Source organism: Stenotrophomonas sp. FW305-3-2-15-E-LB1, from assembly GCF_058787375.1.
This window is the reverse complement of the sequence record NZ_JBYSZR010000006.1, coordinates 102,420-157,285: the sequence shown is the minus strand read 5'-3', so window position 1 is coordinate 157,285 and position 54,866 is coordinate 102,420. Positions and strand designations below refer to the sequence as shown.

Here is a 54,866-nt window from a genome sequence, read left to right as displayed (position 1 = left end):
GGCTGCTTGAGCCGCTTCCCGCTAGATCGACCACCGATACATCAAGAGCAAGCGTTTCATCGCTTGCCCTATCCGCGAACCTACTTGCCTGCGTGCTGGGCTTGGGTCATTTCAGCACCCTTCTCTGCACCACGGCTCTGCGCAAACGCAGGGAACGTCTTCTCGATCGAATCCTTGTCCGGCAGCACGTAGAACACGCCGCCCTTCTCGAACGTGGACTGCACGACCTGCTCATAGAAACCTGGGCTGACATTGATGCAGCCATGGGTCACGCGGTTGTCGTCCGGCGTCGGCGTTGCCAGCCGCTCGGCGCGCTTTTCCTTCGGGGTGCCCGGCGGCAGCGGGTGCATCGAGACGGCGGAATCGTAGTCCACCCACAGCACGCGGCCGGCGTCGTCGGACGGGCCGTAGCCACCAATGAAGCGGCCTGCAGGGGTCGTGCGGTCGTGGCCGGGAATCGCGCTCAGCGCGACCTTGGCCACGTTCGGGGCGGAGTGATCGCCCTTGGCCGAACCAAACAGTGCGGGTGCAGCGCCGCGCAGCTTTCCGTCGCTGCCAAAGACCAGCACCTGTGCGGCGGCCTTGTCCATGATCGCGAACGGATAGCCCTGGCTGTCCTTGCTGGCGACCACCCAGCCGGCGAGTTCGATCACCGTCTCGGACACCTCCTGTCCTTCCGGCAGCTCATCGACGGCAGCCGTGGGTTGCGTAGCGGCATCCTTGTCGCCCTTGGCGCTGGCCACGCCGGTACCGGCCAGTGCCAGCGCAAGGGTCAGCGCGACGCAGGCGGTGCGGATTGCGGGGGATGTGTACGTACGGATGGCGCGATTCCTCGGATGAATACGGTGATTCAAGGGAACCAGTGGCCGGGGGAGACCACTGGTTCCCGGTTCAGCTTAGCCGCGCGGGGTGCGGCGGGGAGCGGATTCGAGCTGCTGCACGCGACCTTCGATCTGGTCCAGGCGCTGGTTGGCCTGCTGGGCGGACTGGTTGGCGGACTCGGCGCTCTGCGCCGCGCCCTGGACCTTCACGTCAAGCGCGTCGAGGCGCGTGTTGACCTTCGCGAAGTCTTCTTTGTAGCTGGCGCACGCGCCGAGGCTGAGGGCAAGGATTGCCACGCCGAGGGGACGAGCGATCTTCAGGTGCTGCGTGGAAAGGGTCATTGCATTCCCTCCTTCGTCTGGGGAGTCTGGAATATAGCGGGCTTTTTGTTAGTTCCATGAATGCCTTTTCAGCTGCAGTTCGCGGACGTGCAGACACTGTGAAGAGCGCGCAGTCATGTTCGATTTGCCGCGAATTCAGCTGTCTGCGATGCACATGTGCTAACGCCGATGACGCCTGAATGAGTGGAGTGTTCGCTGCGCGATGCGATCGCATGGCGCAGATGCATCGCCACGTGCGTGCTGCACAGCCGTTGTGCATTTGTGGCGAGCAGAGGCCGCTGATAGCCTGATCAACTGCACATGATGTTGCCGCATCAATAAACGCGTCGAACGTATCGCCAGCACACTGCCAGTGCGATCAGGAATGTCATCGGCAGCGACCACGCAATCCACGTTGACAGCTGCCGGAACAGTGCCGGTCCGTGTAGGATGCGATCGTAGTACGAGGCGTCGAACAGCACGAATCCATGCGGCAGCAACACGGTGATGATCGGCGTAGGCACCGGCGCTGCCAGCAGGGCGGACACGAAGGCGAGCAGCACGACGACAGCGGCCGAGCGGATGCCCCTGCGACGCAGGGCGCGAAGCGCGATATGGAGCGCAAGCGCAAACGGTGAAGCGAGTGCTGCCCAGAGCAGCAGCACACCGGCAAAGGCGAGGATGTGCGGCATGCCTGCTCCCAGGTGGTGTGACCGATCAGCGGGGTGGCGGTGCGACGGGGCAGGCGACCGCGCCTGTTTCACCCGCACCAACCTTGTCGGTGAAGTCATCGCTCACGTCGATGATCGACAGGAGTGCCAGCCTTGCTGATGGGAATGCCACGTTGCCACTCATCCTTGATGGACCTGCACGAGGCGCAGCGTAGCGTGGAGGATGGCAGCGGTACAGCAGGCGGCCCGCTTCCACTCGCCTGCTAGACTGTCCGCCCCCTGCCTCATGGATGGATGCATGGCTGTCCAGCGCCTCAAGCCCCTGCCAAAGAAGGACATTGCAGCGTTGCGTGCGCGCTGGACCCCGGACCTCGTGCCGAACCTGTCCCATCCACGGCGCAAGCATGACTGGCGCGACAAGACCATCAGCAACCGCCACTGGGAACCGTCGCCGTTCGGCACAACGGCCGATGGCCGGCTGGACTATCGCGGGTTTCCTTATCCGGTTCCGCACTACCAGAACCTGCAGTCCGTGGATCTTTCCCATGCCCAGGAGGGCGGCGGGGCGACCTTCCTGACCTACGCCGTCATGCAGGACTGCGATTTCACCGGTGCATCGCTGGGGAACGTTTCGGAAACCCTCATCCGTTGCTGCTTCAATCTGTGCGAGTTCATCCAGGTCACACTCGGCGGCGCGTTTGATGGATGCAGCTTCGTGCAGGCAAAGCTGCGCAAGTGTGGTTCAACGGCCACCTTCACTGATTGCGATTTCCGCGATGCCAACCTGTCAGGCACGGACTTCTCATGGGCGCGCTTCGTGCGCTGCACTTTCGATGGCGCCAGCTTCAAGGGGTGCGACCTGCACAAGGCGGTGTTTGTCGGGTGCCGGCCCAGCGAGGAGCAGCTGGCCGCCTGCTACGAGAACGGGGGCATCCGCTTCGAGGATGACAGTGGCCAGCAGGTAAGCGTGGAGACGCCACCGGCAGCGGAAGATCCGGTGATCGAGGCGTGGGACCGGCTTGCGCAGCGGCTGGCGGGCCAATCCTAGGCATCGCCTCCTGGACATCGCTGCCCGGGCCCTTGGTACGCGGGCGTTCCAGGGCCACGGCCCACGTTTGCTATCATGCGCGCCAATGGCCGCCCGCCCGATGCTGATCGTGCGCCTGCGCATCCTCCTTCCTCGAAAGGGGACGCATCTGCGGCCATTCGCAGCGAAACCTTGCCCGGCCAGGCGCCGCCTGCCACCCGGGCCCCCGTACTGATCGAATAAGGAAGGCCGGCCGCATGCCTGCGGTCGTAATACATGAAATCACCTGCAACTTCGCGTCCCGGGTTGATCCCGGTGCTGGCCCTTCTGCTGGTCGGCCTCAACCTGCGCCCGGTGCTGGCCGTGGTCAGCCTGCTCACCGATTCCATCCGTGCCAGCAACGGCATGAGTTTCGAACAGATCGGCTGGCTCACCAGCCTGCCGATGATGGCCATGGGCCTGATCGCCATGGCCGGCGGCCTGGTCTATCGCCTGGGTTATCGGCGCGGCGTGGCCATCGGCCTGGCGCTCACGGCGGCTTCGGCACTGGCCAAGCTGGCCTCGCATGAGCCGCTGTGGCTGATGGGCTCCAGCGTGGCCGCAGGGCTGGGCATCGGCATCGTGCAGTCGCTCATTCCCGGCTACATCAAGACCCGCTTCCCGCACCGCGTCGACCTGCTGATGGGCCTGTACGTAAGCATGATCATGGGCGGCGCGGCACTGGCCGCGGCCAGCGCATCGGCCCTGCTGCACTGGCTGGACTGGCAGGGCACGATGGCGTTCTGGGCGGTGCTGGCCATCGCCGGCATCGCGCTGTGGCTGCCCAACAGCGGGCATGCCGACGCACCGGCCGCCAGCGCGTCCGCCAACGCCGGCAAGCCCCCCGCCTTCCGGCCCTGGCAGCATGGACGCACCTGGTTGCTGGTCGCCCTGTTCTGCGTGTCCAGCAGCTGCTACACGCTGTGCCTGGCGTGGATCGCGCCGTACATGATGGAAGCGGGCGTGCGCGCCAACGAGGCCGGTTTCATGCTGGCGGCGTTGAGCCTGTCCGAGGTGGCCGGTGGCTTCCTCGTCTCCTGGCTGGCGCCGCGCTTCCGTGACCGCCGCGTGCTGCTGGCGCTGTTCCTGGCCGCCACCGCACTGACCTATGTGCTGATCGGCGTGGCGCCGATGTATGCCCCGTGGCTGATGATGTGCCTGCTCGGCCTGTCGATCGGCGGCCTGTTCCCGATGACCCTGATCCTGGTGATGGACCACTGCAGCCAGCCGGCCAAGGCGGGCATCCTGGTGTCCTTCGTGCAGGGCGTGGGCTATCTGGTCGGCGGCATCCTGCCGTTCGTGGCCGGTTCGATCCGCGACACCGTGGGCGACCTCAGTGTGGCGTGGGTGGCGATGGCCTGCGTGACGGCCGCAGCGCTGGTGCTGGCGGCACGGGCAACGCCGGCCAGCGCGGAGCGCTTTGACGCGCGCTGATCGTGCATGATGCAGCGGCGTGGCGTTTGGCCACGCGCTGCCAGGGAAGGTGAATCAATGGATGGGATGCCGGCGCGGCAGATCCGCGCGCACTACGACGATCGCGTGATCCGCGTATACCAGGCCTACTCCGATGCCATCGCCGACAGTGCGCTGGAGCGGCAGACCTTTGTCTCTCCGCCGTTCAAGATGGAACGGATGACATGGATAAAACCGTCCTTCCTCTGGATGATGTATCGCGCCGGATGGGGCGAGAAGGAGGAAGGCCAGAAGCGGATCCTGGCAATCGACATCCGTCGCGACGGTTTCGAGTGGGCGCTGACCCATGGCTGCGACAGCCGTGCCGAGCCCGGGATGGATGCGGCGGCGTGGGAGCAGCTCAAGGCTCGTTCCCCGGTGCGCATCCAATGGGACCCCGAACGCGATCTGCTGCTGCGGCCGTTGCCCCACCGCGCGATTCAGATGGGTCTCGGCAGGGAGGCGGTGCGTGCCTATGTCGATGAATGGATTCAAGGCATCACCGATGTGACGGCGCAGGCACACGCCATCCATGCGCTGGTGGAGGCGGGAAGGATGGAGGAAGCGCAGTCTGCGCTGCCTCGCGAGCGGGCCTATCCCTGGGGTTAGGCGCAGCCGCTCAGCCTTCGTAGAAGTAACGGCGGCGATCACGCGACCACTGCTCGATCTCCGCCTGTGAATCCTCGGGCAGGCACTCTTCGATGTAGTCAGCGGCTTCGTCGGCGCCTTGCTGTCGCAGGTACTCGATGGTCTGCCCGGCACCGGCGCCCACCATGTTCTCGACATCGAAGCCGCAGCCGGTATCCATGTTCAGATGCTTGGCGACCCACATCGACTCGACGTCGCGCAGGTCCGCAACATGGAACAGCAGATAGGCGCACCAGTAGAGGTTCTCGAAGTACGCCTGGTCGCCTTCGCTTTTCCTGTACTCCATCTCCCGGCGAAAGATCTCCTGCAGAAGTGGCTGATGCTGCTTCGCATCCTCCGGGAGGATGCTGCGAAGTGCCTGTTCCCGCGAAGAAGGGGAGTGGATATCAGCTTCTGTCATGGATAGAACCGGGCAGGAGACGGGGCAGCGGTGGATGCTAGCAGCACGACCGGTGCTCGCCGGCGGGCATTGGGGAAATGGCGGCGCTACACGGCCTCGACAGAGTTCCCTGAACAGCAACTTCATTCATGTACTGGTCAGTTCAATATTCAGGGTCGATTTCATCAGCAAACGGATAATTCACACCTGTCGACCGCCTCTTCTCTCTCCCTCTCCCGGGGAGGCGGCCGGCGAAACCAAAAATAATTAAAGGTGTGTCCCGATGAACAAGAATTCGCTGCTTGCCCTGGGTCTGCTGGCTGCCCTGCCGTTCGCTGCATCGGCTGCCGATGGCCTGTCGTACAACTACGTTGAAGGCGGTTACGTGAACACCGATGCCAAGGGCGGCGACGCCGATGGCTGGGGCGTCAAGGGCTCGGTTGCGGTGCACCCGAACTTCTCGGTCTTCGCTGATTACAGCAAGCAGGAAACCGACACCTTCAAGAACGATGTTGACCAGTGGCGCATCGGCGCCGGCTACAACTATGGCATCGCACCGAACACCGACCTGGTGGCTCGTGTTGCGTACCAGAAGTTCGACATGAAGCACGGCCTGGACTTCAACGGCTACTCCACCGAAGTGGGCCTGCGTACTGCCTTTACCCCGAACCTGGAAGGCTACGCGCTGGCCGGCTACGAGGATTACAGCAAGAAGCACGGCATCAACCCGGAAGGGGAGTTCTACGGCCGCGTCGGCGCCACCGCCAAGTTCACCCCGAACTGGGGCCTGAGCGGCGAAGTGAAGCTGGCCAAGGCCGGCGACCGCGAGTGGTTCGTGGGCCCGCGCTTCACCTGGTAAGAACAGCAGTGCAGTAAAAGCGTGTTACCGGCGTGTGCTCTCTCTCTCTCTCCCACACGCCACCGAAGCCCGGCCTTGCGCCGGGCTTCTTTTTTGTGGATTACGGTTGGGCTTCCACCAGGCCCAGCCGCAGCAGGCTCTCGGCCGTGGCCACGATGGCGTCCTCGCGCGAACGCGGTGCCCAGCCCAGCAGGCGCTGCGCCTTTTCGCTGGTGGCGTTCATCGTGCGGCCCAGCAGTGGCACCGAACCGCGCAGCGCCGGGTCCTTCAGCGCACCCAGGCGTACCACCCAGTTGGGGATGACCCGCGTGCTCACCCTGTCGGCGGCCGCGCCCAGGCGCTGCTTCAGGATCTGCGCCACTTCACCCAGCCACAGGCTGTCGCCGGCAATGGCGATGAAGCGCTCGCCGTTGGCCGCAGGATGGGTCATCGCGCGCAGGTGCAGGTCGGCCACGTCGCGGACATCGACGAAGCCGCAGTTGATCTTCGGCGACCCCTTCTGGCCCTGCAGCAGGTTGCGCACCAGGCGGATGGAATGTGAGTAGTCGCCGCCCAGCACCGGGCCGAGCACGGCGGTGGGATTGACCACCGACAGCTGCAGGCCGTTGCCTTCGCGCGCAATGAAATCCCATGCAGCGCGCTCGGACAGGGTCTTGGACTTCTGGTACAGCCAGACATCGCCGGACAGGTCGCTCCAGTCGGTTTCATTGAATGGGCGGCCGATGTCGCCGTGGCCGGCGCAGATGGCACCGAAGGCCGAGGTCAGCACCACCCGCTGTACGCCGGCATCGCGCGCGGCACGCAGCACGCGCAGGTTGCCGTCCACGGCCGGGCGCACCCATTGCTCCTCGCGGGTCTGTTCGCCGGTGGGCGTGGGCGAGGCGCCATGCATCACATGGCTGCAACCCGCAACGGCTTCGGCCCAGCCCTCGTCGCGGCCGAGGTCGGCCACCACGAAGCTGAGGCGATCGCCCGGCTCGGCGCCGCCGACCTTCAGCTGCTGGCGCACCTCCGCCTCGCGCGACAGTGAGCGCACCGTGGTGCGGACGTCATAGCCGGCCGCGAGCAGGGCCAGGATGCAGTGCTGGGCGATGAAGCCGGTACCACCGGTCACCAGGACGGTCGTTTTCATGGGAACACTCCAGATACGTGGGGGGATGGGCAAGCCACCCCGACGGGGATCCGGCGGTGCAGGCGGCTATGTCTACAGCTGTATACATGCGTTGTCCGCTATTGTCTACAGCTGTATACTTAACGCATGAACACACCTGCCACGCCGTCCCCCGGCAAACCCCGCCAACGTGACGCCGAAGCCACCCGCGAGGCGATCCTGGTCTCTGCCCGCCGGGCGTTCGCCCAGTCCGGCTATGACGGGGCCGGGGTACGTGAGATCGCCGCAGGGGCCGGGGTGACGGCGATGATGGTCAACCGCTACTTCGGCTCGAAGGAGCAGCTGTTTGCCGAGGTGGTGGAGAACACCATGACCCAGGGCAGCCTGATTGCCGGCGGCATCATGGACCAGCCGGAACCGGGCAAGGCGCTGGCGCGTGCGCTGGTGAAGATGACCCGCGCCGATGCGACGCCGATGGACGGTTTCCTGATCACCTTCCATTCGGCATCGAGCCCGTTGGCGGCGGAGATCGGCCGCGACAAGATCGCCGCGCATCACCTCAAGAGGGTGGCCGCCTCACTGCAGGGCACGCTGCCGGCCGAGCGCGCCGCGCTCATCCTGGCGATGATTTCCGGCTTCCAGGTGATGCGGCAGATGATCGCGCTGCCGGCCCTTGCCGACGCCGACGAGGATGAACTGGCCGAGCTGCTGGGCGCGGTGTTCGAGCGGCTGATCAGGTTGCCCGCAGCCGAGCCGAGGGATCAGTCCACCGCCGTGCCATAACTCTCGGCGAGGATGGCCTTGTACTCGGCCAGTGACGGCAGGCCCATCGCGCTGCGCCGCGCGTCCAGGCCGGGCATGTCTTCGGTGGGGCGCAGGCGCATCACGCCGTCGTCGCCCTGCACGAACTGGCTGCCGTAGCGCTGCGGCTTGCCCTGGGCCACCAGCACGCGGTCGGTGAGCAGGGCTACGTCGGCACGGTCGGCTTCACCCGTTCTGGCGGCGTGTTCGATCAACGGCAGCACCTCGGCCTGGAAGGCAGGATCCTGGTCGGCGTGCTGCACCAGCAGCCATGCGGCCTTGGCGCCATCACGACCGACCTTCGAACGCGTCGGCCAGCCCTTCGCAGCAATCACGGTCTTCAACCATTGCGCATTGGCCTTGGCCACGGGAGCGGTGTCTTTGAATGCATCGGCGCCCCCGGCCGCGATCGCGGCGTGCTGCGCGGCCTGGTCGCGGGCTTCGCGATCCAGCAGTTCCCTGCGCAAGGGTTCGTCCATCAGCGCGGCACGCTGTTTCTGGGTCGCTTCCGCGCGCGCCAGCATCTGCGTCCAATCCGGTTCGGCACGCAGGGCATTCAGGCCGGGGCGATCCTTGTGCAGCAGATCATCGAGGGGAAGGCGGTCCTGGTCGAGCAGGGCGACGGCGTAGGCCATCGCCGCGGGATGGTCGCCGGTGGCGGCAGTGCACTCGACCAGCAGCAGCTCGCCGCCATCGGGAAAGCTTGCCCCGTTGCGATACATCGCGCCGAGGGTATCGGCGCAGCCCTTGAAGTCGTCGTTGTCGTAGCGCTGCACTGCGTCGAAAAAGCTGCCGGTGTCGGCGGCGCAGGCGCCGTTGGCCGTGCCCAGCAGCAGCGCAAGCAGTGCCGGCGCCAGGCGGGTCATGCGGATCGATGCCATCGTGTCTTCCTCCATGAAGGGGCGCAGACCCTGTCAGCACAGGCATCCGGCCAGGTAAGCGCAGTGTGCCAGCGTTGGCCGCTACGCGCCTGCCTGCGCCACAATGCGCCATGGCCTTCGATCCCAGCGCAACCTCCCTTGCCGGCACTGGTGCGGCTTACCAGGAGCACCCTGCGCCGGCCGCGCTGCGCGGCGCCTTCGGCCAGCTGTGGCAGAGCCAGTTGGATGCCGATGCCAGCGGCAGCATCACCGTGCTGCCCGATGGCTGCGTGGACATCCTGTGGCGGAACGGCGTGCTGTTCGCTGTCGGTCCCGACCGCGTTGCCGCGCACCCGCAGCTGGCGCCGGGGGCACAGGTACCGGGCGCGCGCTTCCAGCCGGGGCAGGCCCAGGCCGCGCTCGGTATTTCGTTGGCAGACATGCTGGGCCAGGCGATTCCGTTGGCCGAGCTGAAGGGCCGTTGGGCCAAGGATGTGGCCGATGCAGTGGGCGATGCACCGCCACACCGGCGCATGCAGCGGTTGGCGACCCTGCTGCACCCCCACATGGGGCAGCCGACCGATGACCTCGCGGCACTACGGGCGAAGGCCCTGTTCCGTGGTCTGGCCGAGGGCAGCAGCATCGACGCTCTCGCCGAGCACCTGGACCTGCACCCGCGATCGCTGCGCCGCCTCAGCCAGCAGCAGTTCGGCTACGGGGCGAAGACCCTGCAGCGCATCCTGCGCCTGCAACGCTTCCTGCGCGGCTGCCGCAGCGATGCGACGTTGGCCATGGCCGCGCGTGCTGCAGATGCCGGCTATGCCGACCAGGCCCACCTCTCGCGGGACGCGCGTGAACTGGCCGGGATGACGGCCACTGCCCTGTGGCTGCAGTGGACACGCTGACTGTCCGTTTCGTTCAAGACCCTGCGCCGCTGCTGGTCGATGCTGCGCGCTCCCAGCAGGAGCGCCACCATGAGCCACACCCCTGACCGCGACGCCGAGCGCCGCATCGACAACATCGAGTTCAACGTCGCCGACATCGCGCGCAGCAAACACTTCTACGCGCAGGTGTTCGGTTGGCGCTACACCGATTACGGCCCGGCCTACACCGAGTTCGACGATGGTCGCCTGAAGGGCGGCTTCGTGGCCGACGCGCCGGTGCGTGCGCAGGGCGGAGCGCTGGTCATCCTCTACTGCGCCGATCTGGCCGCGGCCGAACAGCGCGTTCTGGCAGCCGGAGGTGACGTGGTACAGCCGGTGTTCGCTTTCCCCGGTGGCCGCAGATTCCACTTCCGCGATCTGGATGGCTACGAGCTGGCAGTCTGGAGCGACATGGACTGAAGCGTGCAGTAGCGCCACGCCGCGCGGGGCTGCTTCCCCATCCACGCATGGCGTGGCTCTACTGCAGCTGTGCTTCCAGGTCAGCCAGCCTATCCAGCCGCCGCTGCCGGCGTCGGCCAGCCCAGGCGCCGGCTAGTGCTGCCACCACGACGACCGCGCCGTTCAACCACAGGTTCAGCGCCAAGGTCTGGGGCGGGAGTGCACCTGGAACGTCGGGGCCGGCCTGCATCGCGGTGTGCGAGATCCACACGAGTCCGATCCAGACGGCCAGTGACAGCCAGATGTTGAGCCGCCAGATCCGCATCGAGATGTGCGCGCGCTGGCGCTCGAAAGCCAGCAGTGCGGTCGGCGCAAGACCGCGGCTACGCCATTGCCGGCGGCGCTGCACGAAAATCCAGCCAGCGAAGGCCAGTATGAACACGATCAGGCCCCAGAGCACCCCATGGGCGATCAGCTTGCGCGGGTCGAGCAGGGCGCGGATGCAGTTGCCCACGGCCGCGACGGTAACCAGCAGTTCCAGCGCAGACCGCAGGCGTATCCAGCGGCTGCGACGCTCGGCCTCGCGCTGCAGCGCGCCGACATCCACCGCAGGCACGTCGGGCTGCTGCTGCCACAGCGCCTGCAGGTCACTCCAATCGTCTCTGTCGGTTGCCGGATTCATCGCGTCCCTCCCATACGTTCGCGCAGTTGCCGGCGTGCACGGCTCAGGCGCTGGGCAACGGTGTTCTCTTCCACTCCCAGCACCTGCCCGATCTCACGCTGTGAAAAGCCTTCCAGTGCCAGCAGCACCACCTGGCGCAGGCCCAGTGGAAGCTGACGCACTGCCTGCAGCAGACCGTCGTGCTGCTGCGCACGTGCCGCCTGCTGCAGCGGATCGGCGTCGGGGTCCGGCAACTGTTCGTCCAGGCTGCTGACGCGGTGCCGCCGCTCGTTGGCCAGCGCATCCATCGCACGGTTGTGTGCCACCCGCGCAATGAATGCGCGCAACGTGCCTCCTTCGCCACGCCAGCGTGGCAGTGCCTGCCACAGCGCGATGCTGATCTCCTGCAGCAGATCGTCGCGGCGTGCGGGCTCGCGCGTGTAGCTGCCTGCCATGCGCGCAAGCATCGGCCAGTGCGTCTGCAGCACGACGGCAATATCGAGGGACTGCGTGTTACCCAACCGTGCCGCTCCTCAGCCGATGTCATCCGCGAAAGCGTCGCGGTAGACCCAATAGGATACGTAGCCGAGCAACAGCAGGGGCAGCAACAGATACGGCTGGTACGGCAGGGCGAACAGCAGGACCGCGTTGAGCAGCAGGTAGGCACACAGCGGGCGCCAGGCTTCACGCAGGAGCCGCAGGTTATCGCGCAACGCCACCAGCACCGGCATGCCATCCAGCAGTGCACGCGGAACGGTGGTCAGCAGCAGCATGGCCAGTGGCAAGCCGCTGGCCAGTACCAGGGCGATCTGCAGGCGAGTGACCGTGGCGGCCAGCACCGCGCTGTCACCCAGTGCGAAGGCACCAGCGGCTGCAGGCCCGGCCAGTACACCTGCCATCGCCACCTGCCCGGCGAAGACCACCGCCGAGAGCAGCGCCAGCACCGCGACCGTTGCGGGACGTGCACGCAGCCGGCGGCCAGCCTGCAGCGGCGCGAAGCGCCCATCGCGGACGAACTGATCCAGCATCAGCAGGGCCCACATCGATACCAGTGGCACCACCAGCTTGGACACCACGACGCCGGCGACCGGCACGCCCAGCTGCAGCACGAGTTCCACCAGCATCGGCAGCAGCGCCAGCAGGAACAGCCGCAGCGGTGCGCGCCGCAGCATGCCCGCGCTGCGCGCAAGCCAGTGCAGGAGGCGGCCGGTGGGCCAGCGGCGGCTTGGTTGAGTGGTGGTGGCAGCGATGTCCGGGGCGTGCATGCGGGCTCCAAGCGGCGTGTAGTGATGATTGAAGACGCCGCCGGCGAAAAAAACCTGACATCGATCTGCACCGCTCCCACGCTCCAGTAGAGCCATGCCATGCGTGGATGCTCTCCCCAGCCACGCATGGCGTGGCTCTACTGCAGCTCCACCATCTGCAGGGGGCTTCCGCTAGAATCGCCCGCACTTCGCCCCGCGCGACGCGCCCGCCCCACGCCAGCAGGATGTACCGTGAACTCCCAGCCCGCACCGATCACCGCCCTCAACCACACCCTCGACAACGAGCCGCAGCAGATCACCGCGCCGTTGACCCACTCGGCCGCGTTCCTGGTGCTGAAGGTGAAGGACGATGCAGATTCCATCGCCAAAGTGCGCGAGGTGCTGGGCAGCAGCGATGACCTGATCAAGAACACCGCCATCCGCGATATCGAGCGCACCTTCACCTGCAACGTGGCCATCGGCCACCGCGTGTGGGAACCGTTGGTGGGCACCGCGCCGCCGCGCGAGCTGAAGCCCTTCCGTGAGATCAAGGGCGCCACGCATACCGCCGTGTCCACCCCGGGTGACCTGCTGTACCACGTGCGTGCGCGCACGATGGACCTGATCGTGGCCTTCGAGCGCAACCTGCTGATGGCGTTCGGTGATGCGGTGGAAACGATCGACGATGTGGCCGGCTTCCGCTACTTCGACGGCCGTGACCTGCTGGACTTCGTCGATGGCACGGCCAACCCGGAAGGGCTGTCGCTGCCCGAAGCCACCCTCGTCGGCGACGAAGACCCCGAGCATGCCGGCGGCAGTTACGTGGTGGTGCAGAAGTACCTGCACAACCTCGATGCGTGGCGCGCCCAGAAGACCGAGGCGCAGGAGGCCATCATCGGCCGCACCAAGCACGACAACATCGAACTGGACGATGCCCCGGCCGACGCGCAGAAATCGCACAAGACGCTCTGCACCATCGAGGATGCCGATGGCGAGCACGAGATCCTGCGCGACAACATGCCCTTCGCCAACCCGGGCCGCGGCGAGTACGGCACCTACTTCATCGGTTACACGCGCCGCCTGTGGGTGATCGAGCAGATGCTCGAGCGCATGTTCATCGGCAACCCCGCGCCGCTGCACGACCGCATCCTGGATTTCTCCACCGCTACTACCGGCGTCACCTTCTTCGCGCCCTCGCGCAAGGTGCTGGCCGACCTGGGCGACTGACCCTCACGCCACGCGTGAAGGCCATGTCCCGTAGATCCACGCCATGCGTGGATGGCCGTCCGGTAGATGCCAACCTTGGTTGGCAGAAGCACGCCAACCAAGGTTGGCGGCTACCGAAGCTCCTGCTCGCGCGCCGCAGCGCTCCACGCGCGCAGGCCGAACGCGGCCAGGCCCAGGAAGAACACGTACAGCGCCGCGGTCACGTGCAGCGACTTGAACAGGTACGCGCCCACATAGACCACGTCCACCGCGATCCACACCCACCAGCACGCCACATGGCGGCGCGCCTGCCACCACTGGCCGACCAGGCTGAGCGCGGTCAGCATCGCATCCAGCCACGGCAGCGCCGCATCGGTGAAGGTGTGCATGGCGGTGCCCAGGGCGATGCCACCGCACAGGCCGAGGGCCAGGTCGCGCAGCGCCTTGCCGCGCGCCAGCGGCACGATGCGGATGCTGCCCTCGTCGGCGGCATGCTGGCGCCAGTTGATCCAGCCATAGACCAGGAAGCCGCCGAAGGCGACCTGCAGCAGCGTGTCCGAGTACAGCTTGGCCTCGGCGAACACCAGGCCGTACAGCGCCACCGACAGCAGGCCCACCGGCCACGCCACCAGCCGCCGCCGGGCCATCAGCCAGACGCCGAGCACGCTGCACAGCGCTGCGGTCCACTCGAGCAGGACGCCGCTCACAGCGCGAACGTCACCGACAGGCGGGCCTGCCGCGGTGCGCCGGGGAACAGGTAGTAATCACCACCGCTGCTGCCGGTATCGCGCCAGTAGAAGCGGTTGAAGACGTTGTCCACCGACAGGTTCCAGGTCACCGCACGTTCGTGCAGGCGATGCTGGAAGCGCAGGCCGGCATCGAACACCGAGTAGTCCGGCGCGCGCACGCCGCCATCGGCACGGGCCACGTTGGAGGAGGCATAGCGCCAGCCGCCGGTCACGTCCAGGCCCTGCACGAAGGGCAGCGCATAGGCCAGGTGCACGCTGGCGCGCACCTTGGGCACGTTCACCAACTGGTGGCCTTCATAGGCCGGCGTGCCGGCGTCGCGCGCACGCGCCTGCAGCACGCTGGCACTGGCCACGATCTGCAGGGCATCGGTCAGCTGGCCGTTCGCGGTCAGCTCCAGGCCGGTGTGGGTCTGCGTGCCCTGCTGCACGAAGGTGTAACCGGCCTCGCTGTCGTCCGGCTGGGCGAACTGGTACGGCTGGGCGATGCGGAACAGTGCCGCGCCCACGGTCAGTGTGTCGGCCGGGACGTACTTCACGCCCACTTCCAGCTGCCGCGACTGCACCGACGGCAGGAATTCATCGGCATTGGAGGTCCAGAACGGGGCCTCCTGGCCCAGCGAGATGCCGCGCACGTAGCTGCCGTAGACGTTGAGCTGGTCATTGGCCTTCCACACCAGCGCGGTCTGCGGCAGGAAGCGCGACAGGCGGCTCTGCCGCTGCGGGGCACCGCGCTTGTCATAGGCACGCTCGTCCAGGCGCACGAAGCGGCCACCGGCCAGCCACTGCCAGTCATCGCCGAGGCTGATGCGGTCCAGCGCGAACACGGACGTCTGGCGGCTGTCGAGGCGGCGCGCGGAGGGGCCCGGCTGCAGCGGCGAGGGCGCGTACACCGGCACCTGTGCGTCGTGGATGTTGGCGCTGCCCACGTACTCGTTGACGCTGGGGCGGCGGTCGACGGTGCGGCGGAAATGGTCGGCGCCGATGGTCAGTTCGTGGCTGATGCTGCCGGTGTCGAAGCGGCCGCGCAGTTCGGCGCGCGCCTGCTGGTTGCGGCGGGTGTCGTCCGGGCTGCGGTAGTCGTAGATGTCGTAGTCGCCATTGGGCGCGAAGTAGTTGCCCGGCGTGCTGCCATCGGCGCACTGCGCGGTGTAGTAGCAGCCATAGGCGAAGGCCACGTTGTCATCAATGACCGAGCGGCTGTAGCCCACCGACACGCGCGACTGCCAGCGCTCGTTGAAATCGTAGGTGTGCAGTGCGGTGATGTTGGTGCTGGCGATGTCCACCGGCCGCTGCCATGGCTGGTAGCCCAGCAGGTGCTTGCGGTCGACGCCGCGCGGCAGTTCGCTGGCGCCCAGCAGCTGGTAGCCGGACACCGAGCGCTGCGTGCTGGTCTGGTAGTTGGCATCCACTTCCAGCTTGCCACGTTCGCCGATCAGCCAGTCCGCCGCCAGCGAGTAGAAATTGCGGTTGCCATCGGCATGTTCGACGTAGGAATTGCTGGCATCCCAGGCGGCATTGAGGCGCACGCCAAACCGCGGCGTGATCCAGTGGCCGATATCGGCGGCGACATAGCGCGAGCCTTCCGAATCGGTGCCCAGGGTGACGGTGCGCACTTCGGCCGGGCGCTTGCCCACGTAGTTGATGATGCCGCCCGGGGCCATCACGCCGGCGGCCAGGCCGGCTTCGCCCTTGAGGATCTGCACTTCCTGCACGTTCTCCAGCGCCAGGCGCTGTTCGCCGGCGATGGCCAGGCCGTTGAAGCGGTAGCCGGTCGCGGCATCCAGTGCGAAGCCGCGGATGGCGATGTTCTGGTAGTAGCCGACCGGCGCGTAGGCATCGCCCAGCGACGCATCGTTGCTGGCCAGCTCGGACAGCGAGCGCACCTGGCGGCGGTCGAGGTAGTCGCGGTCCAGCACGTTCACCGAGGCCGGCGTGTCCTGCCAGCTGCCGCCACCGAAGGCATTGGCGCGCGAGGTATCGCCGGCGGGTTTGCCGGCCTGCACGCGCACGGCGGCCAGTTCGGTCGGCGTGCGTTCGGCGCCGGGGCCGGCCACGTCGGGCGACGCCTCGGCTGCGCTGGCGTGCAGCGGCAGGGCGGCGCAGAGGGCAAGGGCGAGCAGGGTGGGGCGCAGGCAGCGGTTCATTCGGTTCGTCTTCTGACAGCAAGGGAGACGAAGCGACGGCGCACGGACGCACCTGCCCGGACGGGGGGTGCGACTGCTGCTCAAAGCTCCCTACGCCGGTGCAAACCGGATCAGGTTCCAAGGGACTCTCTCAGCCTGGCAATCCAGGCACCCCCGCTTCAGGTGACCATTTCACTACAAATGCCGGCGATTTGCGAGCCAAGGGGCCCCGATGCCCCTCACGCCGCCGCGCGCAGTGCCCGCAGCAGCCCTTGCCCTGCCTCGCTGTGGAACCATGCCGGATGCCCCAGCATGAACGGCTGCCATGCCACGTCGGCATTGGCGGTGGAGCCGGTGATGCCTTCGAAATACTCCACTTCGGACAGTGCGAAGTCGAAATGGACCATTGGCAGCAGGTCGGCCAGCAGCTGCACGCGCGCGGCCGACAGCGGCAGCACCTCGCGGTAGCCCTGCAGCAGGGCCAGGGCGATGTCGATGCGCACGGCGTCGGCACCACGCTCCAGTTCCAGCCAGGCCACCGCATTGCGCTCGATGGCCGTAGCCAGGTCGAACAGGGCGCTGGTGGGCGAGGCCAGGCCGAAATCCAGCACGGTGGCCACCGCGCCGTCGGCATCCCACAGCAGGTTGGAGACGTGCCAGTCGTTGTGGGCCCACAGCCGTGGCTCATCATGCAGGCGCGCCGCCAGGCCCGCATGCCAGGGCAGCACGTCGGCGCGCAGCTGCGCCTGCCAGGGAATGCGCGCCAGGTAGCGGGCCAGCCCAGGCCGGTTTGGCAGGTCGGCCTGCAGCGCGGCAATGGGGTCGTCGGCGCGGATCAGGTCATCGCGCGCCACCAGGATGTGGGTGCTGCGCTGGGGCGCCGCGTAGCTGGCCGACGCCTGGTGCAGGCGCGCCAGCATGCGCCCGGCCTGCCGCGCCTGCGCGCTGTCGGTCAGCAGCGACCACGACACCGCGTCGCGGTACAGGTCCGCGCCGGCACCGGCCGCATGCAGTTCATAGGTCCACGGCCCGTGTTCGACCGCCGTCGCGCCGTCAGCGGCGGCCAGGACCTGCACCACCGGCACGCCGTGTGCGGCCAGGTGGGCGATGAAGTGGTGTTCTTCCTGCAGGCAGGCGGCGCTGCGCACGCTATGGTGGTGGCGCTTGATGAACACCCGGCCCATCGCGCCTTCGATGATCGCCGCTGCCGACAGCGGGCGCGGGCTGTGCCAGTGCAGCGTGCTGTCCGCTGCCAGCGCCGGGTATCGGGTGCGCAGCCACGCGACTTCGTCGGCGCTGATTGCCGGCCAGTCGGCAGCGACCTCGTCGTTGTTGAGGCCCTGCACGCGATGGGGGGAAGAAGTCATGCCGCAGCCGCTGCCCGGAAAGGAATCACCAAGGCTGCGCATTCAACGCCATGGGCGCGGCGGACGCAACCGGCGGGGGGGAACGAAAACGGGCAGGTCAGCGACCTGCCCGTTGCCTGGATCACCAGGGAATGCTGCGCTTACCAGCCGCGATGACGGCCACGGTCGTGGTAATGGCGGCGGTCATGGCCACGGTCGTGGTAACCGCGGCTGTAACCACGGTTGTAGCCACGGTCGTAACGACGGTTGTCATAGCGACGGTCGTAGCGGCGGTCGTGGTGGTCCTTGGTGGTCAGGTTGCCGATCGCACCACCGGCCACGGCGCCGCCGACAGTCGCGGTCGGGTCGCCGTTGGAGATCAGATGGCCGGCCACGCCGCCTACCACCGCACCGACCACGGTGCGCTTGTCCTTCCTCGACATCGCGCTGGCATCGCTGACCACGGCCACGCCGGCCAGCAGGGCAAGCGCCATCGCCAGGCCACGGAAGCTGATTGCGGACGTACTGATCATGTTCGGTTCTCCTGTCTGGGCATGCCACGGTGGGCAGGGAGGGCGGGGGCGCCCCGGCTGCCGTGATGTCCACGCTGGGCTTCCAACATTGTCGGAACATTGCGCGTGTACACCGTGCGGCGTGCGCATTCATCTAGCGTCAAACGGCATGAAGCCTGCCTGAAAGTTCAATCGCCAGAGGGGAAGGATTCAGATTTTGCCGTCACGCAGGTAGTCGAACAGCTCGGCGTCGCCCTTCAGCCCCAGCTTGAGCATCGCATCGCCCTTCTGCCGGCTGATGGTGCTGACGCTCTTGTGCAGCTGCACGGAAATTTCCTTCACCGTCATCCCGGTGCCCAGCAGGCGCAGCACTTCCACTTCACGTGGCGACAGCGGCTTGCCATCGCCCTCGCGCATGCGCCAGCTGCCCGCTTCCTCCACCCGCTCGCGCAGGCTGCGGCTGATGTAGGGCTGGCCGCGATACACCGTCTGGATGGCCTGCGGCAGTTCGTCCATCGACGAGCCCTTGTCGACCAGGCCGAGCACGCCGCTGTCCAGCACCATGCGCAGGATGGCCAGGTTGTTGGACACGCTCAGCATCAGCACCGGCAGGTCGGGGTAGCGCCGGCGGATCATGCCGATCATCGCGAAGCCATCGGCCTGCGCGCTGCCGGGCATCGAGTAGTCGGTCACCAGCATGTCGCAGGGCTGGCTGGCCAGCACGGCCATCAGGGCCTGCACGCTTTCCGCTTCGCCGACGACCCGGCCCACGCCGCTGGATTCGATCACGGCACGGGTGCCGATGCGTACTACCGGGTGGTCGTCTGCGATGATGATGCGCAAGGTCATGCTCTAGTATGGCCTTTCAGGCGGTGCCGGCCGCGAGCTGCACGGTACCCGGCGGGTTTCTGGGAGAACATCGCAGATGCGGAACCGGGCAGTACGTGGATGGGCCTTCCTGCTGGGGCTGCTGGGCCTGTGCGCGCTGGCGCAGGCGGCACCCGGGGCATTGCTGCTCAGTCCGCAGGATCGCGCCTACCTTGCCGCACATCCGGTCATCGTCGTCGGCCAGTATGACAGTGGCTGGCCCCCGTTCGAATCACTCAAGGACGGTCAACAGGTAGGACTGGGCCCAGATTATCTGTCGCTTTTCGCACGTCAACTAGGCGTGAAGGTTGAAGCGCGCCAATACCCGGACTGGAGTGCCGTGCTGGACGCGGCCTGTCGCGGCGAAATCGACGTGGTGATGAACGTCGCCCTCAACGCCGACCGCGCGAACTGCCTGGTCTCGACCGCCGCCTATGCCGAAGCACCCTTGGCGCTGGTAGGCCGCGCGGGGGATCTGCGTTCGTCGAGCAACCCCGACCTGGACGATCTGCGCGTGGTGATCGAGCGCGATTTCCTCACCGGGCCGCAGATCCGCGCCCGGTACCCGCGGGCGCGTCAGATTGTCGCGGACGATACATCTGCGGCCCTCCAGATGGTCAAAGACGACAAGGCCGATGTCTTCATCGGCAATGCCTACGTCGCGACCGCGCTGATTGCGCGCTCGTCGCTGCAGGGCGTGGTGCTGCTGCGCCCCAGCGACCTGCCGCCGGAGCGGCTGCACTTCGCCGTCCCCGCGGTGAAGCAGCCCTTGGCCGACGCACTGGATGTGGCCCTGGCCGGTACCAGCCAGGCACAGCGCGATGCCTTTGCACGGCACTGGCTGCCCACGCCGCAATGGTCCGCGTCGGCGCAGCTGGCCCTGAGCCAGGCCGAGAAACAGGTCCTCCAGCAGCGGGTGAAGATCGCCTACCCGCCCAATGCGCCGCCGCTGTCGTTCGCCGACCGGTACCGGCAGCCGGGCGGGCTGGCAGGCCAGTTCCTGCAGCGCCTTGAGGCGGCGGGTGCCACGCTGGACATCGAAGACAGCCACGATTGGTACGACGCCCGCGAGAAGGCCCGCCGTGGCGAACTCAATGCGGTGATGGGCATTCCCAACGACTCGCATTACCTGGGGCCGGACTGGATCTTCAGCCAGCCCTATCTCACGGTTCCCAATGTGATCGTGTCAGCCATCAACGGCCCGCCGGTGCTGGGCCTGGGGGATCTGCGCGGCAAGCGCGTGCTGTTGTCCGACCCGGACAGGCTGCGGGCGCGGGTGCTGCAGGAGGCCCCCGATGCCAGGATCATCGCTGCGCGCAGCGCCGAACAAGCCCTGCAGCGCCTGGAGGCCGGCGATGCTGACGTCTATGTCGGCAATCTTTCGCTGGTCGATCACCTGCTGCGCAGCCGCTTCAGCGGGCACCTGCAGATTGCGGCGCCGGCCGGCTTCAACGACCAGATGGCGCTGGCGGTGGATCGCGACCATGCCGCCCTGGCCACGGTCTTCGACCGCCTGCTGCTGCAGATGGGGGAGGACGAAAAGCAGGCGCTGCGCGATCAGCTGCTCGCCACCGATGCCCGGCACGGCTTCGCACTGCATGGTGGCATGGGCTGGAGCCTGCCCATCCTGCTGGTGCTGCTGACCGGTGCACTGGTGCATGCGATCGGCTACGTGCGCCTGCGCCGCGAAGTGGCCGTCCGCCGTGACGTCGAGCAGCGCCTGGCGGAGGTGAGTGACAACCTGCCGGCGGTGGTCTACCAGGCCCGCCATGACGCCCAGGGCCGGCTCAGTTTTCCGTTCATCGCGGGCGACATGCAGCCCCTGTTCGGCATCACCGGCGATACGGCGATGGCCGATGCCGGCGCGTTGCTGGCCTGCATCGATGAAGCGGACCGCGAGCACCTGATGCGCACGATCGAGGTCGCCAAGCGCAACTTCGCCCCGCTCGCGCTGGAATTCCGCGTGCAGCCCGTGGGCCTGCCACCCTGCTGGGTGCGCACCGAAGCCCACCCCTATTCGGCCGAGGCCGGCGCGGTGACCTGGAGTGGCTACTGGGTGGATGTGAGCGAGGCACGCGCGCAGGCCGATGCGCTGGCCGCGGCCACCCGCGAGGCGGAACAGGCGGTGGAAGCCAAGTCGCGCTTCCTGGCCACCATGAGCCACGAGATCCGCACGCCGATGAGCGGCGTGCTGGGCATGCTGGAAGTGCTCTCGCATTCGCCGCTGGACCAGGAGCAGAAGCGCATCATCGGGGTGATCGAGGATTCGGCGCAGATGCTGCGGCAGATCCTCGATGACATCCTCGACTACTCGCGCATGGAGGCCGACGCGCTGCCGCTGGCGCCGGTACCGACGCCGCTGCGGCCGCTGCTGGAAAGCGTGTGCAGCCTGCTGTCGGCGCAGGCCACCGCGCGCGGCCTGGACCTGCAGGTGGAGATCGATCCGCGGCTGGCACCGGCGCACGAGGTCGATGGCGTGCGCCTGCGGCAGATCATCTTCAACCTGCTCAGCAACGCCATCAAGTTCACCGCGCAGGGCAGCGTGCGCCTGCAGGTGGATGTCCTCGGGGCCACCACCGCAGAGGGCGGCCAGCCGCTGCGGCTGAGCGTGTCGGACACCGGCATCGGCATCGCCGAGGAGCAGATCCCGCACCTGTTCGCGCCGTTTGCCCAGGCCGGCGCGCATATCCAGCGCGAACACGGCGGTACCGGCCTGGGCCTGAGCATCTGCCACCGGCTGGTGCAGAAGATGGGCGGTGACATATCCCTGCAGAGCGTGCTGGGCCAGGGCACGCGGGTGGACGTGCTGCTGTCGCTGGTGGTGGCGCGTGCCGATGACGTGCAGGCGCTGCTGTCCGAACAGGAACAGACCGCGCTGCTGCCACCGGCGCTGCGCGAGGCGCGCGTGCTGGTGGTGGAGGACCACCCCACCAACCAGGCGATGATGGCCTGGCGCCTGCAGCAGCTGGGCGTACCGCATGCGCTGGTGGACGATGGCCAGCAGGCGCTGGACCGCCTGTCGGCCGAGCCGTTCGACCTGGTCATCACCGATTGCCGCATGCCGGTGCTGGATGGCTTTGCCTTCGCCCGCCTGCTGCGCGAGCGCGAAAGCCGCAACGGCCAGCCGCGCCTGCCGATCCTGGCATTGACCGCCAGCGTGGTCAGCGATGATGCACGGCGCTGCCGCGATGCCGGCATGGACGACGTGCTGGCCAAGCCGCTGTCGCTGGCCACGCTGCGGCAGGCGCTGCTGCGCTGGCTGCCACAGGCGGCACTGCAGGTGGAGGTGGCGGACGCCGCGCCGGCGCCCGCTGCAGAAGTGCCGGAGACAGCGGAACTGCCTGACCTGGCCGCCCTGCAGCAGCGCTTCGGCTCACTGCAGGTGGCAACCCAGCTGCGCGACAGCCTGCTGCAGGCCAGTACGGCGGACATCGCGCAGCTGCAGCGCGCGCTGGGCGAAGCGGACCGCGCCGGCGCGATCCAGCAGCTGCACCGCATGGCCGGCGCGCTGGGTGCAGTGGGCGCACGTGGCCTGGCCGAGCGCGCGGCGGCGCTGGAACAGCAGCTGCAGCAGGCCAGCGATGCCGACGCGGCACCGGCGCTGCAGCAGGTCGGTGCATTCGTGCAGCACCTGCAGCAGCAGCTGCAGCGCCTGGCCCCCTGAGCCGCCGGTTACCGCGGGGCCGGTGGCTGCGCGGCCTGCTCCTGCAGGAAGGCAATCACCAACGCGCGGCGTTCGGGGCTGGGGAAGGCGTTGTACATGCGCGTGCCCGGCACCACGTGGGTGGGCGACTGCAGGAAGGTATCCAGGGTCTGCGCGCTCCACACGAAACCGGCGCGGCGCATGCCGTCCGAATAGGCGTAATCGGGCAGGCTGCCGGCGCGGCGGCCGATGACCCCGTGCAGGTTGGGGCCGAAGCGGTGGATGCCACCGGCGTTGACCGTGTGGCAGCCCGCACAGATCTCGAAGGCCTGCTGCTGGGCCTGCAGGCGCACCTGTTCGGGCGTCGGCGGTGCCGACGGCGTGCGCTGGCAGGCCGTGGTGGCCAGGGCCAGGGCCAGGGTCAGCAGCAGGGGCAGGCAGGCGCGCATGGGCGGGCAGGATAACGGTGTGCCCGCAGCAGCGGGCTGCGACATGCGGTCGCAGCCCGGCAGCCTCACATGCCCGAGTAGTTCGGGCCGCCGCCGCCCTGCGGGGTCACCCAGACGATGTTCTGGGTGGGGTCCTTGATGTCGCAGGTCTTGCAGTGCACGCAGTTCTGCGCGTTGATCTGCAGCCGCGCGCCATCGCCTTCGCCGACGAACTCGTAGACACCGGCCGGGCAGTAGCGCGCTTCCGGGCCGGCGTACTCGGCCAGGTTCACCTTCACCGGGATGCTGGCGTCCTTCAGCGTCAGGTGGCTGGGCTGGTTCTCGTCGTGGTTGGTGCTGCTCAGGAACACCGAGCTGAGGCGATCGAAGGTCAGCACGCCATCGGGCTTGGGGTAGGCGATGCGCGCGTGCCTGGCCGCCGGTTCCAGGCACGCGTGGTCCGGTGTGCTGTGGCGCAGGGTCCACGGCGGGTTGCGCACGCCCAGCTTGGGCAGCAGCCACTGCTCGATGCCGGTCATCAGCGTGGCCACGGTCTGGCCCTTCTTGAACCACTGCTTGAAGTTCTTGGCCTGCTGCAGCTCGGCGTGCAGCCAGCTGGCTTCGAAGGCCTTCGGGTAGGCATCCAGTTCATCGTGCTGGCGGTCGGCGGCCAGGGCATCGAAGGCCGCATCGGCGCACAGCATGCCGGTCTTGATCGCGGCGTGGCTGCCCTTGATGCGGCTGACGTTGAGGTAGCCGGCCTCGCAGCCGACCAGCGCGCCACCGGGGAACACCGTCTTCGGCAGCGACATCAGGCCACCGGCGGTGATGGCGCGGGCGCCGTAGCCGATGCGGGTGCCGCCTTCCAGGTGCCTGCGGATGGACGGGTGGGTCTTGAAGCGCTGGAATTCCTCGAACGGGCTCAGCCACGGGTTCTTGTAGTCCAGGCCGACCACGTAGCCGATGGCGACCTTGCCGCCGTCGGCGTGGTACAGGAACGCGCCGCCATAGGTGTCGTTGTCCAGCGGCCAGCCGGCGGCATGCACCACCAGGCCCGGCTCATGCTTGGCCGGGTCGATCTGCCACAGCTCCTTGATGCCGATGCCGTAGGCCTGCGGGTCCTTGCCTTCATCGAGCCTGTAGCGGGCGATCAGCTGGCGGCCGAGGTGGCCGCGCGCGCCTTCGCCGAAGATCGTGTACTTCGCATGCAGCGCCATGCCGCGCTCGAAGGCCGGACCGATGGTGCCGTCCTTCTCGATGCCCATGTCGCCGGTGGCCACGCCGATCACTTCGCCGTTGTCGCCATACAGCACTTCGGCGGCGGCGAAGCCGGGGAAGATCGCCACTTCCAGCGCCTCGGCCTGCTGCGCCAGCCAGCGGGTCACTTCACCCAGGCTGATGATGTAGTTGCCGTCGTTGTGGAAGCACTCCGGCAGCAGTGCATGCGGCGTGCTGCGCGCGCCGGTCTCGCTGAGGAACAGGAATTCGTCGCGGGTGACCTTCTGCTTCAGCGGCGCACCGCGCTCGGCCCAGTCGGGGAACAGCTCGGTCAGCGCGCGTGGGTCCATCACCGCACCGGACAGCACGTGCGCGCCCGGCTCGGAGCCCTTCTCCAGCACGCACACCGACAGCTCGCGGCCGGCTTCCACCGCGCGCTGGCGCAGGCGGATCGCGGTGGCCAGGCCGGCCGGGCCGGCACCGACGATCACCACGTCGAATTCCATTACTTCACGCGGGGGCAGGGCGTTGGCTTCAGCGCTCATCGATTGCATGACTCGTGGGTAGGGCCGGCATCGGGGCCACCGGCGGTGCCTGGGAATCGCGCGTGCGGCCACGAGCGAAACGGTTGTTTGAATGTGTCAGGGTACCGGGACGCGCGTGATCGAGCTAGATAGACGCCGTTCACCGCACGATTGCTGCAGCGCAGCGTAATGTCCCGACCCCGGATGACCGACAATGGCCGGGTCCTGACTGCGCGTGAGTGCCATGGCTTTGCATCCGTACGATCTGTTCGATGTCCGTTCCCTGCTCAGCGAGGAAGAGCGCGCGGTGCAGGACAGCGTGGCCCGCTTCACCAACGAGCGCGTGCTGCCCATCATCGGCGATGCCTTCGACCAGGCCCGCTTCCCCGAGGAGCTGGTGCCGGAAGTGGCGGCGCTGGGCCTGCTCGGCGCGACGCTGCCGGCCGAGTACGGCGGCGGCGACCTGGGCGCGGTCAGCTACGGCCTGATCTGCCAGGAGCTTGAGCGCGGCGATTCCGGCCTGCGCAGCTTCGTGTCGGTGCAGAGCTCGCTGTGCATGTACCCCATCTACGCCTACGGCAGCGAGGAACAGCGCCGCCAGTGGCTGCCGGCGATGGCCCGCGGCGAACTGATCGGCTGCTTCGGCCTGACCGAGGCCCACGGTGGCTCGGACCCGGCCAGCATGAAGACCCGCGCCGTGCGCGATGGCAGTGACTGGCGCATCAGCGGCAGCAAGATGTGGATCACCAGCGGCCCGGTGGCCGACCTGGCCATCGTCTGGGCGCAGACCGAGGACGGCATCCAGGGCTTCGTGCTGGAAAAGGGCATGGCCGGCTTCACCACCCAGGAAATCAAGCACAAGATGAGCCTGCGCGCCTCGCTCACCGGCGCTCTGTACTTCGACGACGTGCGCGTGCCCGACAGCCACCGCCTGCCGAACGTGAAGGGGTTGAAGGGGCCGCTGGGCTGCCTGACCCAGGCCCGCTTCGGCATCAGCTGGGGCCCGATCGGTTCGGCCATCGCCTGCCTGGACGAAGCACTGGGCTATGCCAAGGAGCGCGTGCTGTTCGGCCGCCCGCTGGCCGCCACCCAGAGTGCGCAGATCAAGCTGGCTGAAATGGCCCGCCGGATCACTACCGCGCAGCTGCTGGCGCTGCAGCTGGGCCGGTTGAAGGAAGCGGGGCAGCTGCAGCCGCAGCAGGTCAGCCTGGCCAAGTGGAACAACTGCCGCATGGCCATTGATATCGCCCGCGAATGCCGTGACCTGCTCGGCGGCGCCGGCATCACCACCGAGCACGTGGCGATCCGGCATGCGCTGAACCTGGAATCGGTGATCACCTATGAAGGCACCGAGACCGTGCACCAGCTGGTGATCGGCCGCGAGCTGACCGGGATCAGCGCGTTCTGACCGCCATCCACGCATGGCGTGGATCTACTGTCATCCACGCATGGCGTGGATCTACTGTGACGCACGCATGGCGCGGATCTACTGCGACGCATGGTGTGGACCTACGGGTAGATGCCAACCTTGGTTGGCATGCCGTGGGCACCGCGGTTGTGCGCGCATTACGCGCCGCCGGCAAACCCGTGCTGGCGCCAGGCCTCGTACATCACCACGGCCACGGTGTTGGACAGATTGAGGCTGCGGTTGTCCGGGCGCATCGGCAGGCGCAGGCGCCGGCCTTCGGGCAGGGCATCGAGCAGGTCCTGCGGCAGGCCGCGGCTTTCCGGCCCGAACAGGAAGGCATCGCCTTCTTCGAACGCCACGCTGTCATAGCGCACGCTGGCCCGCGTACTCAGGGCGAACAGCCGCTTGGGCGCGATGCGCGCCAGCGCGGTGTCCAGGTCGGGGTGCACCTGCAGGCGCGAATACTCGTGGTAGTCCAGCCCGGCGCGCTTGAGCTGCTTGTCTTCCAGTGCGAACCCGAGCGGTTCGACCAGGTGCAGCTGCGCGCCGGTATTGGCGCAGAGCCGGATCACATTGCCCGTGTTGGGCGGGATTTCCGGTTGGAACAGGATCACGTGGAACAGGGGCGCGGCATTCATCGCTGCAGTGTACCTGCGACCGATGCCGCCTTTACGGCGCACGCCCTGCACGGGGCAGGGCGGACGCCGCTTACGGGCGCAGCAGGACCTGGGCGGTTTCGGTGGCCAGGGCCTGCAGGTCGGCAGCACTCGGGCGCACCTGCAGGGCCGGCAGGTTGGTGATGACCTGGTTGGCGACGCTGGTGGCGGCGGCGGCCAGGGTGGCGGCGTAGCGCTCGGCTTCCAGCTCGGCGGCCAGGGCCACGCGCTGTTCCAGGCTCGGGCGCACTTCGACGGCAGCCAGGGTGGTGATCGGCAGGGCGGCGGCGACCGGGGCGGCGATGAAGCCGCCGCGCTCGGCCAGCTGGTCGGCGCTGGGGCGCACTTCTACGGTGGCGAGGGTGACGATGCCGCTGGCCTGTTCCCAGGCCTGCTGGGCCAGCTGGTCGGCGGCCGGGCGGACCTGCACGGTGGACAGGGTCTTGATGGATTCGGAGGCCTGCACCGACGAAACAACCGCGGTGCCGGCAATCAGGGCGATGGCGATGGCAATGGTCTTGGCGTTCATGACGGGGCCTGTTTAGTGTTGGTGAGCGGTGGTGTGGTAGTAAGGTAGAACACCAATTCGGGGCTTGCAAGGAAAATTTTCAATTTCCTTCTTTTGTTCAGCATCCAGTCACTTTGGATCTGAAGCCCTTCTTGGCGCAGGAACAACAGAGCAATCCCCGTGCCAACTTCACGGCATTGATTTCAAAGGGTTTTTTAGGCGTCCTGAAGTGTCCGCGGGGCGGACACCTGTCCGTTCGAACTGCCGTGGACACTGTCCGGACGATGAATCCGGCCGCACGTGACCGTGTGGAAGGCAGGCCTGACGGCGCTGGGCGGCGGATACCCCCAGTGACTGGTGGCCGATACCCGGCCCCGCGCCCGCGCGCTAGGATCGCGATTCACCAACGTGACCAAGGACCCGGAAATGTCTCTCGCCCTGCGCCCGCGCACCGCGCTGCTGGCCGTCGCCCTCAGTACCGCCCTCGGCACGCTTGCGCCGACCGCGGCACTGGCGGCCAAGCCGGCCGCCGCCACCGAGGTCGATATCCCGTTCGAGCAGTTCACCCTGCCCAACGGCCTGCGCGTGATCGTGCATACCGACCGCAAGGCGCCGATCGTCGCGGTCAACATCTGGTACCACGTGGGCAGCAAGGACGAGCCGGCCGGCCGCACCGGTTTCGCCCACCTGTTCGAGCACCTGATGTTCCAGAGCAGCGAAAACCACGACGGCGAGTACTTCGAGCCCTTCAAGCAGGTCGGCGCCACCGGCCAGAACGGCACCACCAACACCGACCGCACCAACTACTTCGAGAACGTGCCCACCACCGCGCTGGACATGGCGCTGTGGATGGAATCGGACCGCATGGGCCACCTGGTCGGTGCCATCGACCAGGCGGCGCTGGACGAACAGCGCGGCGTGGTGCAGAACGAAAAGCGCCAGGGCGAGAACCAGCCCTATGGCCAGGTGTGGGAAAAGATCAACCGCTCGCTGTACCCGGTTGGCCACCCGTACCACCACAGCGTCATCGGCTCGATGAACGACCTCAACGCCGCCTCGCTGGATGACGTCAAGACCTGGTTCCGCACCTGGTACGGCCCCAACAATGCGGTGCTGGTGCTGGCCGGCGATATCGACCTGGCCACCGCCAAGGAAAAGGCCGCCAAGTACTTCGGCAGCATCCCGGCCGGCCCGACCATGGCCCAGCCGAAGGTGGACGTGGCCAAGCGCGATGCCGACACCCGTGAAGTAATGACCGACAAGGTGCCGCAGGCGCGCATCTACCGCGCCTGGAACGTGGCCCAGGTCGGCACCACCGACATCGACCAGCTGCAGCTGCTGGGGCAGATCCTCGGCGGCGCCAAGTCCTCGCGCCTGAGCCAGCGCCTGCAGCACCAGGACAAGCTGGTGGATAACATCAGCGCCGGTGCCTATGGCTCGCAGCTGGGCTCCAACTTCATGGTCATGGCCACGGTGAAGCAGGGCCAGGACCCGGCCCAGGTCGAGAAGATCATCGATGAGGAAATCGAGCGCCTGCTGAAGGACGGCCCGACCGCCGACGAACTGTCGCGCGCCAAGACCGGCTTCCGCGCCGGCTTCATCCGCGGCATCGAGCGCATCGGTGGCTTCGGCGGCAAGGCCGACGCGCTGGCCGAGTGCGCGGTCTACACTGGCGATCCGGGCTGCTTCCGCACCTCGCTGGCCAACATCGACAAGGCCACCGCCGCCGACCTCAAGCGCGTGGGCGCGCAGTGGCTGGACAAGGGCAGCCACACCCTGGTGGTCGAGCCGGGCGAACGTGTCGCCCTGCAGGAAGAAGCCTCGGCCACGCCGAAGCCGTTCAACGTGCCGGCCGTGGATACGAAGTACAGCACCCTGCCGGAGCAGGTCGACCGCAAGGCCGGCGTGCCGCAGACCCGTGAGTTCCCGGCACTGAAGTTCCCGGCGCTGCAGCGCGCCACCCTGAAGAACGGCACCACCGTGGTGCTGGCCGAGCGCCACGAGATCCCGGTGGTGCAGTTCAGCTACCAGTTCCCGGGCGGCTTCACCGCCGACCAGGGCCGCAAGCCGGGCACCGCCAACTTCACCATGAACCTGATGACCGAAGGCGCCGGCAAGCTGGGCTCGCTGGCCTTCGCCGACGCCGCCGACGCGCTGGGCGCCAGCCTGGATGCGGGCGCCGGCTTGGACTCGGTGACTGTCGACCTGTCGGCGCTGAAGGAAAACCTGGTGCCGTCGCTGGCGCTGTACCGCGACCTGCTGCGCGAACCGCGCTTCGAGCAGGGCGAGATCGACCGGGTGAAGGCTTCGTGGATCGCCGGCATCAAGCAGGAGAAGGTCAATCCGAACGCCGTGGCCATGCGCGTGCTGCCGCCGCTGCTGTACGGCAAGGGCCACCCGTACGCCATTCCGTTCACCGGCAGCGGTGACGAAGCAGCGATCACCAGCCTGGGCCGCGAAGACCTGGTCGACTTCCACCGCGACTGGCTGCGCCCGCAGGACGGCACCCTGATCGTGGTCGGTGACACCACCCTGGCCGAGATCGTGCCGCTGCTGGACAAGCAGCTGGGCGACTGGAAGGCCAGCGGCGATGCCCCGGTGATCAAGGCCAGCACCGCCGTGGCCGTGCCCAAGGCCGCGCGCGTGTTCCTGATCGACCAGCCCGGTGCGGTGCAGGCCAACCTGTTCGCCGGCCAGGTCGTGCCGCCGTCCAGCGATGCCGGCTCGACCCGCTTCGACATCGCCAACGGCGTGCTCGGCGGCGACTTCACCTCGCGCCTGAACATGAACCTGCGCGAGGACAAGCACTGGTCCTACGGTGCCCGGACCAGCGCCAGCAGCACCGTGGGCCAGCGCCCGTGGATGGCCATGGCACCGGTTCAGATCGACAAGACCGGCCCGGCCCTGGCGGAAATGCGCAAGGAGATCGCCGAGTTCGCCGATGGCAGCAAGCCGGCCACCGAGGCCGAGGTCAACCGCATCCGCAACATCCAGACCCTGAGCCTGCCCGGCGCCTACGAGACCGCCGCTGCGGTGGCCTCGACCATCGGCGCCATCGTGCAGTTCAAGCGACCGGATGACTACGTGGTGCGCCGCAAGGCCGAGATCGAGGCGATGACCCCGGCGCAGGTGCAGCAGGCCGCGACCGAGATCAAGCCGCAGGGCCTGACCTGGGTGGTGGTGGGTGACCTCAAGCAGACCGAAGCGGCCGTGCGCGCGCTGAAGCTGGGCGAAGTGACCGTGATCGATGCCGAAGGCAACCCGGTCAAGAAATAAGGCAGAACCCCGGCCCGCCACCTGGCGGGCCGGCTCCCCCGGTAGTGCCGGCCGCTGGCCGGCAACGCGTGATCCGAGGGTCACGATAGGGATCCGACCCCGGCCCCGGCTACCCCCGATTCAGGCGGTTCAGGCAGAATCGCCCCATACCCTTCCAGGATCTGCCCATGCGCTTTCTGCTGCTGTCGTCCCTGCTGCTCACCGTCACCGCCTGCACCTGGGTGCCGATGGAACCGGCCGGCAAGACCGTGCGCGTGCTCCCGGCAGGCCCGCTGCCCGCCGGCTGCATCACCAAGGGCGAGGTCGTGGTCACCGTGAAGAGCAAGGTCGGCTTCTACAACCGCAACCCCCTGCGCGTGCAGGAAGAGCTGGAAACCCTGGCCCGCAACGAGGCCCCCAGCGCCGGCGCCAACGCCGTCCAGGCCGCTGCGCCGCCCGCCGATGGCAGCCAGCGCTTCGCCGCCTTCCAGTGCCCGCCGCGCTGAACGGGGACCATACGGCCAAGGCTGAATTCGTAAAGATGCGGTGAAAGCCCGGGGGTTATAGAATAGCGCCCCCTTTTGCCTGAGCCTTGGCGCTAACTTCGATGCTCTTCAAGAATGTCTCGATCGCCGGCCTGGCACACGTCGACGCGCCGCATACGCTGACGACCAAGGAAATCAACGAGCGGCTGCAGCCGACGCTGGATCGCCTGGGCATCCGCACCGACGTGCTCGGCGATATCGCCGGCATCCACGCCCGCCGCCTGTGGGACAACGGCGTGCTCGCCTCCGACGCCGCCACCATGGCCGGCCGCAAGGCGCTGGAAGATGCCGGCATCACCGCGGGCCAGGTGGGCCTGCTGGTCAACACCTCGGTCAGCCGCGACTACCTGGAGCCGTCCACGGCCTCCATCGTCTCCGGCAACCTCGGCGTCAGCGACGAGTGCATGACCTTCGACGTCGCCAATGCCTGCCTGGCCTTCATCAACGGCATGGATATCGCCGCACGCATGCTCGAGCGCGGTGACATCGACTACGCGCTGGTGGTGGACGGCGAGACCGCCAATCTGGTGTACGAAAAGACCCTGGAGCGCATGACCGCCCCGGACGTCACCGCCGACGACTTCCGCAACGAGCTGGCCGCCCTGACCACCGGTTCGGGTGCCGCCGCCATGGTCATGGCGCGCTCGGAGCTGGTGCCCGACGCCCCGCGCTACAAGGGTGGCGTGACCCGCTCGGCCACCGAGTGGAACCAGCTGTGCCTGGGCAACCTGGACCGCATGGTCACCGATACCCGCCTGCTGCTGATCGAAGGCATCAAGCTGGCGCAGAAGACCTTTGCCGCTGCCAGGATCGCCCTCGGCTGGGCCGTGGAGGAACTGGACCAGTTCGTCATCCACCAGGTCAGCCAGCCGCACACCGCCGCGTTCATCAAGAACTTCGGCATCGACCCGAAGAAGGTCATGACCATCTTCGGCGAGCATGGCAACATCGGCCCGGCCTCGGTGCCGATCGTGCTGAGCAAGCTCAAGCAGCTGGGCAAGCTGAAGAAGGGCGATCGCATCGCGCTTCTGGGCATCGGCTCGGGCCTGAACTGCTCGATGGCTGAAGTGGTCTGGTAAGCAGCCCGCTGCGTTGATTCCAAGGGCCGGTTCTACCGGCCCTTTCTACAGGTGCGATCCGATGTCCCAGCTTCCCGGTTACCCCGCCCACCCGCAGCGTTTCGAGGTCCGTCCCGGCCTGTCGATGAGCTATCTCGACGAAGGCCCGCGCGATGGCGAGGTGGTGGTGATGGTGCACGGCAACCCGTCGTGGAGCTATTACTGGCGCACGCTGGTGGCCGGTCTGTCGGACAAATACCGCTGCATCGTGCCGGACCACATCGGCATGGGCCTGTCGGACAAGCCCGATGACCGCCGCTACGAATACACCCTGCAGTCGCGGGTGGATGACCTGGACGCGCTGCTGCAGCACCTGGGCATCACCGGTCCGGTCACCCTGGCCGTGCACGACTGGGGCGGCATGATCGGCTTCGGCTGGGCCCTGTCGCACCATGCGCAGGTCAAGCGCCTGGTGGTACTCAACACCGCCGCCTTCCCGATGCCGGCGGCCAAGAAGATGCCGTGGCAGATCGCGCTGGGCCGCCACTGGAAGATCGGCGAGTGGATCATCCGCAGCTTCAACGCCTTCTCGTCCGGGGCCTCGTGGCTGGGCGTGGAGCGGAAGATGCCGGCCGACGTACGCCGCGCCTACGTGTCGCCGTACAACAGCTACGCCAACCGCATCAGCACCATCCGCTTCATGCAGGACATCCCGCTGTCGCCGGCCGACAAGGCCTGGTCGCTGCTGGAGCGCGCCGGCCAGGCGCTGCCGTCCTTCGCGGATCGCCCGGCCTTCATCGGTTGGGGCCTGCGCGACTTCGTGTTCGACCACCACTTCCTGAAGGGCTTCCAGGCGGCGCTGCCGCAGGCGCAGGTGCATGCCTTCGAGGACGCCGGGCATTACGTGCTGGAAGACAAGCACGAAGTGCTGGTGCCGGAAATCCGCGCCTTCCTGGACGCGAATCCCATCTGAAGGATGTGCCGACCAACGGTCGGCACCCACCCATTCCATCCCCGGTAGGTGCCGACCGTTGGTCGGCACGCCGGACTACGCCGCGATCGGGCTGTTATCGCCGCCTTCCCAGTCCGCCGCGGTCAGCGGGTCCAGGCCATAGGCGATGCGGGCCTTGTCGCACTGCGGGCTGGCCTTGCCGTACTCCCACGATGCGTCCACCTCGCGGCATACGCTGGGCCGGTTGGGGTGGATGGTGCAGCGCGAATACACGCCGATCTGCGCGTCCAGCGCCACGCAGCGCACGGGCTTGGAGTGCGTTCCGCGCATGCACAGGCGGTGCGGGTCCAGGGTTTCGGTCAGCTGGTGCGGCACGCCGCCGGGGGTGACCTCGTCCGATTCCATCCAGTGGAAGGCCACGCGATATTGGGTGCAGCAGGCGCCGCAGGTCATGCAGGGGTGTTGCATGGGCAAGCCGCCTCGGGCGGCAGTGGGAATCGGGAACGAGGCTGCGGATTTTCCACGAAGCGGGCGGCCGCGCAAGAAATTCCGTAAGCGGCGACAATGAACGGATGAACGGACCCTGCAATATCGCGGCGCGGCTGCCTGAACTGGCCCGCGAGCGCCCTGACCAGATCGCCATCCGTTGCCCCGGCCGCCGTGGTGCCGGCAACGGCATGGCCGCCTATGACGTCACCCTGGACTACCGCCAGCTGGACGCCCGCAGCGACGCCATGGCCGCCGGCCTGGCCGGCTACGGCATCGGCCGCGGCGTGCGCACGGTGGTGATGGTGCGGCCCTCGCCGGAGTTCTTCCTGCTGATGTTCGCCCTGTTCAAACTGGGCGCGGTGCCGGTGCTGGTCGACCCGGGCATCGACAAGCGCGCGCTGAAGCAGTGCCTGGACGAAGCGCAGCCGGAGGCCTTCATCGGCATCCCGCTGGCCCACGTGGCGCGGCTGGCGCTGCGCTGGGCGCCGTCGGCCACCCGCCTGGTCACCGTCGGCCGCCGCCTGGGCTGGAGCGGCACCACCCTGGCCGCGCTGGAGCGCGCCGGTGCCAGCGGCGGCCCGATGCTGGCCGCCACCGATGGCGAGGACATGGCGGCGATCCTGTTCACCAGCGGCTCCACCGGCGTGCCCAAGGGCGTGGTCTACCGCCACCGCCACTTCGTCGGCCAGATCCAGCTGCTGGGCAGCGCCTTCGGCATGGAAGCGGGCGGGGTGGACCTGCCGACCTTCCCGCCGTTCGCCCTGTTCGATCCGGCGCTGGGCCTGACCTCGGTCATCCCGGACATGGACCCGACCCGGCCGGCCCAGGCCGACCCGGCGCGCCTGCACGATGCCATCCAGCGCTTCGGCGTCACCCAGCTGTTTGGTTCACCGGCACTCATGCGCGTGCTGGCCAGGCACGGCCGTCCGCTGCCGACGGTGCGCCGGGTGACCTCGGCCGGTGCGCCGGTGCCGCCGGACGTGGTGGCCACCATCCGCCGCCTGCTGCCCGCCGATGCGCAGTTCTGGACGCCCTATGGCGCCACCGAGTGCCTGCCCGTGGCCGTGGTCGAAGGCCGCGAGCTGGAGCGCACCCGTGGCGCCACCGAGGCCGGCGCCGGTACCTGCGTCGGCAGCGTGGTCGTACCCAATGAGGTGCGCATCATCGCCATCGACGACGCGCCGCTGCCCGACTGGTCGCAGGCGCGCGTGCTGGCCACCGGCGAGGTGGGCGAGATCACCGTGGCCGGGCCGACCGCCACCGATACCTACTTCAACCGCCCGCAGGCCACGGCCGCGGCGAAGATCCGCGAAACCCTGGCCGACGGCAGCACCCGCGTGGTGCACCGCATGGGCGACGTCGGCTACTTCGACGCGCAGGGCCGCCTCTGGTTCTGCGGGCGCAAGACCCAGCGCGTGGAAACCGCGCGCGGGCCGCTGTACACCGAACAGGTCGAGCCGGTGTTCAACACCGTGCCGGGCGTGGCCCGCACCGCACTGGTCGGCGTAGGTGCCGCCGGCGCGCAGGTGCCAGTGCTGTGCGTGGAGCTGCAGCGCGGCCAGAGCGACAGCCCGGCGCTGCAGGAGGCCCTGCGCGCGCATGCGGCCGCCCGCGTGGCCGACGCCGGCCTGCAGCACTTCCTGGTGCATCCGGCCTTCCCCGTCGATATCCGTCACAACGCCAAGATCGGCCGCGAGAAGCTCGCCGTCTGGGCCAGCGCCCAACTGGAGAAGCGCGCATGAAGATCCTGGTCACCGGCGGCGGTGGTTTCCTTGGCCAGGCGCTGTGCCGCGGCCTGCTTGAACGTGGCCACCAGGTGCTGGCCTTCAACCGCAGCCACTACCCGGAACTGCAGGCGATGGGCGTGGGCCAGATCCGCGGCGACCTGGCCGATGCGCAAGCGGTGCTGCATGCGGTGGCCGGCGTCGACGCCGTGCTGCACAACGGTGCCAAGGCCGGTGCCTGGGGCAGCTACGACAGCTATTACCAGGCCAACGTGGTCGGCACCGACAACGTCATCGCCGCCTGCCGCGCGCACGGCATCGGCAGACTGGTCTACACCTCCACGCCCAGCGTGACCCACCGCGCCACCCATCCGGTGGAAGGGCTGGGCGCGGACGAAGTGCCTTACGGCGAGAACTTCCAGGCACCGTATGCGGCGACCAAGGCGATTGCCGAACAGCGCGTGCTGGCCGCCAACGACGCCACGCTGGCCACCGTGGCGCTGCGCCCGCGCCTGATCTGGGGCCCGGGTGACCAGCAGCTGGTGCCGCGCCTGGCCCAGCGTGCCCGCCAGGGCCGCCTGCGCCTGGTCGGTGATGGCAGCAACAAGGTCGACACCACCTACATCGACAATGCCGCGCTGGCGCATTTCCTCGCACTGGATGCACTGGCCGCGGGCGCGGCCTGCGCCGGCAAGGCCTACTTCATTTCCAACGGCGAGCCGCTGCCGATGCGCGAGCTGCTCAACAAGCTGCTGGCCGCCGTCGGTGCACCGGCCGTGGAAAAGACGCTCAGCTTCAAGACCGCTTACCGCATCGGCGCGATCAGCGAACGGCTGTGGCCGCTGCTGCGCCTGCGCGGCGAACCGCCGCTGACCCGTTTCCTGGCCGAACAGCTGTGTACGCCGCACTGGTACAGCATGGAACCGGCGCGTCGCGATTTCGGCTATGTGCCGCAGGTGAGCATCGAAGAAGGGCTGCGCCGCCTGAAGGCCGCGTCGTGACGGCAGCGTCACGGCGCTGAAGGCTTCATCAGCCGCAGAGATCGCCATCACCGGTTGCACACCGGCAGATGCGCAGGATGGACCCAACGCCACACCGGCCGGACCACCCGCGAGGAACGCCATGCTGCATTACGCCGTCATCTTTTTCGTCATCGCCATCATTGCCGCCGTGCTCGGTTTCTCCGGCATTGCGGGCGCCGCCAGCAACATCGCCTGGATCCTGTTCGTGGTGTTCCTGGTGCTTGCCGTGATCTCGATGTTCCGCAAGCGCGGCTAGGCGGTACCGCTTTCTGTAGAGTCGAGCGTTGCTCGACTGCCTTTGTAGAGTCGAGCCATGCTCGATTGATGAAAACGCAGTCGAGCAAGCTCGACTCTACAGAAGCGGGTTACACCAGCGCTCGATCGGCCGCGTGCCGTTCCAGCGCCAGTTCGATCAGCCGCGTGATCAGCGCGGTATAGCCCAACCCGCTGGCGCCCCACAGCTTGGGGTACATGCTGATGCGGGTGAAGCCGGGCAGGGTATTGATCTCGTTGATGACGATCTGCCCCTCAGCGGTGAGGAACACGTCCACCCGCGCCATGCCCGCACATTCCAGCGCCTGGTAGGCCTGCAGCGCGATCTGCTGGATGCGCGCCTGCGCATCGCCATCGATCACCGCCGGCACCACCACGTCCGCGCCATCGGCGTTGATGTACTTGGTGTCGTAGGCATAGAACTCATCGTGCACCACCACTTCGCCGCAGACACTGGCCTGCGGCTGGTCGTTGCCCAGCACCGCGCACTCGATCTCACGGCCGACCACGGCCGTTTCCACCAGCACCTTGTGGTCATGGCGCAGCGCCAGCTGCAGCGCGTCGGCAAACTCACCGGCGTGCTTGACCTTGCTCACCCCCACCGACGACCCCTGGTTGGCCGGCTTGACGAACAGCGGCAGCCCCAGCTGTGCGATCAGTGCCTGCACATCCACGCCTGCGGCCTCGTGGCGGCGGATGCACACCCACGGCGCCACCGGCAGGCCCGCGTCGCGCAGCAGCCGCTTGGCCACGTCCTTGTCCATCGCCGCTGCCGACCCCAGCACCGGCGAACCGACGAAGGGCAGGTTGGCCATGCGCAGCAGCCCCTGCAGCGCGCCGTCCTCGCCCAGCGGGCCGTGCACGATGGGCAGCACCACGTCGATCTGGTCCAGCGCGGTGGATGCATCCACCGGCTGCAGCTGTGCGTGGCCCGCGCCTGGCCGCAGCGCCAGCGCCGTGCCCGAGGGGCGCAGCGCGATGCGCGCCGGGTCATCGGCATGGACCAGGAAGGTATCGGGTTGGCTCAGGTGCCACTGGCCCTGCTTGTCGATGCCGACCAGTACGGGTTCGAAGCGCTCGCGATCGAGCGCATCGAGGATGTTCTTCGCCGACTGCAGCGAAACTTCGTGCTCGGAGGACATGCCCCCGAAGATGATGCCGACCCGGGTCCGTGCCATGGGTGTTGTCCTGTGCAACAAGGCCACACAGCATGAACCTTCCGCAGCCGATCAGGTACGGCCGGGCGCAGGCCACTCAGTCGCCGTTGGGCGCCGCATCGCTCGTGCAGCAGGGTGATCGGCGGAGGGCGGAGCTTTCCATCGGGGCGTCGCAGGGCCTACAGTCATCGCTTTTCCACGGGTGGATCCGGATGATGGAGTGGTCAAAAGGCGGCGCCGAGAACGTTGACCGCTGTCCTGCGTGTGGGGCCACTGCCTTCATGCCTGGCTACACCCGGCGGGACGATCTCCTCAGCATGCCGGACACGTGGGAAATGCCCCGCTGCAGCAGCTGTGCGTCGGTCTTCCTTGCGGTCCGCCCCGACGCCACCTCGATCCACCGCGCCTACGAGGACTACCCGACCCACCATGACGGCGACGCCGATCAGGGGATCCCGTCAGGCGGCATCGTCGGAGCACTCATCCGCGGCTATCTGCAGCAACGGTTCTGCCTGGAGGTGCCGGGCAGGACGCTGCGCGCCGGTCACCTGCTGTTTTCGCTGATCGAGCCGTTCCGCCTGAAGCTGGACCGCTTCGGGCGACATATCCACCTCAAGCGCGGGCGTCGCGCCGACCTGCGGCTGATGGACGTCGGCTGCGGGAACGGCGGCTTTCTCTCGCTCGCAGGCAGGATGGGCATCCAGGCCAGCGGCATCGATCCGGACCCCAAGGCTGCCGCGCTTGCGCAGCGCAAGGGGCTGGATGTCCGCCTGGGAGGCTTCGATCTGCTGGCGGCCGAGCACGAGTGCTACGACATCGTCACGATGAACCAGGTGGTGGAGCACGTCTTCGACCAGCGCGAGCTGCTGTCCAGCTGTTTCGGCGCGCTGAAGAAGGATGGGCTGCTGTGGCTTGCCTACCCGAACCCGGAGGCACTGGGCCTCAAGGTGTTCGGCAGCGCCTGGTGCGCTCTGCATCCGCCGTACCACATCTGCCTGACCACCCAGGCGCAGATGTGCCGGCTGCTCGCGGACGCCGGCTTCAAGGACATCAAGGTCCATCGGCGCGGCACCCATGCCAGGGTCCATTGGCGCGACAGCGCCGCAATCGCGCAGGCCCATGGCATCGCCCTGCCTTCGGCAGGCTTCAGGCATCTCGCGCGGTGGGCCTGCGATGGCTTGGCCACGCTGACGCCGCGGTGGGCGGAAGAGGTCGTCATCACCGCCGTGAAACCCTGAGCGCCCGGTGATGCAGCGGCGGGTGCCGGGCAGCCGCCCGGCCCAAGCCCACCACCCACGCAGGTAGAATGCACGCATGGCTCTCTCCCTGCTCTCGTCCCTCAAGCCGCTCGCCGGCCGCGCCCTGCAGACCGCCCTGAACCGCGCACTGGCGCTGGATCCGGATACCCGGCATGCCCTGGCCAGCCTCGACGGCCGCCACATCGACCTGACCCTGGACGCCCCGTCGCTGGCGATGCGCATCAGCGTCGCTGGCGACCAGCTGCGCGTCGGCCCGGTGGATGCACAGGAAGCCGACCTGGCCGTGCGCAGCAGCCTGGCCGGCGTACTTGCCCAGCTGCCGCTGCTGGCCAATGCGCGCCGCGGCAGCGACAACGGCAAGGGCCGCGTGCGCGTGGCCGGCGATGCCGAACTCGCGCGCCGCCTGCAGCAGCTGGCCAAGGGCTTCGACCCCGACTGGCAGCAACCCTTCGTCAGCGTGTTCGGTGAAGTGCTGGGCGTGCAGGTGGCCAACACCCTGCGCGGCGCCCTGCAGCACGCGCGCCAGGGTGCCATCGACCTGGCCCACAGCGCCGCCGAATTCATCACCGAAGAGTCGCGCGACGTGGTGCCACGTGCCGAACTGGATGCCTTCCACGACGACGTGGACGTGCTGCGCGACGACGTCGAGCGCCTGGGTGCACGCGTGCAGCGCCTGCGGGGTGCCGCATGAAGGCGCTACTGCGGGCCAACCGCATCGGCCGCATCATCCTGCGCTACCGCCTCGACGACCTGCTGCAGGGCACGCCGGCCGAGCGCTGGCTGCGCCTGGCCAAGCCCTTCGTGCCGCGCGCCTCGGCCGGCATCGCCTCGCAGTCGCGCGGTGCGCGCCTGCGCCTGGCGCTGCAGGATCTGGGCCCGATCTTCGTCAAGTTCGGGCAGATCCTGTCCACCCGCCGCGACCTGGTACCGCCGGACGTGGCCAACGAACTGACCCTGCTGCAGGACCGGGTCAAGCCCTTCGATGGCGACACCGCGCGCCGCATCGTTGAAGAGGCGCTGGGCCTGCCGGTCAGCGAAGCGTTCGCCAGCTTCGACACCGAACCGCTGGCCTCGGCGTCGATCGCCCAGGTCCACGCCGCGACCTTGTCCGATGGCCGCCAGGTGGTGGTGAAGGTGCTGCGCCCGGGCATCGAGAAGCAGATCGATGCCGACATCGCCCTGCTCAATTCGCTGGCCGCGCTGGTCGAGCGCACCCATCCTCGCGCCGACAAGATCCGCCCGCGCGAAGTGGTGGCCGAGGTCGAGAACACCCTGGCCGCCGAGCTGGACCTGCAGCGCGAAGGCGCCAATGCCAGCGTGCTGCGCCGCTTCTGGGAGAACAGCGACGACCTGTACGTGCCGGAAGTGATCTGGAGCCACACCGCCGAGCGCGCGCTGACCCTGGAGCGGGTGTGGGGCATTCCGTCCGATGACATCGCCGCGCTGGACAAGGCCGGCATCGACCGCAAGGCGCTGGCCGCCAAGGGCGTGCGGGTGTTCTACACCCAGGTGTTCCGCGACAACTTCTTCCACGCCGATGCGCACGCCGGCAACATCTGGGTCGACACCGATCCGGCGCGCCGCGACAACCCGCGCTTCATCGCGCTGGACTTCGGCATCATGGGCCAGCTCTCGCAGGAAGATCAGTACTACCTGGCCGAGAATTTCATGGCCATCTTCAACCGCGATTACCGCCGCATCGCCGAACTGCACGTGCAGGCGCGCTGGATGCCGGACAACGTGCGCATCGACGATCTGGAAGCGGCGGTGCGTTCGGTGTGCGAACCGTACTTCACCCGCCCGCTGTCGCAGATCTCGCTGGCCGAGGTGCTGCTGAAGCTGTTCCGGGTGGCCCAGCGCTACCAGCTCACCCTGCAGCCGCAGCTGATCCTGCTGCAGAAGACCCTGCTGAACATCGAAGGCGTGGGCCGCCAGCTCGACCCGCAGATCGACATCTGGGCGGTGGCCAAGCCGGTCCTGGCCAGGATCCTGCGCGACCGCTACAGCCCGCGCCGGGTCGTGCGCGAGATCGGCAAGCGCCTGCCGGAAATCATGACCCACGCACCTGACATGCCGCGCCTGGTGCATGCCTGGCTGACCCAGCAGGTGGAAGGCCGCCACGAACTGGCGATGCGCTCGCGCGACCTGGTCACCCTCGATGCCAGCCTGCAGCGCCTGCAGAAGCGCGCGGTAGGGGCGATCACCGGCGTCGGCCTGCTGGCCATCGCCACGCTGATGTACGTGCTGCAGCCGCCCGGCTGGTACTGGGGCGACCTGCCGGTGCTGAGCCTGGGCGCGGCGGCGGTAGGTGCCTTCGCCCTGGCCCGCGCGTGGTGGCGATAAGCACCGCGCTTGCCACCCGCTCTGTTGGGTGACGACCAACGGTCGTCACCTACCGGATTCGCGTGCCGTGTACGCATGGCCCCCCATCACCGATAATCCACCGGTGAGCACCGAACCCGACATCCTCGCCGCGGTCGAGACTGAAACCGCCCCCCTGCAGCTGCTGCACCTGGACGAGCGCCTGGCCGTGGTCAACAAGCCGGCCGGGCTGATGGTCCACGACAGCAAGCTGGCCCGTGGCGAAGACGATTTCCTCGCCGACCGCCTGCGCGAGCAGCTGGGCCGGCCGATCTTCCTGGTGCATCGCCTGGACCGCGCCACCAGCGGCTGCCTGCTGCTGGCCTTCGACCGCGAGACCGCCAGCACGCTGGGCAAGGCCCTGATGGGCGGCGAGGTGAGCAAGGATTACCTGGCCATCTGCCGCGGCTGGCCGGCCGAGGAGGCCTGGCAGGTCGACCACGACCTGGATGGCGGCCCGGGCAAGCCGGTGAAAAAGCCGGCGGTGACCGATTTCCAGCGCCTGGCCACCGGCGAACTGTCGGTGCCGGTGGGCGACTTCGCCAGCTCGCGCTATGCGCTGCTGCGCTGCCAGCCGCAGACCGGCCGCTTCCGGCAGATCCGCCGCCACCTCAAGCATCTCTCACATCACCTGATCGGCGATACCAGCCACGGTGATGGCCGCCACAACCGCAATTTCCGCATGCAGGGCGTGCACCGCATGCTGCTGCACGCCGAGCGCCTGCGTTTCCCGCACCCCGATGGCGGCACGGTGGACGTGCGTGCGCCGGTGGATGGCGAGTTCCAGAAGGCGCTGGACCTGTTCGGCTGGCAGGTACCGTAGGGGTAGCGCCGGGCCGCGCCCGGCGGCTTCTGCGATGAAACGGCCGCGCTTCGCGCTCGCCGGGCATGGCCCGGCGCTACCGCCTCACTTCGCTTCGGGCTCGTTGATGATCGCCTGCATGTCCTTCTCCAGGTCGGCCATCAGCGGCTTCATCTTTTCCTGGATGGCGATCATCACGTTCTGCATCAGCAGCGGGGTCTTGTCCAGCAGGCTCTGCCCGGCCGAGCTCTCGTAGAACTCGGCCATCGCCAGCACGTCTTCCTTGCTGAAGCTCTTCTTGTAGAGATCCACGTACATCGGCCGCAGCTGTTGCCAGGACAGCGCCTTGGTCAGGGTGGCGGTGGTGCGCTGCTGCATGCGCTGCAGCTGCTCGGTCTGCTGCGGGGTGAGCTGGCGCTGCCGGGCGATCTCCTCGAACTGCTGGCGCTGCATCGCCTCCAGCTGCGGCAGCATGCCATCGAGCAGGCTCTGCGCACGCGAGGCGGCCAGCAGGCGGTTGATGTCGGCATCGGTGGGCGCTGCCGCCAGGGCCGGCGCGCTCGCCGCGGCCAGCGCCAGCAGCAGCACGGTACGGCGCAGGGCGGTGGACAGGGCGGGAATGAAGCGGGTCATGCGAAGCTTCCTGCGGTACATGGGACGGCCAGCATACCTGCTGGACAGGCGAAGGCGGCGTGTTCGGTGCCTGATCGGCGGCATACGCCACGCGATGGCAGCCACGGCAACGCGGCTGCCGCTACAATGCGCGGATGGGCAGTGGACCGGTCACCATCAGCGCGCAGCTTGAAATCCCCGACGGCGAGATCGTCGAGCGGTTCGTGCGTGCCAGTGGCGCCGGCGGGCAGAACGTCAACAAGGTCTCCACCGCGGTGGAACTGCGTTTCGACGTGGCCAACTCGCCCTCGTTGCCCGACCCGTTGCGCGAGCGCCTGCTGGCGCGGCGCGACCGGCGCATGACCGGCGAAGGCGTGCTGGTCATCGATGCGCAACGGTTCCGGACCCAGGATCGCAATCGCGAGGATGCGCGCGAGCGGCTGGCGGCCTTCATCCAGGCCGGGTTGAGCGTGCCCAAGCCACGCAAGGCCACCAAGCCGACCCTCGGGTCGAAACTGCGTCGTCTGGACGCCAAACGCGGGCGCGCGCAGATCAAGCGCGGGCGCTCATCACGTGACTGGGAGTGATTGCTTGAACAACCCGACGCCGTTGCTGCCGGCCGTTCCGCCGAGCATGCCGCAGGTCAAACCCAACGCCTTCCTGCGCTGGCTGGCGCGCTGCACGCTGCGCATGGGCGGCTGGAGGGTCACCGGTACCCTGCCTGACGTGCCCAGGCTGGTCTTCATCATCGCCCCGCATTCGTCCAACTGGGACGGCCTGTGGGGCATGGCGGCGAAGATCGCACTGGGCATGAAGGTGAAAGTGCTGGGCAAGGCCTCGCTGTTCTGGTGGCCGCTGGGCCCCCTGCTGCACAAGCTGGGCGTGATCCCGCTGGACCGCAGCGCGCCGCAGGGCACCGTCGGCCAGGCCGTGGACCTGCTGCGCAACAACGAGAAGATGTGGTTCGCCATCACCCCCGAAGGCACCCGCAAGGCCGTGAAGGACTGGAAAGCCGGTTTCCTGAAGATCGCGCGGATGGCCGACGTGCCGGTCCTGGCGGCGTACTTCCACTACCCGGAAAAGACCATCGGCATCGGCCCGCTGTTCCAGCCGACCGGCGATGACGCCGCCGACATGGCCGCCATCCGTGAGTTCTACCGGCCCTGGATGGGCAAGACCCGCGGCACGGTCTGAGCCGGCCACGGCCGGCAACCGAGGCGCCACGTCCGGCACATGCCGGGCGAGCGTGACAGGAGTAGGGTGGAGGGCTGGTATCCCATACCGTCCGCCCAAGGAGCGTTTTACATGTCGCGTACCGTAGTCCTGGCCGCCGCCATCAGCCTGGCGCTGGCGGCCTGTTCCGGCAAGGAGTCCACCCCCGTGTCCGAAGCACAGAAAGCCCCGGCCCAGCAGCCGGCCGAAGCCTCCACCAACCCGCTGCTGAGCGCCAGCACGCTGCCGTTCCAAGCGCCGCAGTTCGACAAGATCAAGGACAGCGATTACACGCCGGCCTTCGAAGAAGGCATGCGCCAGCACCTGGCCGATGTCCGCAAGATCGCCGACAACGCCGAGCCGGCCACCTTCGACAACACCATCGTGGCGATGGAGCGCAGCGGCGAGACCCTGAACCGCGTGTCGCGCATCTTCTTCGGCCTGGTCCAGGCCGATGGCACCGAAGCGCGCCAGAAGATCCAGGAAGACATCGCCCCGAAGCTGGCCGCGCACCAGGACGAGATCAACCTCGACCCGAAGCTGTTCGCCCGCGTGAAGTCGCTGTACGACCAGCGTGACACGCTGGAACTGGATCCGGTGCAGAAGCGCCTGGTCGAGCATTACTACGACGGCCTGGTGCGCGCCGGCGCGCAGCTGTCCGACGCCGACAAGGCGAGCCTGCGCAAGCTCAACGTCGAAGAGACCACCCTGTCCACCCAGTTCCACACCCGCCTGGTGGCTGCAACCGCCGCTGCGGCCGTGGTCGTCGATGACAAGGCCAAGTTGGCCGGCCTGGACGAGAACGCGATCAACAACGCGGCCAACGCCGCCAAGGATCGCAAGCTGGATGGCAAGTTCGTGCTGCCGCTGCAGAACACCACCCAGCAGCCGGTGCTCGGCTCGCTCAGCGACCGCGACCAGCGCGCGGCCGTGCTGAAGGCCTCGGAAACCCGCGCCGAGCGTGGCGACAAGAACGACACGCGCGAGACGGTGCAGCGCCTGGCCCAGCTGCGCGCGCAGAAGGCCAAGCTGCTCGGCTTTGAAACCTTCGCCGATTACCAGCTGGGCGACCAGATGGCCAAGACCCCGGCCGCGGCGCTGAAGCTGCTGACCGACACCGTGCCGGCCGCCACCGCCAAGGCGCGTGCCGAAGCCGGTGAGATCCAGAAGGTGATCGACGCCCAGAAGGGTGGCTTCCAGGTCGCCGCTTCCGATTGGGACTTCTACGCCGAGCAGGTCCGCAAGGCCAAGTACGATCTGGACGAGTCGCAGGTCAAGCCGTACTTCGAACTGGACAACGTGCTGCAGAACGGCGTCTTCTACGCCGCCACCCAGCTGTACGGCATCACCTTCAAGCCGCGCACCGACATTCCGACCTACAACCCGGACATGAAGGTGTACGAAGTGTTCGACAAGGACGGCACTTCGCTGGCCCTGTTCTACACCGACTACTTCAAGCGTGACACCAAGTCCGGCGGCGCCTGGATGGACGTGTTCGTCGAGCAGGACGGCCTGACCGGTGCCAAGCCGGTGGTCTACAACGTCTGCAACTTCACCAAGCCGGCCGATGGCCAGCCTGCGCTGATCAGCTTCGACGACGTCACCACCATGTTCCATGAGTTCGGCCACGCCCTGCATGGCATGTTCTCGAACGTGAAGTACCCGTCGATCGCCGGCACCGCCACCTCGCGCGATTTCGTCGAGTTCCCCTCGCAGTTCAACGAGCACTGGGCGCTGGACCCGAAGGTCTTCGCCAACTACGCCAAGCACTACAAGACCGGCGAAGCGATGCCGCAGGAACTGGTCGACAAGATCCTCAAGGCACGCAGCTTCAACCAGGGCTACGCGACCACCGAGTACCTGTCGGCCGCGCTGCTTGACCTGGCCTGGCACACGCAGAAGGCCGATGCCCCGCTGCAGGACGTCGGCGCCTTCGAAGCCAGCGCGCTGAAGAAGTTCAAGGTCGACCTGCCGCAGGTGCCGCCGCGTTACCGCACCACCTACTTCGACCACATCTGGGGCGGCGGCTACTCGGCCGGTTACTACGCCTACTTCTGGGCCGAAGTGCTGGACCATGACGCCTACCAGTGGTTCACCGAACACGGTGGCCTGACGGCGGCCAACGGCCAGGAGTTCCGCGACAAGATCCTCTCGCGCGGCAACAGCGTGGAACTGTCGACCCTGTACCGCGATTTCCGCGGCAAGGACCCGTCGGTGGAACCGCTGCTGAAGTTCCGCGGGCTGAAGTAAGAAAGCGAAAACGGCGGGGGCAACCCCGCCGTTTTTCGTTGTGTAGAGCCGAGCCCACGCTCGGCTGATGTTTCCTGGAAGGGCAGCCGAGCATGGGCTCGGCTCTACAAACCGCGTTACGTTCCCACGTGCACGCGATTGGCCTGTTCGGCCAACCCAAGGTGATCCAGCGCGATGTCCAGCGCCAGAACGTAACTCTGCGCACCGTAGCCGGCGGCGATGCCCAGGCGTTGGCCGACACCGGCCGGCAGGCACGGTTCGGCAACCGCACCGTCGTCATGTACTTCCACGTAGGCGTTGTGCAGGTACGGCAGCAGGCGCTGCAGGCGCAGGCTGTTGGCACACGCGCCCGGGTCGAGCAGCGTCACCTCGCCGCGGCTGTGGTCGGCCACGCGCAGTGCATCCAGCAGTTCCTGTTCCGAGCCGCAGGCGCGGATGGCCACGCTGGTGCCGGCGTCGATCGCGCGGTGCACCAGTGATTTCAGCACCGGCGCCGGCAGCGGCATCGCCGTGCGGATCAGGGAGCCGGCGGCTTCCGGGCCACGAATGATGAAGATCGACATGGCTCAGCCCTCCTGCGCCAGGCGGCGGCCAACGATGGCCAGCGACAACGGGTAACCGGCCTGCTGGCTGCGCTGGTCGACCACCACCGCGGCCGGACCGTGCTGCAGGCGCAGGCGCGCCTCCAGCCCCGGTTCGCTGCGCGACTGCAGTTCGATGTACTGCGCTGGCAGTCGTTCCAGCGCCGCCTGCAACGCGCCGCCCTCGGCCTGCCACTGCGCCTCGTCGGCCGCACCGACATCCAGCAGTACCCAGTCGGCCGCGCGCGCCTGCGGTTGGCACAGGCAGTGGCGCACTTCGGACAGGCTGGCGCAGTCGCTGCACAGCACGCGATGGCCGCTCAGCTCTGCCGGCAGCTGCGGGCGCGGTGCCGGCGAAGACGCGTGGCGGATCACCAGGAGGGTCATACAACACCTTGTGGAATGCGCCCTGTGGCGCGGTGGGCACACGATGCGCGCGGTGCCCGTAAAGGAGCGATGCCCGTTGCCGGGGGCGCGCGTAAAACCTGCGTAACCCGTGCGGGAACCTCGCGGGCCTGCCTGTGGTCTGATAGCGCTACCGCCTACCCGGAACCTGCCATGGACGCTGTCACCCGCCCCCCGTTTGCCGAACGCGCGCTCACCTGGCTGAAGAAGGAAGCGCTGCCGTTGCTGGTCATGCTCGGCCTGCTTGCCGCTGCCCGCGACACCCTGGCCAACCACTACGTGGTGCCCAGCGGCTCGATGCAGCCGACCCTGCAGCCCGGCGACCGCGTGGTGGTGGACATGCGCGCCTACGGCCTGCGCCTGCCGTTCACCAGCCAGCAGCTGCTGGCCACCGGCACCCCGCAGCGCGGCGAAGTGGCCGTGTTCGATTCGCCGGCCGATGGCACCCGCCTGATCAAGCGCGTGGTGGCCGTGGCCGGTGACCACGTGCAGCTGCGCGGCGGCCACCTGGCCATCAACGGCCAGCCGCTGCAGATCGCCGACCTGCGCGACACCGAAGCCTTCGGTGAGCGCCAGGCCCAGCTTGACCTGGACATGGGCGGTGGCCCGGACATCGGCGACATGGTGGTGCCGGACGGCAAGCTGCTGGTGCTGGGCGACCATCGCGGCAACAGCTTCGATGGCCGCTTCTTCGGCTTCGTCGACGCCGGCAAGGTCTATGGCCGGGCCGTGGCGATTTACTACCGCAGCGGCGATGGCTTCGAATGGAAGCACCTGTAAGCTGAATTGATACGTCCTGCATATCGATCCTGACTCATCAGGTTATGGATCGACTGGATCGAGGGGCCTACGCTGGTCCCCGTACCCCCACGCCGGCCGCCCCCACGGCCCTTCGATCCCATGACTGGCGAAACTGCGGCGTCCCTCAGCGGCCGCCCCCGCACTTCTGATTCCGTTGTCGACACCCGCATCCAGCAGGGCACCCCGGCGTTTCGGCGCACGGCGGTCGCGCTGTTCCTGGCGGGGTTCTCGACCTTCGGCCTGCTGTACACCGTGCAGCCCCTGCTGCCCGAGTTCAGCCGCCACTTCGGGGTGTCTGCCGCCGGCAGCGCGATGTCGCTGTCCCTGAGTACCGGCACCCTGGCCGTGGCCATGCTGCTGGCCGGCCTGCTGTCCGATGCGATCGGCCGACGGCCGATGATGATCACCGCGCTGATGGCCTCGGCCCTGCTGTCGCTGTGCACCGCGCTGGTCGATGACTGGACCACCATGCTGGTGCTGCGCACCCTGCTGGGCCTGGCGCTGAGCGGCGTGCCGGCGGTGGCGATGACCTACCTGGTGGAGGAAATGGACAGCCGCGCGCTGGGCCTGGCCATGGGCCTGTACATCGGCGGCAACGCCATCGGTGGCATGAGCGGGCGCCTGCTCGCCGGCATCATCGCCGACCACTGGGGCTGGCGCTGGGGCATCGGCGTGGTCTCGATCATCGCCGTGGCCAGCACCGTGCTGCTGTGGCTGCAGCTGCCGCCGTCGCGGCACTTCCAGGCACGCCGCGGCGGCCTGCGCCAGCTGCCCTCGCGCTGGCGAACGCTGTTCGCCGATCCGGGCCTGCCGTGGCTGTTCGCCACCTCGTTCGTGCTGATGGGCGTGTTCGTCACCCTCTACAACTACCTGGGCTACCACCTGCTGGCGCCGCCGTACCACCTCAGCCAGACCGTGGTCGGCCTGATCTTCAGCGTGTACCTTGTCGGCACGTTCAGCTCGGCGTGGATGGGCCAGCAGGCCACCCGGTACGGGCGCGGCCGCGTGCTGACCATCGCCTTCGGCCTGATCGGTGCCGGCATCGTGCTGCTGTCGATGCCGTGGCTGACCACGATGGCGCTGGGCATCGCCCTGGTCACCTTCGGCTTCTTCGGTGGCCATTCGGTGGCCAGCAGCTGGGTTGGCAGCCGTGCCGGCTCGATGCGTGCCGAAGCCTCGGCGCTGTACCTGTTCGCCTATTACCTGGGCAGCAGCGTGCTCGGCGCCGTCGGCGGCCTGGCCTATGCCGCGTGGGATTGGCTGGGTGTGTGCCTGTTCACCGGCGTGCTGACCGTGCTCGGCGGCGGCATCATCTGGGCCCTGCAGCAGCGCGCCCCGCAGCCGGTCACCGCCTGACACCCGCCGGGCATGGCCCGGCGCTACCCGTGTGATGCGGCGGTAGCGCCGGGCCGTGCCCGGCGAGCGCGCAGCGCGGCACATCACCCCTCGGCAAACGCCCCGCGCAACAACCCGGCGAAATTGCGGATCAACGGCGTCACCCCTTCGCGGTGCCAGGCCAGCTGCACTTCCGAATGCGCCCCGGCATCGGCCAGCGCCACGAAGCGTGCGCCCTCCACCCGGATGTGGTCGCACGAGGAGGGCAGCACCGCCACGCCCAGCCCGGCGGCCGCCAGGCTGATCAGCGTCGATGCCTCACCGGCCTCCTGCACGATGCGCGGGGTGAACCCCGCCGCCGCGCACAGCGCGATCATGTGGTCATGGATGCCAGCCCCGGCACTGCGGCGGAACGCCACGAACGGCTCCTGGGCGAAATCGCGCAGCGCCAGCGTGCCCTGCTTCGACAGGCGGCGCAGGGCAGGGTGGTCGGCGTGCACGATCAACGCCAGCGGATCGACGAACAGGCTGTGCGCCACCAGTTCCGGCGGCAGCGCGCGCTTGCGGATGATGCCCACGTCCAGGCTGCCATCGAGCAGGGCATCGATCTGCTGCAGGGTGTTCATTTCGCTCAGCTGCAGGCGCACCTGTGGGTACTGCTGGCGGTAGTGCAGGATCGAACGCGGAATCTGCGGCGACAGCGGCGTGGCCCGGGTCAGGCCGATATGCAGCTCGCCCTGTTCACCGCGCTGCGCGCGCTGCACCTCGTCCACCGCCGTTTCCACCTGCTGCACGATGGCCCGCGCACGTTCCTGCAGCAGCTCACCGGCGGCAGTGAGCTGCACGCGGCGATGGCTGCGCACGAACAGGCGCGCCCCGATCAGTTCCTCCAGCTGGCGGATCTGCTGGCTGAGCGGCGGCTGCGACATGCCCAGCCGCTCGGCCGCCTGGCCGAAGTGCAGCGTATCGGCAACGGCGAGGAAGTAGCGCAGGTGGCGGAGTTCGATGGACATGGGGCCAGTTTATTCATCGTCAGCCGGAAATGAATCAGAGATGGGATCCGATCCCGTGCCGACCAACGGTCGGCACCCACCAACAGCAGCTGGCACCGCCATCCACGGATAGCCCGCTGTTGCTGTTGAGGTTGCCGGCCAGCGGCCGGCACTACCCAGATACCCCTACCGCTCGGAATGCCCGCTCTGGTCGTAATCGCGCGGGCTGAACAACTCCGGCTGGATCAGCTCGATGAACGCCCGCGCCTGCGCCGACAACGCCTTGCCCCGCCGCACGATCACCCCGTAACTGCGCTCGGGGAACCAGCGCTTCATCGACCGCGCCGCCAAGCGCTCATGGTCGCTCTCATGCAGGCACAGCGCCGGCACGATGGAAATGCCCATGCCCATCGCCACGTACTGCTTGATCACCTCCCAGCCGCCCACTTCCAGCGCCACGGTGTAGGCAATGCGGTGGCGCTGGAACACCTGGTCCACCAGCCGGTAGGTGATCTGCCGCTTCGGCGGCAGCACCAGCGGGTAGCGCGCGATGTCGGCCAGCTCCAGCTCGCCGCCGCTGGCCAGCGGATGGTCGTGTGGCGCGATCAGCACCTGCTCGAAGCGGTAGGCCGGCGCATAGGTCAGGTCTGCGGGTACGTCGGTCATCGAACCGATCGCCAGGTCCGCCGCGTCCTCGCGCAGCAGGTCGGTGCCATCGGCGCTGATCGCGTTGTGCAGGGTCAGGCGCACGTCCGGGTGGTGCAGGCGGAAGCGTTCGACGATCTTCGGCAGCAGGTACAGGATGGTCGAGCTGTTGGCGGCGATGTTCAGCTCGCCCGCGTCCAGCCCGCGCACCTTGTCGCGGAAGCGCGCTTCCAGCCCGTCCAGGCTTTCCACCAGCGGCTGCGCCATTTCATACAGCACCTGGCCTTCGCGGCTGGGCACCAGACGCCGCCCGCTGCGCTCGAACAGCGGCACCCCCAGCTCGCGTTCCAGTGCCTGCAACTGCAGGCTGATGGCAGGCTGGCTGACGAACAGCGCCTCAGCGGCCCGTGAGACCGAGCCCAGGCGCACCGTCTGGCAGAACGCCCGGAGCGGCTTCAGCCGGTCGGATTTGTAGGAAAAACGCGGACTTGGCGGGCTGCGTGTGGTCATGGCGTCATAAGTATTAGCACAACTTATGTACAACATTGCAAAAACTGTTTTGCCAAATACTCCGCCCGGGCGTCACTTTGGGGGTGTCCCCCAACCGCTGGAGTCGCCCCATGTCCGCCGTCGCTTCCGCCGTTCCCCCCACCTCTGCCAAGGCCACCCCCGGCATCGCCCTGGCGACCCGCGTGGCCGGCCAGGAGACCGTGCTGCCGGCACCGCTGCTGGCGCTGCTGGTCTCGCTGCACCGGGCGGTGGAACCGGGCCGGCAGGCGCGGCTGCAGGCCCGCCGCGAGCGCCAGGCGTTCTTCGACCAGGGCGGCCTGCCGGACTTCCGCGAAGACACCGCCGCCATCCGCAGCGGCGACTGGCGCGTGGCGCCGCTGCCGGCCGCACTGCAGGACCGCCGCGTCGAGATCACCGGGCCGACCGATCCGAAGATGGTCATCAACGCGCTGAACTCCGGCGCCAAGGTGTTCATGGCCGACTTCGAGGATTCCACCTCGCCGACCTGGCGCAACCTGCTGGCCGGGCAGCAGTCGCTGGCGGCTGCCGTGCGCGGCGATCTGGAATTCACTGCGCCGGCCGCCAACGGCAAGCCGGGCAAGCACTACTCGCTGCGCCCCTTTGAGGAACAGGCGGTACTGATCGTGCGCCCGCGCGGCTGGCACCTGGACGAGAAGCACGTGCGCGTGGATGGCCAGTTCATCGCTGGCGGCCTGTTCGATGCGGCGGTGTTCGCCTTCCACAATGCCCGCGCGCTGCAGGCCAAGGACCGCGGCCCGTACTTCTACCTGCCCAAGCTGCAGAGCATGGAAGAGGCCGCCCTGTGGGAGACCGCGCTGTCGCACATCGAAGGCATGCTCGGCCTGCCGCACGGCCAGATCAAGGTGACCGTGCTGATCGAAACGCTGCCGGCGGTGTTCGAGATGGACGAGATCCTGCACGCCCTGCGCGAGCGCATCGTCGGCCTGAACTGCGGGCGCTGGGACTACATCTTTTCCTACCTGAAGACCTTCCGCCGCCACGCCGACCGCGTGCTGCCCGAGCGTGGCCAGGTGACCATGACCCAGCCGTTCCTGAAGGCCTATTCGGAACTGCTGATCCAGACCTGCCACCGCCGTGGCGCGCATGCGATGGGCGGCATGGCCGCGCAGATCCCGATCAACAGCGATGCGGCGGCCAACGAACAGGCCATGGCCCGGGTGCGTGCCGACAAGCTGCGCGAGGTGAGCGCTGGCCACGACGGCACCTGGGTCGCGCACCCGGCGCTGATCCCGGTGGCGATGGCCATCTTCGACGAGCACATGCCCACCGCCAACCAGCACCAGGTGCTGCGCCAGGACGTGCGCGTGGGCCGCGATGAACTGATCGCGCGGCCGCCGGGCAGCATCACCCGTGCCGGTTTCGAGGGCAATGTCGAAGTCTGCGTGCGCTACCTGGCCGCGTGGCTGGACGGCAACGGCTGCGTGCCCATCCACCACCTGATGGAAGACGCGGCCACCGCCGAGATCAGCCGCAGCCAGCTGTGGCAGTGGCTGCACACGCCGGGCCAGCAGCTGGACGACGGTACCGCCATCGATCTGCCGCTGCTCGACACCGCCCTGGCGCAGCTGCCGGCGCGGCTGGGCGATACCCGCGCACTGCCTGGCGGCGCCCGCATCGGCGAGGCCATCGCCCTGCTGGGCGAACTGAGCCGCAACGACGACCTGACCGATTTCCTGACCCTGCCGGCCTACGCACGTATCGACTGACCGCATCGTCCCTGCTGCCCCAAATCCATCCCAGCCGGGCAGCGCCCGGCTCTACAACACCGAACTGGAGAAAGACATGAGCACCCTGCCCACTGCCGAACAGATCCAGCACGACTGGGACACCCACCCGCGCTGGGAAGGCATCCAGCGCAACTACAGCGCCGCCGACGTGGTGCGCCTGCGTGGCACCGTCCACATCGAGCATTCGCTGGCCCGGCTGGGCGCGGAAAAGCTGTGGAAATCGCTGCACGAGCGCGAGTTCGTCAACGCGCTGGGCGCGCTCACCGGCAACCAGGCCATGCAGCAGGTCAAGGCCGGGCTGAAGGCGATCTACCTGTCCGGCTGGCAGGTGGCCGCCGATGCCAACCTGGCCGGGCAGATGTACCCGGACCAATCGCTGTACCCGGCCGACTCGGTGCCGGCGGTGGTCAAGCGCATCAACAACACCCTGCTGCGCGCCGACCAGCTGCACCATGCCGAAGGCAAGGATGACATCGACTTCCTGCAGCCCATCGTGGCCGATGCCGAGGCCGGTTTCGGCGGCGTGCTCAATGCCTTCGAGCTGATGAAGGCGATGATCGAAGCCGGTGCCGCCGGCGTGCACTTCGAGGACCAGCTGGCCTCGGTGAAGAAGTGCGGGCACATGGGCGGCAAGGTGCTGGTGCCGACCCGCGAGGCCATCGAGAAGCTCAACGCCGCGCGCCTGGCCGCCGACGTGCTGGGCGTGCCGACCCTGCTGGTGGCGCGCACCGATGCCGAAGCCGCCGACCTGCTGACCAGCGATATCGATGGCAACGACCAGCCGTTCACCACCGGCGAGCGCACCGTGGAAGGCTTCTACAAGACCCGCAACGGCCTGGACCAGGCGATCAGCCGCGGCTTGGCCTACGCGCCCTATGCCGACCTGGTGTGGTGCGAGACCGGCAAGCCGGACCTGGAGTTCGCGCGGAAATTCGCCGAGGCGATCCATGCGAAGTTCCCCGGCAAGCTGCTGGCCTACAACTGCTCGCCCAGCTTCAACTGGAAGAAGAACCTGGACGACGCCACCATCGCCAAGTTCCAGCGCGAGCTGGGCAGCTACGGCTACAAGTTCCAGTTCATCACCCTGGCCGGCTTCCACGCGCTGAACTACGGCATGTTCAACCTGGCCCACGGCTACGCGCGCCGCCAGATGAGCGCGTTCGTGGAACTGCAGGAAGCCGAGTTCGAAGCGGCCGAGCGTGGCTTCACCGCGGTCAAGCACCAGCGCGAAGTCGGCACCGGCTACTTCGATGCGGTCACCCAGGCCATCCAGCAGGGCCAGTCCTCGACCACCGCGTTGACCGGCTCGACCGAAGAAGAGCAGTTCCACGGCGGCCGCAGCGAACGCGCCGCCTGAGCCAACCTCGGACCCGGTAGTGCCGGCCGCTGGCCGGCAGCCCTCGACCCGGTAGTGCCGGCCGCTGGCCGGCAAGCTCTCCGAACAGCCGGCCAG

General features: G+C 68.0%; 53 protein-coding genes and 1 riboswitch. Of the genes, 28 read left to right on the top strand and 25 right to left on the bottom strand.

The features are described 5' to 3' along the window. Nucleotides 1-80: 80 nt before the first annotated feature. From AC3WL7_RS06910 to AC3WL7_RS06900, 3 genes are all read right to left on the bottom strand, one after another. The gene (locus AC3WL7_RS06910) at nucleotides 81-776 is read right to left on the bottom strand and encodes a L,D-transpeptidase family protein (protein ID WP_492749811.1); all 696 of its coding nucleotides are present in this window, start codon (nucleotides 774-776) and stop codon (nucleotides 81-83) included. A gap of 120 nt (nucleotides 777-896) precedes the next feature. Next, complete coding sequence (locus AC3WL7_RS06905; protein ID WP_079224744.1) at nucleotides 897-1,163, bottom strand: hypothetical protein; 267 nt, start codon at nucleotides 1,161-1,163, stop codon at nucleotides 897-899. A gap of 314 nt (nucleotides 1,164-1,477) precedes the next feature. Beyond that, on the bottom strand, nucleotides 1,478-1,834 hold the full coding sequence (locus tag AC3WL7_RS06900) for a hypothetical protein (protein WP_492749776.1): 357 nt from the start codon (nucleotides 1,832-1,834) through the stop codon (nucleotides 1,478-1,480). Nucleotides 1,835-2,111: 277 nt separating this feature from the next. Between AC3WL7_RS06900 and AC3WL7_RS06895 the strand changes: the two genes are divergently transcribed. The 3 genes from AC3WL7_RS06895 (at nucleotide 2,112) to AC3WL7_RS06885 (ending at nucleotide 4,940) form a co-directional block, all read left to right on the top strand. Beyond that, a complete protein-coding gene (locus AC3WL7_RS06895; protein ID WP_492749775.1) occupies nucleotides 2,112-2,861 on the top strand; it encodes a pentapeptide repeat-containing protein in 750 nt (249 codons plus the stop codon). 255 nt (nucleotides 2,862-3,116) lie between these two features. Further along, entirely contained in the window at nucleotides 3,117-4,313 is a 1,197-nt protein-coding gene (locus AC3WL7_RS06890) for an MFS transporter (protein ID WP_492749773.1), read from the top strand. A 57-nt stretch (nucleotides 4,314-4,370) separates the two neighbouring features. Then, nucleotides 4,371-4,940, top strand: a complete 570-nt coding sequence (locus AC3WL7_RS06885; RefSeq protein WP_492749772.1) for a DUF4291 domain-containing protein — start codon at nucleotides 4,371-4,373, stop codon at nucleotides 4,938-4,940. 10 nt (nucleotides 4,941-4,950) lie between these two features. Here the strand turns inward: AC3WL7_RS06885 and AC3WL7_RS06880 are convergent, their stop codons facing one another. Further along, complete coding sequence (locus tag AC3WL7_RS06880) at nucleotides 4,951-5,379, bottom strand: hypothetical protein (RefSeq protein ID WP_492749771.1); 429 nt, start codon at nucleotides 5,377-5,379, stop codon at nucleotides 4,951-4,953. A gap of 262 nt (nucleotides 5,380-5,641) precedes the next feature. On the opposite strand from AC3WL7_RS06880, the gene AC3WL7_RS06875 reads away from it, so the two are divergent. Beyond that, nucleotides 5,642-6,217 carry an OmpO family porin gene (locus AC3WL7_RS06875; RefSeq protein ID WP_079224758.1) on the top strand — a complete coding sequence of 192 codons (576 nt, stop codon included), beginning with the start codon at nucleotides 5,642-5,644 and terminating at the stop codon, nucleotides 6,215-6,217. A gap of 100 nt (nucleotides 6,218-6,317) precedes the next feature. Here AC3WL7_RS06875 and AC3WL7_RS06870 read toward each other — a convergent pair whose 3' ends face one another. Continuing rightward, on the bottom strand, nucleotides 6,318-7,349 hold the full coding sequence (locus AC3WL7_RS06870; protein ID WP_492749770.1) for an SDR family oxidoreductase: 1,032 nt from the start codon (nucleotides 7,347-7,349) through the stop codon (nucleotides 6,318-6,320). Between the two features lie 126 nt (nucleotides 7,350-7,475). On the opposite strand from AC3WL7_RS06870, the gene AC3WL7_RS06865 reads away from it, so the two are divergent. Then, complete coding sequence (locus tag AC3WL7_RS06865; protein ID WP_492749769.1) at nucleotides 7,476-8,111, top strand: TetR/AcrR family transcriptional regulator; 636 nt, start codon at nucleotides 7,476-7,478, stop codon at nucleotides 8,109-8,111. Here the strand turns inward: AC3WL7_RS06865 and AC3WL7_RS06860 are convergent. Further along, entirely contained in the window at nucleotides 8,090-9,010 is a 921-nt protein-coding gene (locus tag AC3WL7_RS06860; RefSeq protein ID WP_492749768.1) for a DUF6624 domain-containing protein, read from the bottom strand. The genes AC3WL7_RS06865 and AC3WL7_RS06860 overlap by 22 nt on opposite strands. A gap of 110 nt (nucleotides 9,011-9,120) precedes the next feature. On the opposite strand from AC3WL7_RS06860, the gene AC3WL7_RS06855 reads away from it, so the two are divergent. Together AC3WL7_RS06855 and AC3WL7_RS06850 are read left to right on the top strand one after the other, a co-directional pair. Continuing rightward, the gene (locus tag AC3WL7_RS06855) at nucleotides 9,121-9,894 is read left to right on the top strand and encodes a helix-turn-helix domain-containing protein (RefSeq protein WP_492749767.1); all 774 of its coding nucleotides are present in this window, start codon (nucleotides 9,121-9,123) and stop codon (nucleotides 9,892-9,894) included. 69 nt (nucleotides 9,895-9,963) lie between these two features. Continuing rightward, on the top strand, nucleotides 9,964-10,332 hold the full coding sequence (locus AC3WL7_RS06850; protein WP_200732278.1) for a VOC family protein: 369 nt from the start codon (nucleotides 9,964-9,966) through the stop codon (nucleotides 10,330-10,332). 58 nt (nucleotides 10,333-10,390) lie between these two features. Here AC3WL7_RS06850 and AC3WL7_RS06845 read toward each other — a convergent pair whose 3' ends face one another. Genes AC3WL7_RS06845 through AC3WL7_RS06835 form a run of 3 tightly spaced genes read right to left on the bottom strand, consistent with a single transcriptional unit; the run spans nucleotide 10,391 to nucleotide 12,237 of the window. Beyond that, entirely contained in the window at nucleotides 10,391-10,993 is a 603-nt protein-coding gene (locus tag AC3WL7_RS06845) for a hypothetical protein (protein ID WP_492749765.1), read from the bottom strand. Continuing rightward, on the bottom strand, nucleotides 10,990-11,493 hold the full coding sequence (locus AC3WL7_RS06840) for an RNA polymerase sigma factor (RefSeq protein ID WP_283220970.1): 504 nt from the start codon (nucleotides 11,491-11,493) through the stop codon (nucleotides 10,990-10,992). The genes AC3WL7_RS06845 and AC3WL7_RS06840 overlap by 4 nt, the downstream gene beginning before the upstream one ends. 12 nt (nucleotides 11,494-11,505) lie before the next feature. Next, nucleotides 11,506-12,237, bottom strand: coding sequence for a hypothetical protein (locus AC3WL7_RS06835; RefSeq protein ID WP_492749764.1), 732 nt, complete (start codon nucleotides 12,235-12,237; stop codon nucleotides 11,506-11,508). Nucleotides 12,238-12,468: 231 nt separating this feature from the next. Between AC3WL7_RS06835 and AC3WL7_RS06830 the strand changes: the two genes are divergently transcribed. Beyond that, nucleotides 12,469-13,443 (top strand): Dyp-type peroxidase, encoded by a 975-nt coding sequence (locus AC3WL7_RS06830; RefSeq protein WP_492749763.1) that lies wholly within the window; start codon nucleotides 12,469-12,471, stop codon nucleotides 13,441-13,443. A gap of 110 nt (nucleotides 13,444-13,553) precedes the next feature. Here the strand turns inward: AC3WL7_RS06830 and pnuC are convergent, their stop codons facing one another. From pnuC to AC3WL7_RS06805, 5 genes are all read right to left on the bottom strand, one after another. After that, complete coding sequence (gene pnuC, locus AC3WL7_RS06825) at nucleotides 13,554-14,117, bottom strand: nicotinamide riboside transporter PnuC (RefSeq protein WP_108747740.1); 564 nt, start codon at nucleotides 14,115-14,117, stop codon at nucleotides 13,554-13,556. Nucleotides 14,118-14,125: 8 nt separating this feature from the next. Next, complete coding sequence (locus AC3WL7_RS06820) at nucleotides 14,126-16,315, bottom strand: TonB-dependent receptor (RefSeq protein ID WP_492749762.1); 2,190 nt, start codon at nucleotides 16,313-16,315, stop codon at nucleotides 14,126-14,128. Between the two features lie 70 nt (nucleotides 16,316-16,385). Next, nucleotides 16,386-16,480: riboswitch (TPP riboswitch) on the bottom strand. A gap of 53 nt (nucleotides 16,481-16,533) precedes the next feature. Next, on the bottom strand, nucleotides 16,534-17,661 hold the full coding sequence (locus tag AC3WL7_RS06815; RefSeq protein WP_492749760.1) for a phosphotransferase enzyme family protein: 1,128 nt from the start codon (nucleotides 17,659-17,661) through the stop codon (nucleotides 16,534-16,536). A 140-nt stretch (nucleotides 17,662-17,801) separates the two neighbouring features. Continuing rightward, nucleotides 17,802-18,173, bottom strand: a complete 372-nt coding sequence (locus AC3WL7_RS06810) for a glycine zipper 2TM domain-containing protein (RefSeq protein ID WP_079224772.1) — start codon at nucleotides 18,171-18,173, stop codon at nucleotides 17,802-17,804. Between the two features lie 189 nt (nucleotides 18,174-18,362). Continuing rightward, nucleotides 18,363-19,001, bottom strand: a complete 639-nt coding sequence (locus AC3WL7_RS06805) for a response regulator (RefSeq protein ID WP_108757972.1) — start codon at nucleotides 18,999-19,001, stop codon at nucleotides 18,363-18,365. A 76-nt stretch (nucleotides 19,002-19,077) separates the two neighbouring features. On the opposite strand from AC3WL7_RS06805, the gene AC3WL7_RS06800 reads away from it, so the two are divergent. Beyond that, nucleotides 19,078-22,683: an ATP-binding protein gene (locus AC3WL7_RS06800; protein ID WP_492749759.1), complete on the top strand. Its 3,606-nt coding sequence runs from the start codon at nucleotides 19,078-19,080 to the stop codon at nucleotides 22,681-22,683. 8 nt (nucleotides 22,684-22,691) lie between these two features. On the opposite strand, the gene AC3WL7_RS06795 is transcribed toward AC3WL7_RS06800, so the two are convergent. Together AC3WL7_RS06795 and AC3WL7_RS06790 are read right to left on the bottom strand one after the other, a co-directional pair. Beyond that, entirely contained in the window at nucleotides 22,692-23,111 is a 420-nt protein-coding gene (locus tag AC3WL7_RS06795; protein WP_492749758.1) for a c-type cytochrome, read from the bottom strand. A gap of 65 nt (nucleotides 23,112-23,176) precedes the next feature. After that, entirely contained in the window at nucleotides 23,177-24,853 is a 1,677-nt protein-coding gene (locus AC3WL7_RS06790) for an electron transfer flavoprotein-ubiquinone oxidoreductase (RefSeq protein WP_492749757.1), read from the bottom strand. 223 nt (nucleotides 24,854-25,076) lie between these two features. Here AC3WL7_RS06790 and AC3WL7_RS06785 point away from each other — a divergent pair, with 223 nt between their 5' ends. After that, nucleotides 25,077-26,240 carry an acyl-CoA dehydrogenase family protein gene (locus AC3WL7_RS06785; RefSeq protein ID WP_108747742.1) on the top strand — a complete coding sequence of 388 codons (1,164 nt, stop codon included), beginning with the start codon at nucleotides 25,077-25,079 and terminating at the stop codon, nucleotides 26,238-26,240. A gap of 158 nt (nucleotides 26,241-26,398) precedes the next feature. Here the strand turns inward: AC3WL7_RS06785 and AC3WL7_RS06780 are convergent, their stop codons facing one another. Together AC3WL7_RS06780 and AC3WL7_RS06775 are read right to left on the bottom strand one after the other, a co-directional pair. Further along, complete coding sequence (locus AC3WL7_RS06780) at nucleotides 26,399-26,878, bottom strand: tRNA (cytidine(34)-2'-O)-methyltransferase (protein ID WP_079224780.1); 480 nt, start codon at nucleotides 26,876-26,878, stop codon at nucleotides 26,399-26,401. A gap of 70 nt (nucleotides 26,879-26,948) precedes the next feature. Continuing rightward, nucleotides 26,949-27,425: an XAC0231 family protein gene (locus AC3WL7_RS06775; protein WP_079224782.1), complete on the bottom strand. Its 477-nt coding sequence runs from the start codon at nucleotides 27,423-27,425 to the stop codon at nucleotides 26,949-26,951. A gap of 405 nt (nucleotides 27,426-27,830) precedes the next feature. Between AC3WL7_RS06775 and AC3WL7_RS06770 the strand changes: the two genes are divergently transcribed. The 4 genes from AC3WL7_RS06770 (at nucleotide 27,831) to AC3WL7_RS06755 (ending at nucleotide 33,235) form a co-directional block, all read left to right on the top strand. Beyond that, nucleotides 27,831-30,680, top strand: a complete 2,850-nt coding sequence (locus AC3WL7_RS06770) for a M16 family metallopeptidase (RefSeq protein ID WP_492749756.1) — start codon at nucleotides 27,831-27,833, stop codon at nucleotides 30,678-30,680. A gap of 167 nt (nucleotides 30,681-30,847) precedes the next feature. After that, complete coding sequence (locus tag AC3WL7_RS06765; protein ID WP_079224785.1) at nucleotides 30,848-31,165, top strand: DUF4156 domain-containing protein; 318 nt, start codon at nucleotides 30,848-30,850, stop codon at nucleotides 31,163-31,165. Nucleotides 31,166-31,266: 101 nt separating this feature from the next. Beyond that, the gene (locus tag AC3WL7_RS06760) at nucleotides 31,267-32,283 is read left to right on the top strand and encodes a 3-oxoacyl-ACP synthase III (RefSeq protein ID WP_200732287.1); all 1,017 of its coding nucleotides are present in this window, start codon (nucleotides 31,267-31,269) and stop codon (nucleotides 32,281-32,283) included. 61 nt (nucleotides 32,284-32,344) lie between these two features. Continuing rightward, nucleotides 32,345-33,235, top strand: coding sequence for an alpha/beta fold hydrolase (locus tag AC3WL7_RS06755; protein ID WP_108745703.1), 891 nt, complete (start codon nucleotides 32,345-32,347; stop codon nucleotides 33,233-33,235). A gap of 75 nt (nucleotides 33,236-33,310) precedes the next feature. Here AC3WL7_RS06755 and AC3WL7_RS06750 read toward each other — a convergent pair whose 3' ends face one another. Continuing rightward, complete coding sequence (locus AC3WL7_RS06750; RefSeq protein WP_492749753.1) at nucleotides 33,311-33,682, bottom strand: YkgJ family cysteine cluster protein; 372 nt, start codon at nucleotides 33,680-33,682, stop codon at nucleotides 33,311-33,313. A 104-nt stretch (nucleotides 33,683-33,786) separates the two neighbouring features. On the opposite strand from AC3WL7_RS06750, the gene oleC reads away from it, so the two are divergent. The 3 genes from oleC to AC3WL7_RS06735 all read left to right on the top strand — a co-directional run bounded on the left by oleC (nucleotide 33,787) and on the right by AC3WL7_RS06735 (nucleotide 36,705). Continuing rightward, nucleotides 33,787-35,445 (top strand): olefin beta-lactone synthetase, encoded by a 1,659-nt coding sequence (oleC, locus tag AC3WL7_RS06745; RefSeq protein ID WP_492749752.1) that lies wholly within the window; start codon nucleotides 33,787-33,789, stop codon nucleotides 35,443-35,445. Further along, complete coding sequence (gene oleD, locus AC3WL7_RS06740) at nucleotides 35,442-36,428, top strand: 2-alkyl-3-oxoalkanoate reductase (RefSeq protein WP_492749751.1); 987 nt, start codon at nucleotides 35,442-35,444, stop codon at nucleotides 36,426-36,428. The genes oleC and oleD overlap by 4 nt, the downstream gene beginning before the upstream one ends. 121 nt (nucleotides 36,429-36,549) lie before the next feature. Beyond that, a complete protein-coding gene (locus AC3WL7_RS06735) occupies nucleotides 36,550-36,705 on the top strand; it encodes a DUF1328 domain-containing protein (RefSeq protein ID WP_004153593.1) in 156 nt (51 codons plus the stop codon). Nucleotides 36,706-36,814: 109 nt separating this feature from the next. On the opposite strand, the gene ddlA is transcribed toward AC3WL7_RS06735, so the two are convergent. Continuing rightward, nucleotides 36,815-37,900 (bottom strand): D-alanine--D-alanine ligase, encoded by a 1,086-nt coding sequence (gene ddlA, locus AC3WL7_RS06730; RefSeq protein ID WP_492749749.1) that lies wholly within the window; start codon nucleotides 37,898-37,900, stop codon nucleotides 36,815-36,817. A gap of 32 nt (nucleotides 37,901-37,932) precedes the next feature. Between ddlA and AC3WL7_RS06725 the strand changes: the two genes are divergently transcribed. The 4 genes from AC3WL7_RS06725 to AC3WL7_RS06710 all read left to right on the top strand — a co-directional run bounded on the left by AC3WL7_RS06725 (nucleotide 37,933) and on the right by AC3WL7_RS06710 (nucleotide 42,322). Next, nucleotides 37,933-39,117 (top strand): class I SAM-dependent methyltransferase, encoded by a 1,185-nt coding sequence (locus tag AC3WL7_RS06725; protein ID WP_492749748.1) that lies wholly within the window; start codon nucleotides 37,933-37,935, stop codon nucleotides 39,115-39,117. A gap of 76 nt (nucleotides 39,118-39,193) precedes the next feature. Beyond that, entirely contained in the window at nucleotides 39,194-39,829 is a 636-nt protein-coding gene (locus tag AC3WL7_RS06720; protein WP_283220981.1) for a ubiquinone biosynthesis accessory factor UbiJ, read from the top strand. After that, complete coding sequence (gene ubiB, locus AC3WL7_RS06715) at nucleotides 39,826-41,481, top strand: ubiquinone biosynthesis regulatory protein kinase UbiB (RefSeq protein ID WP_079224801.1); 1,656 nt, start codon at nucleotides 39,826-39,828, stop codon at nucleotides 41,479-41,481. Before AC3WL7_RS06720 ends, ubiB begins: the two co-directional genes overlap by 4 nt. A gap of 103 nt (nucleotides 41,482-41,584) precedes the next feature. After that, entirely contained in the window at nucleotides 41,585-42,322 is a 738-nt protein-coding gene (locus AC3WL7_RS06710) for a pseudouridine synthase (protein ID WP_492749745.1), read from the top strand. A gap of 84 nt (nucleotides 42,323-42,406) precedes the next feature. Here AC3WL7_RS06710 and AC3WL7_RS06705 read toward each other — a convergent pair whose 3' ends face one another. Next, complete coding sequence (locus AC3WL7_RS06705; protein WP_079224805.1) at nucleotides 42,407-42,934, bottom strand: DUF2059 domain-containing protein; 528 nt, start codon at nucleotides 42,932-42,934, stop codon at nucleotides 42,407-42,409. 134 nt (nucleotides 42,935-43,068) lie between these two features. Here AC3WL7_RS06705 and arfB point away from each other — a divergent pair, with 134 nt between their 5' ends. The 3 genes from arfB to dcp all read left to right on the top strand — a co-directional run bounded on the left by arfB (nucleotide 43,069) and on the right by dcp (nucleotide 46,375). Continuing rightward, the gene (arfB, locus tag AC3WL7_RS06700) at nucleotides 43,069-43,500 is read left to right on the top strand and encodes an alternative ribosome rescue aminoacyl-tRNA hydrolase ArfB (RefSeq protein WP_049429794.1); all 432 of its coding nucleotides are present in this window, start codon (nucleotides 43,069-43,071) and stop codon (nucleotides 43,498-43,500) included. A gap of 4 nt (nucleotides 43,501-43,504) precedes the next feature. Beyond that, nucleotides 43,505-44,107, top strand: coding sequence for a lysophospholipid acyltransferase family protein (locus tag AC3WL7_RS06695; RefSeq protein ID WP_492749744.1), 603 nt, complete (start codon nucleotides 43,505-43,507; stop codon nucleotides 44,105-44,107). Between the two features lie 111 nt (nucleotides 44,108-44,218). Further along, nucleotides 44,219-46,375, top strand: a complete 2,157-nt coding sequence (gene dcp, locus AC3WL7_RS06690) for a peptidyl-dipeptidase Dcp (protein WP_079224807.1) — start codon at nucleotides 44,219-44,221, stop codon at nucleotides 46,373-46,375. A 116-nt stretch (nucleotides 46,376-46,491) separates the two neighbouring features. Here dcp and AC3WL7_RS06685 read toward each other — a convergent pair whose 3' ends face one another. Then, nucleotides 46,492-46,938, bottom strand: a complete 447-nt coding sequence (locus AC3WL7_RS06685) for a 3-dehydroquinate dehydratase (RefSeq protein WP_079224808.1) — start codon at nucleotides 46,936-46,938, stop codon at nucleotides 46,492-46,494. 3 nt (nucleotides 46,939-46,941) lie between these two features. After that, nucleotides 46,942-47,343 (bottom strand): hypothetical protein, encoded by a 402-nt coding sequence (locus tag AC3WL7_RS06680; protein WP_108745709.1) that lies wholly within the window; start codon nucleotides 47,341-47,343, stop codon nucleotides 46,942-46,944. Between the two features lie 171 nt (nucleotides 47,344-47,514). Between AC3WL7_RS06680 and lepB the strand changes: the two genes are divergently transcribed. Together lepB and AC3WL7_RS06670 are read left to right on the top strand one after the other, a co-directional pair. Next, the gene (lepB, locus tag AC3WL7_RS06675) at nucleotides 47,515-48,141 is read left to right on the top strand and encodes a signal peptidase I (protein ID WP_079224810.1); all 627 of its coding nucleotides are present in this window, start codon (nucleotides 47,515-47,517) and stop codon (nucleotides 48,139-48,141) included. A 120-nt stretch (nucleotides 48,142-48,261) separates the two neighbouring features. Beyond that, entirely contained in the window at nucleotides 48,262-49,518 is a 1,257-nt protein-coding gene (locus AC3WL7_RS06670; RefSeq protein WP_492749743.1) for an MFS transporter, read from the top strand. Nucleotides 49,519-49,601: 83 nt separating this feature from the next. Here the strand turns inward: AC3WL7_RS06670 and AC3WL7_RS06665 are convergent, their stop codons facing one another. Together AC3WL7_RS06665 and AC3WL7_RS06660 are read right to left on the bottom strand one after the other, a co-directional pair. Continuing rightward, entirely contained in the window at nucleotides 49,602-50,510 is a 909-nt protein-coding gene (locus AC3WL7_RS06665; protein WP_079224812.1) for a LysR family transcriptional regulator, read from the bottom strand. A 165-nt stretch (nucleotides 50,511-50,675) separates the two neighbouring features. Beyond that, nucleotides 50,676-51,644 (bottom strand): LysR family transcriptional regulator, encoded by a 969-nt coding sequence (locus tag AC3WL7_RS06660; RefSeq protein WP_079224813.1) that lies wholly within the window; start codon nucleotides 51,642-51,644, stop codon nucleotides 50,676-50,678. A gap of 110 nt (nucleotides 51,645-51,754) precedes the next feature. Between AC3WL7_RS06660 and aceB the strand changes: the two genes are divergently transcribed. Next, nucleotides 51,755-53,392 (top strand): malate synthase A, encoded by a 1,638-nt coding sequence (gene aceB / locus AC3WL7_RS06655; protein WP_492749741.1) that lies wholly within the window; start codon nucleotides 51,755-51,757, stop codon nucleotides 53,390-53,392. A gap of 76 nt (nucleotides 53,393-53,468) precedes the next feature. Next, nucleotides 53,469-54,770, top strand: a complete 1,302-nt coding sequence (gene aceA / locus AC3WL7_RS06650; protein WP_108745712.1) for an isocitrate lyase — start codon at nucleotides 53,469-53,471, stop codon at nucleotides 54,768-54,770. The last annotated feature ends 96 nt before the right edge of the window (nucleotides 54,771-54,866 follow it).

Bases quoted from the DNA above. Each gene is read 5' to 3' on its own strand.
- dcp (WP_079224807.1), top strand. From the start codon at position 44,219: ATGTCGCGTACCGTAGTCCTGGCCGCCGCCATCAGCCTGGCGCTGGCG.
- aceA (WP_108745712.1), top strand. From the start codon at position 53,469: ATGAGCACCCTGCCCACTGCCGAACAGATCCAGCACGACTGGGACACC.
- ddlA (WP_492749749.1), bottom strand. From the start codon at position 37,900: ATGGCACGGACCCGGGTCGGCATCATCTTCGGGGGCATGTCCTCCGAG.
- AC3WL7_RS06905 (WP_079224744.1), bottom strand. From the start codon at position 1,163: ATGACCCTTTCCACGCAGCACCTGAAGATCGCTCGTCCCCTCGGCGTG.
- AC3WL7_RS06755 (WP_108745703.1), top strand. From the start codon at position 32,345: ATGTCCCAGCTTCCCGGTTACCCCGCCCACCCGCAGCGTTTCGAGGTC.
- arfB (WP_049429794.1), top strand. From the start codon at position 43,069: ATGGGCAGTGGACCGGTCACCATCAGCGCGCAGCTTGAAATCCCCGAC.
- AC3WL7_RS06795 (WP_492749758.1), bottom strand. From the start codon at position 23,111: ATGCGCGCCTGCCTGCCCCTGCTGCTGACCCTGGCCCTGGCCCTGGCC.
- AC3WL7_RS06770 (WP_492749756.1), top strand. From the start codon at position 27,831: ATGTCTCTCGCCCTGCGCCCGCGCACCGCGCTGCTGGCCGTCGCCCTC.
- AC3WL7_RS06865 (WP_492749769.1), top strand. From the start codon at position 7,476: ATGAACACACCTGCCACGCCGTCCCCCGGCAAACCCCGCCAACGTGAC.
- AC3WL7_RS06785 (WP_108747742.1), top strand. From the start codon at position 25,077: ATGGCTTTGCATCCGTACGATCTGTTCGATGTCCGTTCCCTGCTCAGC.
- AC3WL7_RS06885 (WP_492749772.1), top strand. From the start codon at position 4,371: ATGGATGGGATGCCGGCGCGGCAGATCCGCGCGCACTACGACGATCGC.
- AC3WL7_RS06810 (WP_079224772.1), bottom strand. From the start codon at position 18,173: ATGATCAGTACGTCCGCAATCAGCTTCCGTGGCCTGGCGATGGCGCTT.
- AC3WL7_RS06765 (WP_079224785.1), top strand. From the start codon at position 30,848: ATGCGCTTTCTGCTGCTGTCGTCCCTGCTGCTCACCGTCACCGCCTGC.
- AC3WL7_RS06895 (WP_492749775.1), top strand. From the start codon at position 2,112: ATGGCTGTCCAGCGCCTCAAGCCCCTGCCAAAGAAGGACATTGCAGCG.
- oleC (WP_492749752.1), top strand. From the start codon at position 33,787: ATGAACGGACCCTGCAATATCGCGGCGCGGCTGCCTGAACTGGCCCGC.
- AC3WL7_RS06680 (WP_108745709.1), bottom strand. From the start codon at position 47,343: ATGACCCTCCTGGTGATCCGCCACGCGTCTTCGCCGGCACCGCGCCCG.
- AC3WL7_RS06875 (WP_079224758.1), top strand. From the start codon at position 5,642: ATGAACAAGAATTCGCTGCTTGCCCTGGGTCTGCTGGCTGCCCTGCCG.
- ubiB (WP_079224801.1), top strand. From the start codon at position 39,826: ATGAAGGCGCTACTGCGGGCCAACCGCATCGGCCGCATCATCCTGCGC.
- AC3WL7_RS06705 (WP_079224805.1), bottom strand. From the start codon at position 42,934: ATGACCCGCTTCATTCCCGCCCTGTCCACCGCCCTGCGCCGTACCGTG.
- oleD (WP_492749751.1), top strand. From the start codon at position 35,442: ATGAAGATCCTGGTCACCGGCGGCGGTGGTTTCCTTGGCCAGGCGCTG.
- AC3WL7_RS06855 (WP_492749767.1), top strand. From the start codon at position 9,121: ATGGCCTTCGATCCCAGCGCAACCTCCCTTGCCGGCACTGGTGCGGCT.
- AC3WL7_RS06805 (WP_108757972.1), bottom strand. From the start codon at position 19,001: ATGACCTTGCGCATCATCATCGCAGACGACCACCCGGTAGTACGCATC.
- AC3WL7_RS06815 (WP_492749760.1), bottom strand. From the start codon at position 17,661: ATGACTTCTTCCCCCCATCGCGTGCAGGGCCTCAACAACGACGAGGTC.
- AC3WL7_RS06665 (WP_079224812.1), bottom strand. From the start codon at position 50,510: ATGTCCATCGAACTCCGCCACCTGCGCTACTTCCTCGCCGTTGCCGAT.
- AC3WL7_RS06860 (WP_492749768.1), bottom strand. From the start codon at position 9,010: ATGGCATCGATCCGCATGACCCGCCTGGCGCCGGCACTGCTTGCGCTG.
- AC3WL7_RS06750 (WP_492749753.1), bottom strand. From the start codon at position 33,682: ATGCAACACCCCTGCATGACCTGCGGCGCCTGCTGCACCCAATATCGC.
- AC3WL7_RS06775 (WP_079224782.1), bottom strand. From the start codon at position 27,425: ATGAACGCCAAGACCATTGCCATCGCCATCGCCCTGATTGCCGGCACC.
- AC3WL7_RS06760 (WP_200732287.1), top strand. From the start codon at position 31,267: ATGCTCTTCAAGAATGTCTCGATCGCCGGCCTGGCACACGTCGACGCG.
- AC3WL7_RS06890 (WP_492749773.1), top strand. From the start codon at position 3,117: ATGAAATCACCTGCAACTTCGCGTCCCGGGTTGATCCCGGTGCTGGCC.
- AC3WL7_RS06735 (WP_004153593.1), top strand. From the start codon at position 36,550: ATGCTGCATTACGCCGTCATCTTTTTCGTCATCGCCATCATTGCCGCC.
- AC3WL7_RS06725 (WP_492749748.1), top strand. From the start codon at position 37,933: ATGAACCTTCCGCAGCCGATCAGGTACGGCCGGGCGCAGGCCACTCAG.
- AC3WL7_RS06670 (WP_492749743.1), top strand. From the start codon at position 48,262: ATGACTGGCGAAACTGCGGCGTCCCTCAGCGGCCGCCCCCGCACTTCT.
- AC3WL7_RS06835 (WP_492749764.1), bottom strand. From the start codon at position 12,237: ATGCACGCCCCGGACATCGCTGCCACCACCACTCAACCAAGCCGCCGC.
- AC3WL7_RS06845 (WP_492749765.1), bottom strand. From the start codon at position 10,993: ATGAATCCGGCAACCGACAGAGACGATTGGAGTGACCTGCAGGCGCTG.
- AC3WL7_RS06720 (WP_283220981.1), top strand. From the start codon at position 39,194: ATGGCTCTCTCCCTGCTCTCGTCCCTCAAGCCGCTCGCCGGCCGCGCC.
- AC3WL7_RS06685 (WP_079224808.1), bottom strand. From the start codon at position 46,938: ATGTCGATCTTCATCATTCGTGGCCCGGAAGCCGCCGGCTCCCTGATC.
- AC3WL7_RS06870 (WP_492749770.1), bottom strand. From the start codon at position 7,349: ATGAAAACGACCGTCCTGGTGACCGGTGGTACCGGCTTCATCGCCCAG.
- AC3WL7_RS06820 (WP_492749762.1), bottom strand. From the start codon at position 16,315: ATGAACCGCTGCCTGCGCCCCACCCTGCTCGCCCTTGCCCTCTGCGCC.
- AC3WL7_RS06800 (WP_492749759.1), top strand. From the start codon at position 19,078: ATGCGGAACCGGGCAGTACGTGGATGGGCCTTCCTGCTGGGGCTGCTG.
- AC3WL7_RS06850 (WP_200732278.1), top strand. From the start codon at position 9,964: ATGAGCCACACCCCTGACCGCGACGCCGAGCGCCGCATCGACAACATC.
- AC3WL7_RS06790 (WP_492749757.1), bottom strand. From the start codon at position 24,853: ATGAGCGCTGAAGCCAACGCCCTGCCCCCGCGTGAAGTAATGGAATTC.
- AC3WL7_RS06780 (WP_079224780.1), bottom strand. From the start codon at position 26,878: ATGAATGCCGCGCCCCTGTTCCACGTGATCCTGTTCCAACCGGAAATC.
- AC3WL7_RS06900 (WP_492749776.1), bottom strand. From the start codon at position 1,834: ATGCCGCACATCCTCGCCTTTGCCGGTGTGCTGCTGCTCTGGGCAGCA.
- lepB (WP_079224810.1), top strand. From the start codon at position 47,515: ATGGACGCTGTCACCCGCCCCCCGTTTGCCGAACGCGCGCTCACCTGG.
- AC3WL7_RS06880 (WP_492749771.1), bottom strand. From the start codon at position 5,379: ATGACAGAAGCTGATATCCACTCCCCTTCTTCGCGGGAACAGGCACTT.
- AC3WL7_RS06660 (WP_079224813.1), bottom strand. From the start codon at position 51,644: ATGACCACACGCAGCCCGCCAAGTCCGCGTTTTTCCTACAAATCCGAC.
- aceB (WP_492749741.1), top strand. From the start codon at position 51,755: ATGTCCGCCGTCGCTTCCGCCGTTCCCCCCACCTCTGCCAAGGCCACC.